This window comes from Enterococcus sp. AZ101 (genome assembly GCF_050499005.1).
In the GTDB taxonomy this organism is placed as follows: Bacteria; Bacillota; Bacilli; order Lactobacillales; family Enterococcaceae; genus Enterococcus_L; species Enterococcus_L ureilyticus.
In genome coordinates this window covers 807399-865069 of record NZ_JBMHEZ010000002.1, presented here as the reverse complement: position 1 = coordinate 865069, position 57671 = coordinate 807399, and the positions used below count along the sequence as shown (strand labels likewise).

General features: G+C 37.1%; 53 protein-coding genes and 1 pseudogene (1 of these 54 only partly in view). 7 read left to right on the top strand and 47 right to left on the bottom strand.

Annotated features, from left to right (window positions below; translation table 11 throughout):
* The 3 genes in view from IGJ50_RS13390 to yycF are tightly spaced (at most 6 nt apart) and all read right to left on the bottom strand, a layout consistent with a single transcriptional unit that may run on beyond the window.
* Positions 1–167, bottom strand: the start of a protein-coding gene (locus tag IGJ50_RS13390; RefSeq protein WP_429950854.1) for a YycH family regulatory protein. 1141 nt of this gene lie to the left of the window's left edge; the window shows 167 of its 1308 coding nt (coding positions 1–167); its start codon is at positions 165–167; its stop codon lies off the left edge, out of view.
* Positions 164–1993 carry a cell wall metabolism sensor histidine kinase WalK gene (gene walK / locus IGJ50_RS13385; RefSeq protein WP_069638597.1) on the bottom strand — a complete coding sequence of 610 codons (1830 nt, stop codon included), beginning with the start codon at positions 1991–1993 and terminating at the stop codon, positions 164–166. Before walK ends, IGJ50_RS13390 begins: the two co-directional genes overlap by 4 nt.
* 6 nt (positions 1994–1999) lie before the next feature.
* On the bottom strand, positions 2000–2704 hold the full coding sequence (gene yycF, locus IGJ50_RS13380) for a response regulator YycF (protein ID WP_069638823.1): 705 nt from the start codon (positions 2702–2704) through the stop codon (positions 2000–2002).
* Between the two features lie 186 nt (positions 2705–2890).
* Between yycF and IGJ50_RS13375 the strand changes: the two genes are divergently transcribed.
* The gene (locus IGJ50_RS13375; protein ID WP_429950852.1) at positions 2891–3850 is read left to right on the top strand and encodes a S66 family peptidase; all 960 of its coding nucleotides are present in this window, start codon (positions 2891–2893) and stop codon (positions 3848–3850) included.
* Positions 3851–3907: 57 nt separating this feature from the next.
* On the opposite strand, the gene IGJ50_RS13370 is transcribed toward IGJ50_RS13375, so the two are convergent.
* Complete coding sequence (locus IGJ50_RS13370; protein WP_429950851.1) at positions 3908–4273, bottom strand: MerR family transcriptional regulator; 366 nt, start codon at positions 4271–4273, stop codon at positions 3908–3910.
* 94 nt (positions 4274–4367) lie between these two features.
* On the opposite strand from IGJ50_RS13370, the gene IGJ50_RS13365 reads away from it, so the two are divergent.
* The gene (locus tag IGJ50_RS13365) at positions 4368–5135 is read left to right on the top strand and encodes an SDR family NAD(P)-dependent oxidoreductase (RefSeq protein ID WP_429950850.1); all 768 of its coding nucleotides are present in this window, start codon (positions 4368–4370) and stop codon (positions 5133–5135) included.
* 459 nt (positions 5136–5594) lie between these two features.
* Here IGJ50_RS13365 and IGJ50_RS13360 read toward each other — a convergent pair whose 3' ends face one another.
* The 7 genes from IGJ50_RS13360 to IGJ50_RS13330 all read right to left on the bottom strand — a co-directional run bounded on the left by IGJ50_RS13360 (position 5595) and on the right by IGJ50_RS13330 (position 11473).
* A complete protein-coding gene (locus IGJ50_RS13360; RefSeq protein ID WP_069638601.1) occupies positions 5595–6452 on the bottom strand; it encodes a DegV family protein in 858 nt (285 codons plus the stop codon).
* Positions 6445–7014 (bottom strand): DUF1836 domain-containing protein, encoded by a 570-nt coding sequence (locus IGJ50_RS13355; protein ID WP_069638602.1) that lies wholly within the window; start codon positions 7012–7014, stop codon positions 6445–6447. Before IGJ50_RS13355 ends, IGJ50_RS13360 begins: the two co-directional genes overlap by 8 nt.
* A gap of 141 nt (positions 7015–7155) precedes the next feature.
* Entirely contained in the window at positions 7156–7785 is a 630-nt protein-coding gene (locus tag IGJ50_RS13350) for a MarR family winged helix-turn-helix transcriptional regulator (protein ID WP_069638603.1), read from the bottom strand.
* A 188-nt stretch (positions 7786–7973) separates the two neighbouring features.
* Positions 7974–8621 (bottom strand): TIGR01906 family membrane protein, encoded by a 648-nt coding sequence (locus IGJ50_RS13345; protein WP_429950848.1) that lies wholly within the window; start codon positions 8619–8621, stop codon positions 7974–7976.
* 1 nt (position 8622) lies between these two features.
* The gene (locus tag IGJ50_RS13340; RefSeq protein ID WP_429950846.1) at positions 8623–9393 is read right to left on the bottom strand and encodes a TIGR01457 family HAD-type hydrolase; all 771 of its coding nucleotides are present in this window, start codon (positions 9391–9393) and stop codon (positions 8623–8625) included.
* 6 nt (positions 9394–9399) lie between these two features.
* Complete coding sequence (locus IGJ50_RS13335; protein ID WP_069638606.1) at positions 9400–10059, bottom strand: YutD family protein; 660 nt, start codon at positions 10057–10059, stop codon at positions 9400–9402.
* A gap of 34 nt (positions 10060–10093) precedes the next feature.
* Positions 10094–11473 carry a bifunctional metallophosphatase/5'-nucleotidase gene (locus IGJ50_RS13330; RefSeq protein WP_069638607.1) on the bottom strand — a complete coding sequence of 460 codons (1380 nt, stop codon included), beginning with the start codon at positions 11471–11473 and terminating at the stop codon, positions 10094–10096.
* A 91-nt stretch (positions 11474–11564) separates the two neighbouring features.
* On the opposite strand from IGJ50_RS13330, the gene IGJ50_RS13325 reads away from it, so the two are divergent.
* On the top strand, positions 11565–12023 hold the full coding sequence (locus IGJ50_RS13325) for a methylated-DNA--[protein]-cysteine S-methyltransferase (protein WP_429950844.1): 459 nt from the start codon (positions 11565–11567) through the stop codon (positions 12021–12023).
* Between the two features lie 115 nt (positions 12024–12138).
* On the opposite strand, the gene IGJ50_RS13320 is transcribed toward IGJ50_RS13325, so the two are convergent.
* The 7 genes from IGJ50_RS13320 to IGJ50_RS13290 all read right to left on the bottom strand — a co-directional run bounded on the left by IGJ50_RS13320 (position 12139) and on the right by IGJ50_RS13290 (position 18806).
* A complete protein-coding gene (locus IGJ50_RS13320) occupies positions 12139–12561 on the bottom strand; it encodes an Asp23/Gls24 family envelope stress response protein (RefSeq protein ID WP_069638824.1) in 423 nt (140 codons plus the stop codon).
* A gap of 27 nt (positions 12562–12588) precedes the next feature.
* Positions 12589–12825, bottom strand: a complete 237-nt coding sequence (locus IGJ50_RS13315; protein WP_239574075.1) for a DUF2273 domain-containing protein — start codon at positions 12823–12825, stop codon at positions 12589–12591.
* A gap of 9 nt (positions 12826–12834) precedes the next feature.
* Positions 12835–13398, bottom strand: coding sequence for an alkaline shock response membrane anchor protein AmaP (amaP, locus tag IGJ50_RS13310; protein ID WP_429950842.1), 564 nt, complete (start codon positions 13396–13398; stop codon positions 12835–12837).
* Between the two features lie 200 nt (positions 13399–13598).
* Positions 13599–14780: an AI-2E family transporter gene (locus IGJ50_RS13305; RefSeq protein WP_069638611.1), complete on the bottom strand. Its 1182-nt coding sequence runs from the start codon at positions 14778–14780 to the stop codon at positions 13599–13601.
* A gap of 237 nt (positions 14781–15017) precedes the next feature.
* Positions 15018–16706 (bottom strand): ribonuclease J, encoded by a 1689-nt coding sequence (locus IGJ50_RS13300; RefSeq protein WP_069638612.1) that lies wholly within the window; start codon positions 16704–16706, stop codon positions 15018–15020.
* A gap of 31 nt (positions 16707–16737) precedes the next feature.
* Positions 16738–17610 (bottom strand): 4-hydroxy-tetrahydrodipicolinate synthase, encoded by an 873-nt coding sequence (gene dapA / locus IGJ50_RS13295; RefSeq protein WP_429950840.1) that lies wholly within the window; start codon positions 17608–17610, stop codon positions 16738–16740.
* A 140-nt stretch (positions 17611–17750) separates the two neighbouring features.
* The gene (locus IGJ50_RS13290) at positions 17751–18806 is read right to left on the bottom strand and encodes an aspartate-semialdehyde dehydrogenase (RefSeq protein WP_429950839.1); all 1056 of its coding nucleotides are present in this window, start codon (positions 18804–18806) and stop codon (positions 17751–17753) included.
* Between the two features lie 372 nt (positions 18807–19178).
* On the opposite strand from IGJ50_RS13290, the gene IGJ50_RS13285 reads away from it, so the two are divergent.
* The gene (locus tag IGJ50_RS13285; RefSeq protein WP_069638615.1) at positions 19179–20825 is read left to right on the top strand and encodes an alpha-keto acid decarboxylase family protein; all 1647 of its coding nucleotides are present in this window, start codon (positions 19179–19181) and stop codon (positions 20823–20825) included.
* A 93-nt stretch (positions 20826–20918) separates the two neighbouring features.
* On the top strand, positions 20919–21377 hold the full coding sequence (locus tag IGJ50_RS13280; protein WP_069638616.1) for an S-ribosylhomocysteine lyase: 459 nt from the start codon (positions 20919–20921) through the stop codon (positions 21375–21377).
* Positions 21378–21547: 170 nt separating this feature from the next.
* Here the strand turns inward: IGJ50_RS13280 and IGJ50_RS13275 are convergent, their stop codons facing one another.
* Complete coding sequence (locus IGJ50_RS13275; RefSeq protein WP_069638825.1) at positions 21548–22366, bottom strand: ZIP family metal transporter; 819 nt, start codon at positions 22364–22366, stop codon at positions 21548–21550.
* Positions 22367–22526: 160 nt separating this feature from the next.
* Here IGJ50_RS13275 and spxB point away from each other — a divergent pair, with 160 nt between their 5' ends.
* Positions 22527–24254 (top strand): pyruvate oxidase, encoded by a 1728-nt coding sequence (gene spxB / locus IGJ50_RS13270; protein WP_429950837.1) that lies wholly within the window; start codon positions 22527–22529, stop codon positions 24252–24254.
* Positions 24255–24379: 125 nt separating this feature from the next.
* Here spxB and IGJ50_RS13265 read toward each other — a convergent pair whose 3' ends face one another.
* The 14 genes and pseudogenes from IGJ50_RS13265 to IGJ50_RS13200 form a co-directional block, all read right to left on the bottom strand.
* Positions 24380–26773 carry a MucBP domain-containing protein gene (locus IGJ50_RS13265; protein ID WP_429950835.1) on the bottom strand — a complete coding sequence of 798 codons (2394 nt, stop codon included), beginning with the start codon at positions 26771–26773 and terminating at the stop codon, positions 24380–24382.
* A 307-nt stretch (positions 26774–27080) separates the two neighbouring features.
* The gene (locus IGJ50_RS13260; RefSeq protein ID WP_069638619.1) at positions 27081–27335 is read right to left on the bottom strand and encodes a CsbD family protein; all 255 of its coding nucleotides are present in this window, start codon (positions 27333–27335) and stop codon (positions 27081–27083) included.
* Between the two features lie 88 nt (positions 27336–27423).
* Positions 27424–28032 (bottom strand): alpha/beta hydrolase, encoded by a 609-nt coding sequence (locus tag IGJ50_RS13255; RefSeq protein ID WP_429950833.1) that lies wholly within the window; start codon positions 28030–28032, stop codon positions 27424–27426.
* A gap of 236 nt (positions 28033–28268) precedes the next feature.
* Positions 28269–28379, bottom strand: a pseudogene (locus IGJ50_RS13250) (fructokinase); the annotation flags it as partial.
* Positions 28380–28419: 40 nt separating this feature from the next.
* Positions 28420–29475 (bottom strand): aldose epimerase family protein, encoded by a 1056-nt coding sequence (locus tag IGJ50_RS13245; RefSeq protein ID WP_429950831.1) that lies wholly within the window; start codon positions 29473–29475, stop codon positions 28420–28422.
* Positions 29476–29653: 178 nt separating this feature from the next.
* Complete coding sequence (locus tag IGJ50_RS13240) at positions 29654–29923, bottom strand: type B 50S ribosomal protein L31 (RefSeq protein ID WP_025870994.1); 270 nt, start codon at positions 29921–29923, stop codon at positions 29654–29656.
* 98 nt (positions 29924–30021) lie between these two features.
* Positions 30022–31314, bottom strand: coding sequence for a transcription termination factor Rho (gene rho, locus IGJ50_RS13235; RefSeq protein ID WP_429950829.1), 1293 nt, complete (start codon positions 31312–31314; stop codon positions 30022–30024).
* Positions 31311–32591 carry a UDP-N-acetylglucosamine 1-carboxyvinyltransferase gene (locus tag IGJ50_RS13230; protein WP_069638622.1) on the bottom strand — a complete coding sequence of 427 codons (1281 nt, stop codon included), beginning with the start codon at positions 32589–32591 and terminating at the stop codon, positions 31311–31313. The genes rho and IGJ50_RS13230 overlap by 4 nt, the downstream gene beginning before the upstream one ends.
* A gap of 288 nt (positions 32592–32879) precedes the next feature.
* Positions 32880–33746 carry a class II fructose-bisphosphate aldolase gene (locus tag IGJ50_RS13225; protein ID WP_010760933.1) on the bottom strand — a complete coding sequence of 289 codons (867 nt, stop codon included), beginning with the start codon at positions 33744–33746 and terminating at the stop codon, positions 32880–32882.
* 215 nt (positions 33747–33961) lie between these two features.
* Positions 33962–34414 (bottom strand): hypothetical protein, encoded by a 453-nt coding sequence (locus tag IGJ50_RS13220; protein WP_429950826.1) that lies wholly within the window; start codon positions 34412–34414, stop codon positions 33962–33964.
* The gene (locus tag IGJ50_RS13215) at positions 34411–35187 is read right to left on the bottom strand and encodes a MurR/RpiR family transcriptional regulator (protein ID WP_207121861.1); all 777 of its coding nucleotides are present in this window, start codon (positions 35185–35187) and stop codon (positions 34411–34413) included. Before IGJ50_RS13215 ends, IGJ50_RS13220 begins: the two co-directional genes overlap by 4 nt.
* A gap of 127 nt (positions 35188–35314) precedes the next feature.
* Positions 35315–36646, bottom strand: a complete 1332-nt coding sequence (locus IGJ50_RS13210; RefSeq protein ID WP_429950824.1) for a 6-phospho-alpha-glucosidase — start codon at positions 36644–36646, stop codon at positions 35315–35317.
* Between the two features lie 22 nt (positions 36647–36668).
* Positions 36669–38282: an alpha-glucoside-specific PTS transporter subunit IIBC gene (locus IGJ50_RS13205; protein WP_207121863.1), complete on the bottom strand. Its 1614-nt coding sequence runs from the start codon at positions 38280–38282 to the stop codon at positions 36669–36671.
* A 219-nt stretch (positions 38283–38501) separates the two neighbouring features.
* The gene (locus IGJ50_RS13200) at positions 38502–39437 is read right to left on the bottom strand and encodes a YitT family protein (RefSeq protein ID WP_207121864.1); all 936 of its coding nucleotides are present in this window, start codon (positions 39435–39437) and stop codon (positions 38502–38504) included.
* Positions 39438–39705: 268 nt separating this feature from the next.
* Here IGJ50_RS13200 and IGJ50_RS13195 point away from each other — a divergent pair, with 268 nt between their 5' ends.
* Positions 39706–40200: a YajQ family cyclic di-GMP-binding protein gene (locus IGJ50_RS13195; RefSeq protein WP_069638627.1), complete on the top strand. Its 495-nt coding sequence runs from the start codon at positions 39706–39708 to the stop codon at positions 40198–40200.
* Between the two features lie 47 nt (positions 40201–40247).
* On the opposite strand, the gene IGJ50_RS13190 is transcribed toward IGJ50_RS13195, so the two are convergent.
* The 14 genes from IGJ50_RS13190 to IGJ50_RS13125 all read right to left on the bottom strand — a co-directional run bounded on the left by IGJ50_RS13190 (position 40248) and on the right by IGJ50_RS13125 (position 57513).
* The gene (locus IGJ50_RS13190) at positions 40248–41213 is read right to left on the bottom strand and encodes an asparaginase (protein WP_429950822.1); all 966 of its coding nucleotides are present in this window, start codon (positions 41211–41213) and stop codon (positions 40248–40250) included.
* A gap of 181 nt (positions 41214–41394) precedes the next feature.
* Positions 41395–43752, bottom strand: coding sequence for an ATP-dependent DNA helicase (locus IGJ50_RS13185; RefSeq protein WP_429950820.1), 2358 nt, complete (start codon positions 43750–43752; stop codon positions 41395–41397).
* A gap of 149 nt (positions 43753–43901) precedes the next feature.
* On the bottom strand, positions 43902–45059 hold the full coding sequence (gene argJ, locus IGJ50_RS13180) for a bifunctional glutamate N-acetyltransferase/amino-acid acetyltransferase ArgJ (protein WP_207121866.1): 1158 nt from the start codon (positions 45057–45059) through the stop codon (positions 43902–43904).
* 354 nt (positions 45060–45413) lie between these two features.
* On the bottom strand, positions 45414–46094 hold the full coding sequence (locus tag IGJ50_RS13175) for a Bax inhibitor-1/YccA family protein (protein ID WP_207120791.1): 681 nt from the start codon (positions 46092–46094) through the stop codon (positions 45414–45416).
* On the bottom strand, positions 46087–46569 hold the full coding sequence (locus IGJ50_RS13170; protein ID WP_069638632.1) for a MaoC family dehydratase: 483 nt from the start codon (positions 46567–46569) through the stop codon (positions 46087–46089). The genes IGJ50_RS13175 and IGJ50_RS13170 overlap by 8 nt, the downstream gene beginning before the upstream one ends.
* Before the next feature lie 134 nt (positions 46570–46703).
* Positions 46704–48041, bottom strand: a complete 1338-nt coding sequence (gene murC / locus IGJ50_RS13165) for a UDP-N-acetylmuramate--L-alanine ligase (RefSeq protein WP_207120790.1) — start codon at positions 48039–48041, stop codon at positions 46704–46706.
* Between the two features lie 217 nt (positions 48042–48258).
* Entirely contained in the window at positions 48259–49158 is a 900-nt protein-coding gene (locus IGJ50_RS13160; RefSeq protein ID WP_069638634.1) for a hypothetical protein, read from the bottom strand.
* 180 nt (positions 49159–49338) lie between these two features.
* Entirely contained in the window at positions 49339–50637 is a 1299-nt protein-coding gene (gene asnS / locus IGJ50_RS13155) for an asparagine--tRNA ligase (protein WP_069638828.1), read from the bottom strand.
* Between the two features lie 49 nt (positions 50638–50686).
* A complete protein-coding gene (locus IGJ50_RS13150) occupies positions 50687–51877 on the bottom strand; it encodes a pyridoxal phosphate-dependent aminotransferase (RefSeq protein ID WP_429950817.1) in 1191 nt (396 codons plus the stop codon).
* A 103-nt stretch (positions 51878–51980) separates the two neighbouring features.
* Positions 51981–52487, bottom strand: a complete 507-nt coding sequence (locus IGJ50_RS13145; RefSeq protein WP_069638636.1) for a DUF5590 domain-containing protein — start codon at positions 52485–52487, stop codon at positions 51981–51983.
* Positions 52488–52563: 76 nt separating this feature from the next.
* Complete coding sequence (locus IGJ50_RS13140) at positions 52564–55332, bottom strand: helicase C-terminal domain-containing protein (protein WP_429950816.1); 2769 nt, start codon at positions 55330–55332, stop codon at positions 52564–52566.
* Positions 55333–55572: 240 nt separating this feature from the next.
* Complete coding sequence (locus IGJ50_RS13135; RefSeq protein WP_429950985.1) at positions 55573–55749, bottom strand: hypothetical protein; 177 nt, start codon at positions 55747–55749, stop codon at positions 55573–55575.
* Between the two features lie 212 nt (positions 55750–55961).
* Positions 55962–56672: an SDR family NAD(P)-dependent oxidoreductase gene (locus IGJ50_RS13130; protein WP_204638587.1), complete on the bottom strand. Its 711-nt coding sequence runs from the start codon at positions 56670–56672 to the stop codon at positions 55962–55964.
* A 127-nt stretch (positions 56673–56799) separates the two neighbouring features.
* On the bottom strand, positions 56800–57513 hold the full coding sequence (locus IGJ50_RS13125; protein WP_069638639.1) for a YcjF family protein: 714 nt from the start codon (positions 57511–57513) through the stop codon (positions 56800–56802).
* Positions 57514–57671: the final 158 nt, after the last annotated feature.

Here is a 57671-nt window from a genome sequence, read left to right as displayed (position 1 = left end):
ACATCTGTATCCATTCGTTCATTCACAACAGCTGTTGTCGTTTGTGCATCCGTTTTAACCGACTGATCTTTTTTGGAAGAGCTGGTCCAAATGCTGACTGAAAAGTACATGCTAAGCAATACTAAAAAAATCAAGCCGATCCGTACAATTCTTTCTGCTATTTTCATTCCCACCAATCCTCCTCATATGGCTCATAAGGTAAGGATATATAAAACGTTGACCCTTGACCTTCCTGACTTTCCACCCAAATCGCGCCATTATGTGCTTTGACAACTTCTCTTGAAATTGCAAGCCCAAGTCCGGTGCCACCTTGTTCTCTAGCACGCGCTTTATCCACACGATAAAAACGTTCAAAGACTTTATTGATATCCTTTTTAGGAATTCCTAAGCCTTGATCCGTTACACTAAAGACCACATTGTTATGAGTTTCAAGTAAACGGCAAGTAATTTTCCCACCGTCAGGAGAGTATTTGATTGCATTGTTTAAAATATTATCTAAGACTTGGATTACTTTGTCGGTGTCTAACTCTACCCACAAATCACGTTTCGTAAATTCACGGTGAATCGTATAATTTTTGTCATTTGCTTCAACCATCATATCAAATCGATCTAAAACAAAATTGATCAATTCATTGAAATTAACGTATTCTAACTGCAACTGTCCATTACCAGAATCCATTCTTGAAAGATTCAGCAAATCATTGATCATACGAATCATGCGATCGGTCTCTTCTAAAGTCACTTTTAAAAAGTTAGGAGCAATTTCAGGGTTTTCCCACGCACCTTCACTCAACGCCTCTATATAGCTTCGCATACTCGTTAAGGGTGTCCGCAATTCATGAGAAACGTTCGAAACAAATTCTCGGCGTTCACGTTCATTTTTCTCTTGTTCTGTTACGTCATGAAGTACGCAAACAAGACCTGTAATAAAACCAGATTCTCGACGAATCATTGCAAAATCAACACGAATGATCATTTGGTCTTCTTCCATTGAAGATAAAGAACGGTCGATCAATATTTCTTCAGGTTCTTCTAATAGCTTACGTAGCGTATAGTCTGTCTCAATATCTAGTAGTTCCAATAAAGAAATCCCAATCACATCTTCATCTTTGACATTTAACAAGGACAAAGCCATTTCATTGATTGTAATTACTTTTCCTCGCCTATCGGTCGCAATCACACCATCAGTCATATGAGCAAGGACACTGTCTAACCGATTTCGTTCGGCCTCCATAGTTTCCTGCGCTTCTTCAATTCGTTCTGATAGTTGATTAAAGGTTTCAGCCAGTTGTCCTAATTCATCTTTACCATAGACTTTGACCTTTCCACTATAATCTCCTTTAGCAATCCGTAACGCTTGTTCACGCATCTCACCAATCGGCTGTGTGATTGATCTAGCAATCAAGAGCGTGACAATGATCGAGATTGCACCAGCGATGATCGATGCTGTAAAAAATATTCGTGCAGTATCGGTAATTTCTTTGTATTTGCCTTCGATATTACTCTTAACATAAAGAACCCCGATGACTGTATCGCCAGTCGGGGATTGGATAGGCTGAACATTAATATATACGCGCTTATCTTTATCCATCGCTGAATATTTTTTCGCACTAAAATCATTCAAATCACGATAATCATTTTTCTTCCCAACGATTCCCTGCTGATTCAAATCACTTGTCGCTCTTACGATTCCTTTATCATCAACTATACGGGCCTCTATCGTTTCAGACGCTGAGAAGTCACTTAAAGTTTTCTTGAGATCCGCATCGATTTCGGTACGATCTCGGTCTTTTTCGCCTAGTTTAGGACTTAACGTACTTGCTAGTTGGAGGACTTGGGAATCAACATTTTTTTTATAGTCTTTGATTGTGGTCGACTCTAGTTCTCGAATAAAGTAGCCACCAATGATTTGAATCGCAATCAATAATAACAAAATAAATGACAAGGCGATCTTAAAGTTTACTGATTGAAAAAAGTGAACCTTTTTTTTCATAAAGTACTACTCCTGTTCAGGATTTCGAAGATAATACCCAACACCGCGACGAGTCACTAAGTACGTCGGATGGCTTGGACTATCTTCGATTTTCTCTCTTAAACGACGGACAGTCACATCTACCGTACGAACGTCTCCAAAATAATCATAGCCCCAAACAGTCTGTAATAGATGTTCACGCGTCATCACTTGTCCAATATGTTTTGCTAAATAAAATAGCAATTCAAATTCACGATGAGTCAATTCGATCTTACCGCCACGTTTTGATACCATATAAGCATCTGGGTGAATGGTTAAGTCTCCAATTGTCAATTCTGATTGAGTGGTTGATTCTGCTTCTTTCGCACTTGATGCACCACGGCGTAGATTTGCTTTAACGCGTGCTACAAGTTCACGATTTGAAAATGGTTTTGTTACATAGTCATCGGCACCCAGCTCTAATCCTAAAACTTTATCGATTTCAGAATCTTTAGCTGTCACCATAATGATCGGCATATCGTAAGTTTTGCGAACTTCTCTAGCAACTTCTAGTCCGTCCATTTTCGGTAGCATCAGATCAAGGATAATTAAATCTGGTTCAACCTCCTTGACCTTCTCAACCGCTTCTTCCCCATCATACGCTGTAAAAACTTCATATCCTTCTTTAGTAAGATTGTATTTCACAATTTCTGAAATCGGCTTTTCATCATCCACAACTAATATTTTTTTCATATAAGAGGCACCTCTTTTTTCTTTCATCTTTAGATTATTTAATCTTATTCTCTCCCATTATACCTTATTTTGTCCACCGTTTCACCTTTGACATTAAGAGGGCTTACTCTTTCTCATCTATACCTTGCAAAAATCAAGGTTTTCTGACTATAATTAGAAATAAGTTTTTTAAAGGAAGCGATAAAAATGAAAGCACCTCGATTACAAGTAGGTGATGAAATCCGAGTCATTGCGCCATCTAGCAGTTTCTTGCGCTTAACAGATTTAGGCGTTCAGGTAGCTGTTCAAAAATTAACTGATTTAGGATTCAACATCACTTTTTCTAAACATACGGATGAGCAAGATATCTTGGGTTCTTCTTCGATTATGAGTCGGGTAAAAGATTTACACGAAGCCTTTTCAGATGAAAATGTCAAAGGAATCTTAACGGCCATTGGCGGATTTAATAGTAATGAATTATTGCCCTATCTTGACTTTGAATTAATTAAAAGACATCCTAAAATTTTTTGCGGTTACAGTGATATCACTGCTTTATGCAATGCTATTACCACTAAAACAAAACTACTTACTTATGTTGGCCCACACTTCTCTAGTTTTCAAATGGATGAACTGCAACCCTATCAAACAGAAGCTTTTTTACAAGCTACGGCAACCCATGCCGCTTTTGACGTTTCAGCCTCCAAGTCGTGGAGCCAAGATGAATGGTACTTACCTGAACCAACTCGTCATTTATTTGCGAATGAATGGAAAATCTATAGTCACGCAAAACCTGTCACAGGTACTTGTTATGGGGGAAATTTAGGAACTTTCCAACTACTTTTCGGGACTCGTTTTTTACCTGATCTTGAACAAGCTATTCTATTTGTGGAAAATGCCGAAGAAGATGACTACCACGATTTTGCCCGAGGCTTAGCCGCGTTATTGCAAGTAGTGCATCATCCAAAAGCGTTATTGATCGGCCGTTTCCCTAAAGAAACTGAAATGACCGAGGAACGCCTTTTGGCTATTTTGTCGAAGTATCCTCTGTTACGGGAAATCCCTGTTATTTATGATATGAATTTTGGGCATACACAGCCGATTTTTACAATTCCCATTGGGGATAAAGCAACCGTTGATACCGCACAAAAGAAAATCACCTTTTTCTAAGTAAACAATCCCTAGTCGAGGTTTTGCTGACACATAGCGCCTCTCCTTAAGGGATTTTTATTTTTTAAGTGCTGCTTCCATTTGCTCATACAAACTAATTTTATTATCTAACAATTCAAGATGACTTTTGACTTTTTCATATTCAGCCATGATCTGTATGCGATGGTTCAGCAATAACTGTTTGCGCTCGGGAATCGTGGTATCACCAATTTTTCTTAACTGAGTATACTTTTTGATCTCTTTCAAAGAAATGCCCGTATTTTTTAGTTTAATCACAAAATTAGCCCAATCCAGATCCTCTTCTCCATAAACACGATAATTATATTCATTTCTGACAGGTTCAATCAACCTTTCTTTTTCATAATATCTTAATGTATAAACACTAATCCCAATCTTCTCAGCAAATTCACTAATCGTATACATTGTTTTCACATCCTTTTTTTGCTTGCTTTAGAGATGGCTCGAACCCCTATACTATGAGTGTAACATCAATTTTACTTTTCAGGAGGAAGAAATCATGAAGTATACAGTTATCACAGGTGCTAGTTCAGGTATTGGCTGGGAAACAGCAAAAGCATTTAGTAAGCAGGGAAAAAATTTAATTTTGATTGCACGAAGAACAGAGCTACTTAAGCATTTAAAAGAAGAAATACTTGTCGACTTCCCTACACTTGACATCGTTCTTCAAACAGTTGACTTATCTCAAGAAAAAAATATTTTTACTTTGTACAATGACTTGAAATCATATGATATTGAAACTTGGATCAATAATGCTGGATTTGGTTATTATCATGGTGTATCAGATCAAAGTTTAAATACGGTTAGTCAAATGCTACGTTTAAATATTGAAGCTGTGACTTTATTATCCACGCTTTATGTCACCGATTATGAAAATGTAGCTGGTGCTCAATTAATCAATATTTCTTCGGCAGGTGGTTATAAAAATGTCCCTAACGCTGTCACTTATTGCGCAACAAAGTTTTATGTCAGTGCTTTTACAGAAGGAATCGCGTTAGAACTACAAGCTAAAGGCGCACCTCTCAAAGCAAAAGTTTTAGCTCCTGCAGCAACAGAAACAGAATTTGCACAAATAGCGAATGGCTCAAAATCTTATGATTATACTAAAGGCTTCACAACCTTTCATACAGCGAGAGAAATAGCAGAATTTCTTATCAAGCTGTACCAAAGCCAAGAAGTCGTAGGTCTCGTTGATCGAAACACATTTAACTTTCACTTATCCGGACCGCTCTTTGATCATTATCAAACAGGAATAAAAAATATATAAAAAGAAGGAGTCTGTATAAACGGTGGAGCAGAAGCAATCACTACGCTTCGCTTCGATCATATCAAATTCTAAGTGCTAAAGCACTAACATTTGAAGGCTTCAGAAATAAGCTGAAATTGTTGTAAAACACCGTGAACGTTATGAACTGATGTTACACAATACCTACTTGGTCACAAAAATTTGAAGAGTACCAATTAGGAAGCATTCAACATCTTAATTAAACATTCCGTGTTTCTTGTCATTTTCGTGAATTTCTTCTTATTGCTGTAAAACACAACGAAGTATGAGTTTATGTTGCTCAGTACCTACGTGGTTCTCGGGATTAAACACTCCTGTCCAAACCACCTTCTATATAATAGCGTAAATCCAGTGAGTAATCTCTCAATTTTTTGATAAAAAGCAAATGAAAAAATTACCAGCAAAGTCATTTGATTAAATGCCTTTTGCTGGTAGTTAACTTTAATCTAAAAGTTGAATGCCGATCCCTAATAGTCCCGGTCCTGTATGAACAACTAAAGCTGGACTGATCGTTCCAAAATAAATTTTTTCTGCTTGAGGAAATTGTTCTTTTAATTTAGCATAGAATGCTTCGGCCTCTTCAACCGCTTGTCCTTGGGCAACTGCTAAAACAAATTTTTTATGATCGCCAATAAAAGCCTTCACTAAATCAAACGTCTTTTCTAAGCTTTTCTTCCTACCGCGAGCTTTGGCGACCGTATGATAAACTCCCTCTCCGTTACAAGAAATGATCGGGTTCAATTTTAACGCATTTCCTAAGATGGAAGCAACCAACCCAATGCGTCCGCCTTTTTGAAGATATTCAAGAGTAGCAACGTTAAAATAAACTTTTGCTTTTCCTACATTAGCAGTCAACGTTGTTTTGATTTCGTTCCACGAATGACCTGCCTCTATTAACTTTGCGGCTTCAATTGCTTGGAGACCACTGCCGATCCCAATGTTTTTTGTGTCTAAAACGTATGTTTCTAATCCTTCAAATTCTTCTGCAATTAAGCGAACAACATTATATGTCCCACTCAATCCACTAGAAATCGTAACAGCCAATACTTTTTCATAACCATCTGTTTTGATTTTTTCAAAAATATTGGTAATGGTTTCGCCATCAGGTAACGAGGTACTAGGAATTTCAACAGCTAAACCCTCGTATACTTCTTCAGGTGTAATGTCTACTTTATCTGTATAAATACGATCTTTATAAATAATTTGTAAAGGGATCATATACATTCCATATTGTTCCACTAATTCTTGCGGAACATCTGTCCCTGAATCCACTAATAGAGCAATCTTTTCTTTATTCATTCTCATATTCTCCATTTTCTTCTATGTTTTTTTGTGCTAACTCAATAACTTTTTCAGTGAACAACTTTGTTGCAAATGACAAGGTAGCCCCTTTGACGATCATAAATTCTACTGGAATCGATTGATCGAAAGCTGCGACGGGTTCATTCCCCAAAGCTTGGGCAACAACTACTGCTATAGCTGCTTCTTGCTCATCGCAAAATAGATCATATGCTTCACGAATACCAACCGCTGCTCCTTGATATAAAATACCTTGTTTGATTTCTGGTATTGTTAGTACTTGTTTTAATAAAGTAATCGCAATCAAAAAAGCTAAGTGCTTTTGATTATAGCGTTTTTTATTAGGTGGTGGAATCAGCCCTAATTTCACATAATTATTGACCATCGAAGAGGTCAATAATGTGTGTTTTTCTTTTAATATAACTGGCGATAGGTAACGCTCAACCAATGTGATCACTTGATCCATATACAATTCCAGCTCGGGTAATTCATGCCATCTTGGCAAATGAACATCTACCAACGCTTTGCCCCATACTTGTAAAGAGGATTTTATTTCATTCATAAGATCCCTCCTTCTATTTACTAAAACAGTTTAACATTATTTCGAAAAACATTCAATCTAGTTTTAAAAACTAGATTGAATTTAATAAAAAACAAGCTTTCTTTAAAAGAAAACTTGTTTAACGTCAAATATTGTAATTTCTTAAAAATCATCAAAGCCCTCTTCTTCATCCGTTTGTTTGAACGGGTCAAAAGCAAATTTTCTGCTTTTTTGAAAACCTACTGCACCAAAAAGGTTGCGCGGATCAAAATCTGGGGCCATTTTTCCATGTGCATCACTAAATCCTCTTGCGCGCCCTCCATGTCTACCACTCATATGCGGTCCTCTAAAATCACGCTCTGCTTCAGGAATTTCAGCTTCTAAAGCTTCAAGTAATTTGCTCATGATGCTTTTAAATTCTTCTTGTTCTGATTCAGATAACACATCAAAGATCGTTTCTTCATCTTGTTTGCTATTTTCAGCAGCCGCTCTCCCAGCTTCAGTTAATCGGATCACCATCACACGGCGATCACTTTCGAGCGGCTCTCGGCTGATATAACCATTCTTTTCTAACTTGACTAATAACTCACCTAAAGATTGAGGGCGCATATCTAAAAGATAAGACAATTCTTTTTGAGTCGTTTCAGGTTTAAGTTTCAACAAATTCAATACTCTGCCTTGTCCCCTATGTGGATTACCAAAAGGTCCATGTTCTCTACGACGTTTCATAAAATAGCGTTGCATCATTGCTTGTAAGCTTAGAAACTGTTCCATTAATGTTTGTTCTTCCATCGGTGATTCCTCCATTAAACAGAATATAAATCAGGTACCTGTCTTATATTGTAAAGGTACCTACATTAAATGTCAACAATTAAATATAAACGTTACTATTTCATTTCATTTTTTTTAAGAAGCTACCTGATCAAAAAAAGGTTACGAGAAATATACTCTATGAGTTATTTCTCGTAACCTAACCTTCTTTATAACATTTTTAGTTCTCGTTTTCCAAAAATAATACCGATCAAGAAAAACAATTCCAACAAAATAAAAAATAAAATAAAGCTATGCATAAAAAATACTTCCGGTAAAGCATTGATAATTGGATCTGTAGCCGGATCAAATAACCAATCATCATTATTAAAAAATACACCATGAAACGCCACAAAAAACTGATCAAAGCCAATCGCCATCAACACTGCAAAAAATACTGGTATGATCATTCCCCATTGAAATGGACGAATCAAGCGCCACACTCTTTTTTCCTTAATCAAGCGGAAAACAAAAAGACCACTTGGAATCACCGTAATGACCAACACTGCATAACAAAGTAAAAACAGACGCTTTACTTCATAAAAATGAAAGGCTCCACTTTTTGAAACAGGGAAATCTGATAGTTGTAATATATGATTAAAAGGATTATTCAAATATCCCATCAATTGTCCATAGTTTTTTAGTAATGTTGGTTTATCAATTGAAACATAGTCTAAAATAGCCAAAGAATCAATATCGCTACTATACAATGGTCGAAAATTGATTGTTATGGTAATACTCAACGCAATAATCGTTAGAATCAAACACGCGATCCCTAAACGTTCAACCCAGATCCAGTTGCTCTTTGCCCTTTTCATCTCAAAAAACCCATTCGTCTAAAGAATCAACAACATATGTTGGCTGTTCAGCTAAATGTGGAACTGCAGATTTTGCTGTAAATCCAGATAGGACTAGTAAACTATCGATATTATTTTGAAGTCCCGATTGAATGTCCGTTTCATAATTATCACCGACCATGATTACATCATCTTTGTTTAAGCCCATCACTTTTAAAGCTTCATCCATAATGATTGCATTTGGTTTTCCAATCATGACAGGATCTGTTTGCGAAGAGGTTTGAATCAACGAAATAAATGAACCTGCACCTGGTAACAATCCACGTTCAGTTGGAATACTTTTGTCAGGATTCGTTCCGATGAACAGAGCGCCATTTCTGATACAAAGAGAAGCAACGGCAAGCTTTTCATAATTGATCTCAGTATCCAAGCCAACGACAACATAGTCTGGTGACTCTTCATCCCAGACAAATCCAGCAGACAAAATCAAATCCACTAGCCCTGATTCTCCAATCACATAAACGCGCTTCCCTTTGCCTTGTTCTTTCATATAGTCAATAGTTGCCAAGCTCGCTGTATAAATCGTCTTAGCGGGAACCTGAATATCAAACTCTTCACTAAGTCGTTTAGCAACCGCTATTGGAGTCTTTGTCGTATTATTCGTCACAAAAAGGAAAGGGATGTTCAATTCTTGCAATTGTTCAACAAATCTTTTTCCTGCTGGAATCACTTCTTTGCCTAAATAAATTGTACCGTCTAGATCGATCAAATATCCTTGATAATGTTTTTTCACAGATGATTACTCCTCACGTTGACGAATTGTAAATGAACGTCCTTTACCGACGCTTTTCTCTTGATTGCCAATGATTGCTTTTTTAGGTTGGTTTTCTTTGCGATTTTTAATTACTGGTTTTGTTTTATTTGATACAGGTATACGTTTTTCCTCTGTATGTGCTTGGTTTTGATAAGCTGGTTTTTTAGTTGTTTTTTTACGTCGTGTTTGTTGCTTTTCTCTTTTGCCGCCAACGCGCTCAATGACAAAATAGGCACAACCAAAATTACAATATTCATATAAATAGTCTTCCAACGTATCAATTCTCTGCTCAGGTGCCGCTTTACGATTCGTCTCATTGAAAAACCCTTTTAAACGAAGTTGATCATATCCCCAATCACCAACGATATAATCATATCTTGAAAGAACATCACTAAAACGTTCGCCCAATCTTTCAGCATCAAATGCTTCTCGATGATTTTTTACTAAAAGGTACTGACGTTCGCCGATCGTTACATGTTTCTCATCAATAAGCGAAACGATCTCACCTTTTTTCTTTTCTTTGACAGGTTCTTCTTTGATTTCTTCAAGAACAGCTGTGATTTCTTCCGTTAAGGTTGCTGCTGGTTCTTCTTTATGTTTAACTGGTTTGGTTGATTTATATGTTTTTTTTACTTTATCTGTCATTTTTTCACCGCCTAAATTTTATTATACCTTGTTTTTAAAGGATTGGGTAGTGCGTCTTCAAGTAGTTTCCTAATACGGTTCGCAAAAATTCTGGAAAAATAAAGTCAACAGATCCAGCTAATTCGATTGTTGGAAAAAAAGGAATAAACATGAAATGGTCGATTGTTGTAAACGTGTAGTTACTTTCTAGTTCAATGGGTCGATGATTCCATAAAACTTCTTCCTTTTGCTTATTGTAAGCAAGACCATCATAATAAAGCTCCCCAAAAACCTTGCCGCGAAAACCCATTCCCATGATCGGAAACTTACGCAAATAATCACGATTTTTTTCCATTTCTTTGACCATACGAACCAAGTCGTGACCTGATAACGTCACACGGATCAGATGCATCGGATGTGGTAAAGCTTCATGCAGTTGATCAGCATTTACGATTCCCTTTGGTATATCTGTTAAAAATAAGCCATTATTTAAAATTGCGACTTCGGTTTGCCCTTTTTCTTTTAACGCTTTTAATGCCGTGACCATTAAAGGGTGTTCTGCATTCAAATCACTCAACAATGAATGAGGAATTTTAGCAATTTTTTTTGTTTTCAGTAAATGATGCCCTAAAGTTAGATAATCATCGATTTCCTTTTGATCTTGCACTAATGTAGGTAATTCAGCCGTTGCAATCGCTTTTGCTCCACTCTGAATAATTTGCCCTTTGTCCACTGATAACTGTACTTCACCTATATAATTACCAAATTTGCCTGCAGCAGAAAGCTGTGTCCCATTAATTTTTTCACCATACTTAAACAAATGATGTGTGTGTGAACCTAGCAACACATTGATCTCTGGGAATGCATTTGCAATTTTAAGGTCTTCATCAATTCCTAAGTGACTCATTAAAACTAAGATATCACACTTCGGCTGAACTTCTCTAATCAATTGCGGCAATACTTCTTTAATCGAGCGAATCTCCCAACCATTTGGTGCATAGGTTAAAGGAAATGGCGCAGTCAACGCAATCAAGCCGATTTTTGTCTGCTCTTTTGTTTCGATGATTTTATATGAACTCGTCCAAGCTGGCGCTTGATGTGTCGTTAAATCAAACAAGTTACCTAATAAAACCGGAAAATCCGCATGATCATACAACTGATTCAACTGCTCTTTTGAGTTACCGACCCCTTCATTATTCCCAATCGTCGCTGCATCATAGTCGACTTCATTCATCAATGCTATATTTGCTTGACCATCTGTCGCTTCTGTCAAAGGATGCCAACGATCAATAAAATCACCTAAATCAACAGTCAAAACAGTCTTTCCTGCCTCGGTATATTTTTTCTTTTGAAGAGTCAAATAGCGTCTGATTTTAGGCCAATTCTCTAAATGGGAATGTAAATCATTTGTATGAAAGATGATGATATCTTCCATTGTATCGCCCCCAATTTCAATCTATAAAAATATAGTACCACACTTCAAGATGGAGTATAATAAAGTAACGATTTAAATAAAGGAGAAAACTATGAAAATAACTGTACCTTTTGGTTCGCTTTGGTTAGATGCTGATGATAAAGGCCTCACAACTGTCGCTTTTTTTGAACTTGCTGACCATCAGACGAACCAGTATACAGAACTTGCAGCAAAAGAACTTGCAGAATATTTCTCAGGTAAACGAAAAGTATTTTCAGTTCCCTTATCGATCAATACCGGGACCGATTTTCAAAGAGCTGTCTGGGATGCACTTGCTCAGATTCCCTTTGGTGAAACACGCAGTTATCAAGCTATTGCACAGGCTATCGCGTCACCAAAAGCTGTGCGAGCTATTGGACAAGCAAATAGTAAAAATCCGCTACCGATCATTGTACCTTGCCATCGAGTAATCGGTAAAAACGGTAAACTAACAGGCTATTTAGGTAGTATCGAGCATGACGGTCTTAGTATAAAAGAATTTTTGTTACAATTAGAGCATGTAACACGCTAAAAAGAATAAGGGTGAAGCAAGACTTTTTCTAGTTTTGCTTCACCCTTTAAACGAAAGTAAATACTTTATCAATTGATTGTTGCTTTATATAGAATGAAAATTCGTTCAAAAAATATTAATTACGATCGGTATTTTGATCGCTATCTTTACCGCGATATTTCTCCAAGTATTGTTCTTTAGTCATGACATCATCTACATTCATATTAAATTCTACAAGATCTAAACCTGTCATATGATGAATAGATTCTTTTACTTTTTCAACTGTTTGATCAAATACTTGTGCAATATTTACATCATATTTGCAGATTACTGCTACATCAACAGCTACCTGCTTCGTACCAACTTCAACACTGACTCCTTTTGTAATGTCCTCATTCTCTCTAAAACGATCAGCAAAATCACTGAATAGATTGCCGCTCAACCCTAGAATACCATCAATATCTGAAATAACGACACCAACGATTTTTTTAATCACAACATCTTCAAATGTTAATTTTGCTTTTAACTCCCCTGAATTTCTTTCTACTGCGTCTACCATTTGCATCGACTCCTTCTAAATAATTTTTTAAATCCCTATCATAGACCTAACTGAATCTATCAAGGAATAAATATCCAAGTCTTCATCACGCATTTTCCCGATAACATATCCGACCCCTGCAAAAATCACGAGGACAAGTGTTTTCCAGAACCCGATCAATAATAACAATAAGGCTAATAGCAGAAATACCATTGTCCAAATGATCCGAAAGCGGTAAGGTTTAAGCAATTTTTCCCAACGGTCTTTCTTTTCTTGGTCCATCATTTTCCCCTCCTAAACCACTCGTGATTGTTTTTTACTAAAAGCTGAGGACTCTGTAGGCTCTTTTTCTCTTAAGTAAACCGTTACTCGACTATCAATCGATTCAAGTGTCTCAGCTAATGTATTTTGTAGCTGTTGGGTGATTTCTTCGGCCATTGGCTTAAAGCGTTCTTTACTTCGAACATCGATCCTTACTTTCACCGCTACTTTTTCTTTTCCTTTGATTTTAACCATCATCTTCGTTTTATCTGGATGAATGATCGTACCATATGATTCTTGTACGATTTGTTCGATCGTGCTTTTTGGGATCTCAATTTGATTTTTGCCTTCTTTTATCACCAGACGTCTTCTACTTCCAGAAACGGATAACACAACCAGCAAGCCCAAAACCAACAGTCCTCCTAATATAAGTAATGTTCCTTCAAAAACCATGAACAATTTAGGATACTGATAAATAAGCGCTTCTACTTCATAAGATAACCAAGGAATAGTGATCAATTGGCTAAGTATAGTCAACGTGCCAATAAATAAAAGAAGAATCACGAATCCAATAATAATTTTCAGTAATCGTTTCATCTATTACCCTCCCCTATCATTCATTATTTTGTTCATATCTAAATTGTAACGCCTAAAAAAAAGTATTACAAAAGATACGAATTATCATTTTCCACGAAGTGGGAGTTTAACGCTAATACAACAAGTAAAAAAAGAGTAATTGATTATAAGTCCCAACAAAAAATTGCTCTTTTAGTCAAAATCAATTACTCTTTTTCTAATTATTCATCTAAATACTCTTCTTTAGAAAATTCAGTATCTTCATATTCACCACTGTCACCATAGAAATGATTATATCGTTGTTTGAACTTACGAAAAACATAAGTCACAAAGACTTTAGCAATCGCATAAATTGGAATCCCAAAAATCAATCCGAACATCCCTAACAAATCACCCATCACCAATAAAACAATCACGATTGTTAATGGATGCACAACTAGACGTTTCCCCATTACTTGTGGTGCAATCAAATGACCATTCAGCATTTGAACAAGCATCCAGACTAAGCTCATCTTAATAAACATTCCAAACGAAACCATCAAAGCAACGATTGCCGCTGGTATAAATGCTATCACTGGTCCAATATAAGGAATCACGGCTGTAATCCCCACAATGATCGACAAGGTTCCTGAATAAGGTACTTTGATTAACCAAAAACCAATGAAGGTCAAGATACCAATTGCGATTGAGACTAGTATCTGCCCTTTTAAATAGGCACCCACTTGACTACTCATTGTTGTACCGATTTCTTTGGCATCACTTCTAAAGCGTGGTGGTATAATATTTAAAACAAAGGAAAAAAACTTTTGATCATCTTTCAATAAGAAAAAGGTAATGATCGGTGCTGTCACCATCACAAGTGCAAAACCCGTTAAGGTTGAAAATACCGTAGACGCCCCTTCAACAGCTTTGCTAAAATAACTTCCAATCCCATCTGAAACATTATCAAACCAACGCTGAATTCCATCTAAGGCATTGGCTAATGGTTTTTCTAATGCAGAATTGTGGAAAAAATCAGTGACCATTTTGTTTAAGTCATTCATATACTGCGGAAAACTTTCGATCAATCCCTCTACTTGCTTTTGTAGGAGTGGTACAACTAAGATGATCCCGATCACAATCAACGCAATCAAGACAATAAAAATAGCTGAAACACCATAAACTCGTTTTATTTTATGTCTCTCTAACCAGTTGACCACTGGATTGAACAAATAATATAAAATCAATGCTAAAATCGTTGGCCCAATAATTGTTTTAAAGACAACTCCAATTGGTCCAAAAATAAACCCCACTTCATGAAAAACAAAAATCACAGCACCCAGTAATAATAAGGCTACTAATGTGAATAATAAATTTTTACCCCCAAGAAACTTGATCCAGCGGGTTTCTTGCTTCTTTTCCATTGTTATCACTCCTCAAAATCGACGTCTACAGGACTTAATTAACTTTCAAAAAGATAAACAAGTGACATTTCAACTACCGTCAGCGCTTTTCCTAAAAACTTAGCCCATAGAACTCGTTATTTCCATTCTTTATTGTATCGAAAAAAATGATATCTGTAAAAAAATAATTGCTTTGTTTTTTACTATCAGAAATAAAAATCACTCAGCCACCGTAAACTGACTGAGTGAATGATTTCTTTAATTGGTAGCTTTGCGCCCTTTACGTTGAGTTGCTTCCATGATCACAGGAAGAATCACTGGACGTCTTTTCGTTTGTTCAAACAAGTAACGGCTTAATTGCTCGCGAATATCTTGTTTTAGTTTACTCCATTCAAAATCGCTGCTTTCAAGATGCTTTTCAACGATCTCCGTCACAATATGACTGCTTTCCTTCATCAAGTCTTTGCTAGTTTTCACATAAACAAACCCTCTTGAGGTAATCTTTGCAGGTGATACGATTCGTTTTTCACGACGATTGATCGTAACTACAGCGACAAAAATACCATCTTCTGATAAAATTCTACGGTCACGCAGGACAATATTTCCAATATCACCAACGCCAATACCATCGATCATGATATTATCAGCAGTTGTACTGCCAGCGACATTCATTTTTTGCTTGCTATATTCAAGGATATCTCCTCGACCAGTAATGAAAATATTTTTGTATGGAATCCCTAATTCATGAGCTAAATCAGCATGTGCTGCTAATTGACGGTACTCTCCTTGAATAGGAACAAAATATTTAGGTTTGATCAAATTTAACATCAATTGTAGATCATTAGGATTAGCGTGACCTGAGACACGCATGTTATCTGATATTTGTTTGACCACGCCACCAGCACGGTAAACGATATCTTCGGTTTTAGCCACAGCAGTTTCCATAGCCGTTGTCGGCGTCGTTGTAATGTATACCAAATCGCCTTCTTGAATTTTGACCACACGATGTGTCCCATTAGCCATTTTTTGTAATGACTTGATTGGTTCTCCCATTGTGCCAGTTTCTAAAATAACTAGCTGCTCTGCTTGATATTTTTTCATATCCTTCACAGTAATAATCAAATCTTCACTTGGTAATTTTAATTTATCCAGTTTAATCGCAGTATTGATGATCCGTTGAAAATCTTGACCTGTCAATACGATTTTACGATCTGAACGGTGTGCCGCATCTAACACTTGTTGGACACGCTGCAAATTACTAGCTACACAGGCTACGATAATACGACCTTCCCAATACCGGATCGTATCAAAAACTTCATCCGCAATTTGTAGCTCTGAAACAACTTGAGCCGGATTTTCAGCATTAGAAGAGTCACTCAGTAAAGCCAAAACACCTTCTCTGCCAATCTCTGCTACACGGCCAAAATCTGTTTGATACATCGGAATCGCACTCTGATCAAACTTGAAATCTCCTGTGTAAACAATGTTACCTTCTTTTGTCTTTAAATTGATTCCGATCGAATCAGGAATCGTATGTGTTGTGCGGAAAAAACTGATGGTAGCATGCTCAAAGTCAATTTCTGTATGAGCATCGACTACGTGAAAATCATTAAAGTCTTTAGAATCTGCCTGATCTCCTACGTTTAATTTTGCTAACTCGATCGTTAATTCTGTCCCAAATACTGGTACATGAACTTTCGATAAAAGATACGGTAACGCCCCGATTGCATCGGCGTGACCATGCGTTAAGAAAATTCCTGCAACACGGTCGATGTTTTCCACTAAATACGTAAAATCGGGAATCACCACATCAATTCCTAATAGCTCATTTTCTGGATATTTTAATCCACAATCCAGTACAAAAATTTCATCTTCCACTTCTGCGATGTACATATTTTTTCCATTTTCACGAACGCCGCCTAAAGGAACGATTTTTATTGTACTCACTTACTTCACCTCTCTATATTCTCATACTGAATCAAATATCCAGTATGCTTAAAATTTTCGCTTTTTCTTCAGAAGTACAGGATACAAGAGGTAAACGTAGGTCACCAACAGAGATGCCCATGTGATTTAGAACTGCTTTCACAGGTGCCGGTGAAGGAGCTGAAAACAAGGCATCCATCTTCGGCAATAATTGCCGTTGAATACTTGCAGCTTGCTTGATTTCTCCATGATCCAACGCTTGAAACATCTCATACATTTCAGTGCCAAACACATGACTAGCAACTGATATTACCCCTTGTCCACCCAAAGCTTTATTGGAAAATGCTAAGGAGTCTTCTCCAGTATACACTAAAAAGTCTTTTGGTGCCTTTTCTATCAACTCAGTCAACGCATCTAGCCCGAAACATTCTTTGATCGCGATAATATTATCTAATTCGGCTAAACGCAAACTCGTTGCTACATCAAGGTTTGCGACCGTTCTGCCAGGTACATTATATAAAATGATCGGTAAATCACTCGCTTCAGCAATTGCTTTGAAATGCTGATACAAGCCTTCTTGATTTGGTTTATTGTAATAAGGGACTACAGCCAAACCAGCATCGATCCCTCTGATTGCTGAAATCTCCTGCACAAATTCAACAGAGTCCCTTGTATCATTGGTTCCCACACCACAGATGATCGGTACTCGTCCATCAACCAAACGAATCACTTCGTTGAATAAATCGATTTCTTCATCATGAGTCAACGTTGGCGATTCCCCTGTTGTTCCTGCTAAAATAATTCCTTCTGTATGATGATCAAGCAAGTGTTTCACTAATTGGGGCAGCTTCGCAAAATCGATTGCGCCGCTTTCATCAAAAGGTGTGACCATTGCTGTAATTATCGTTGCATTTTCTAAATTCATACTTACTACCTCCTATTTTAAGTAGCGTAACAGGCTCAATCGACCTTATAGAAAAAAAGGGAAATAACGTTGCGACGCTTTTTATCACAAACATAGTTTATTCTTTCTCTATGATTTTAGCCTGCATCGCTAAATGACATTTAAACCCTTACCAAATCCATCTCATGTAATGTTTCCGCAATTTGAACTGAATTCCAAGCAGCGCCTTTTAATAAGTTATCAGAAACAACCCACATATGGTAGCCTTTATCAATATCGATATCTTGACGAATTCTTCCAACAAATGTTTCTTTGCGGTCAATGCTCGTTAAAGCTTGCGGATAAAGTTGTTGACTTGGATCATCTTGTAAAACGGCTCCCGGTGCTTTTGCAATCAACTCTTTGATTTTGGCAACATCAGAACCCTCTTCTTTAACCTCAATGTAAATTGATTCAGAATGGCCAGATAGTACAGGAATACGGACACACGTCGCAACAACTTTGATGCTGTCATCTTCCATGATTTTCTTCGTTTCGTTAATCATTTTCCATTCTTCATACGTATAATCAGCGTCTGCAAAAACATCGATCTGTGGTAATGCATTGAATGCGATTGGATAATGCTTTTTATCACCACCACACGGCAAAATCGTTGCCGTCAATTGATCTGCAGGTGTTCCGTTGATATATGCTGTCGCTTGTGATTTTAACTCGTCCATCGCGTTGATCCCTGCGCCACTAACTGCTTGATAGGTTGAAACGATCACACGATCTAAACCATATGCTTGACGAATTGGTTCAAGTGCTACCATCATTTGAATCGTCGAACAATTTGGATTTGCGATGATTCCTTTATGTCTTTTTAGTGCCTCAGGATTGACTTCTGGTACAACCAAAGGAACATCCGCGTTCATTCTGAAATGACTTGTATTATCCACCACGACTGCTCCACGTTTGACCGCTTCAGGGGCAAATTGTTTAGAAATCGTTCCACCGGCGCTAAATAAAGCAATATCCACATCCGTAAATGAGTCAGGTATTAGCTCTTCGATGACAAGTGTCTGCCCTTTAAACGTTACTTCTTTTCCCGCTGAACGTTTTGACGCTAATAATTTCACCTGATTGATTGGTAAAGATGTTTCTGCTAACATTTCGATCATTTTTGTGCCAACAGCACCCGTTGCGCCTACCACGGCAACATTATACATTTTTTTCATACTTAATTGATCTCCTCTCAAATTCCTGAAGAAAGTTGCTTTTTCTATTTTAACATAATATCGGCTTTTACTACATAGGAAGTAAAATGATTTTGCTATCTTTTCAGAAAAAGATAAATAATCTCTTTCAAATTCAACTTTAATAGCTTTCTTATTATTCGAGCAGGATAGTCGACTAAACGATTTTGCAGTTTTATACTTGCTTTGAAACTAGGGGCACGAATAAAAATAGTAGGATGTTCGCTTCACGTCCTAGCATTTTGGGAAAAAGATGGAAGTTAAATGAGGGAAAAATATCTTAGGTAGTTTTTCCTCTTTTCCTGTCAAAGTGAGATGAGCCCGCTACGCTTTTAAATTTAGGAGGATGATTAGATGTACACTGTAGCAGATTATTTACTAGACCGCTTAAAGGAACTCGGTATTGATGAGATTTTTGGGGTCCCAGGAGATTATAATTTACAGTTCTTAGACCATATTACTGCAAGAAAAGATTTTAAATGGGTTGGTACTGCTAATGAGTTGAATGCTGCCTATATGGCTGACGGCTACGCTCGCACTAAAGGAATCGCAGCTTTTGTTACTACGTTTGGTGTAGGAGAATTGAGTGCGGTCAATGGCTTAGCTGGCAGTTTTGCCGAAAATGTTCCAGTGGTCGAGATCGTAGGCTCGCCCACTACTAGCATCCAAGAAGCAAAAAAATTAGTTCATCATACCTTAGGAGACGGAAACTTTCTTCGTTTTGAAAAAATGCACGAAGAAGTGACCTCTGCGATTGCTCATTTAACTGCTGAAAATGCTTTAACTGAGATCGATCGCGTTCTTACGATTGCCCTAACCAGCAAACGTCCAGTCTATATCAATTTGCCAATTGATATTGCTGACGTTCATGCCACCAAGCCTCAAGCACCCTTAAATCAATTAACAAGTAAACTGACGGATGTAGAAGTAGCTATTTTAAGTAAAATCGAAGACGCATTACAGCAGGCTGAAAATCCGGTTATCATTGCTGGTCATGAGATATTAAGTTATCATATCGAACAACAATTAGATGAATTTATCCAAAAATTTAATCTGCCGATCACTACTTTACCCCTTGGAAAAAGTGCATTCAATGAAGAAGATGCTCATTATCTAGGAACCTACACAGGCTCAACTACTGCAGAACCTTTAAGAAGCCGTGTCGATACAGCAGATTTAGTGTTACTTTTAGGTGTAAAACTAACAGATTCTGCAACATCCGGCTTTAGTTTTGGTTTTACAGAAAAACAAATCATCTCAATTGGAAGTACAGAAGTTTTACTTTATGGAGAAAAACACCAAAAAGTCCAGCTAGACCGCTTTGTTGCTGCGCTCGCAACATTATCTTTTTCTAGATTTACAGGCGATATTCTTCCAGTAAAACGGCAGTCAGATCTAGAAATCAAAGATAATAAGATTACTCAAAAATATTTTTGGAAGAGAGTGGAAGCATTTCTTGTAAAAGGAGATACAGTAGTCAGCGAACAAGGGACTTCCTTTTTTGGTATGACGAACGTACCGCTAAAAAAAGAAATGCGTTTTATTGGTCAGCCATTGTGGGGATCGATTGGGTATACATTCCCTTCTCTTTTAGGAAGTCAAATTGCCAATAAAACCAGCCGTCATTTATTGTTTATCGGAGACGGTTCACTGCAATTAACGGTGCAAGAATTAGGAACTGCTTTAAGAGAAAAACTAACACCAATTATTTTTGTGATCAATAATAATGGCTATACTGTGGAGCGAGAAATTCATGGTGCTACGGAGCAATACAACGATATTCCAATGTGGGATTATCAGAACCTTCCGTTTGTTTTCGGCGGAACAACTAACAATGTCACCGTCTATAAAGTCACCACTGAAAAGGAACTTAACAAAGCCATGACAGCGGCCAGACAAGATAATACCCGTCTCCAATGGATCGAAGTTATAATGGATCAAGATGATGCACCTGTTTTATTAAAAAAATTAGCCAAAATATTTGCCCAACAAAATTCTTAACAGAATCCACAGATAAAGCGAAATCTATTGACTTTCTAAAGTGTTTTGTTATAGTTAAAAGCGACATTTACTTAATTTGAAGGAGTGAATAACATGGCACGTGTTGAAAGTTTTGAATTAGACCATAATACAGTAAAAGCCCCTTATGTTCGTTTAGCGGGTACTGAAAAAAATGGTGAGGCGTTGATTGAAAAATACGATTTACGTTTCTTACAACCGAATGAAGACGAATTACCGACTGCTGCAGTTCACACATTAGAACACCTATTAGCTGTAAACTTACGTGATCACCTGGAAGGTATCATCGATATCTCGCCAATGGGTTGTCGCACTGGTTTTTACATGATCATGTGGAATGAACATTCACCAAAAGAAATTCGTGATGCATTGGTTAAAGTCTTGACCTTTATCGCAGAAACAGATTTTGTTCCTGCAGTTTCTGCTAAAGAATGCGGTAACTATAAAGATCATTCTTTATTTTCCGCACAAGAATATGCAAAGATCGTTTTAGAAAAAGGAATTAGTTTGGATCCGTTTGAACGCGTGATGTAAAACTTTATTTGACTAAAGAAAACGAGTAAGCAGGAAATGGTATTTCCTGCTTACTCGTTTTTTATTATATGCTATAATTTGTCTCTTCATTCCCACAACCTTTTATTGCTTATTTTCTCATCCCGATACATTCTAAAACTAGACTATATTTCTAAATCAATTAAAGAAAATCATCCCAAAGCTACATCTAAAATCATCATAATAATAAACCCTAACATCACACCAAATACTGCAAAATGACGCTTACTAGTCACGGTTTGTTGTGCTTCTGGAATTAATTCTTCTACTACAACGTAAATCATCGCTCCCGCTGCAAATGCTAAGGCATACGGCAACAGCAATGTTACTTTAGTTACTAAAACAGCCCCGATGATTCCTGCTATTGGTTCAACAATTCCTGATGCTTGTCCGTAAAGAAAAGCTTTTTTACGACTTAAATTTTCTTGTCGCAATGGAATTGAAACAGCAGCACCTTCTGGAAAGTTTTGGATACCGATCCCTAACGCTACAGAAATAGCTGCCAATACTGCTTTTTTAGGATCATCAGCGGAACTCGCTGCGCCAAATGCAACGCCCACAGCTAAACCTTCTGGAATATTGTGTAACGTAATTGAAAAAACCAATAAAATCGTCCGTTTTAAATGACTTGGCAATCCTTCTTTTTCATGATTCGGCCCAAAATGCATATGTGGCAAAGTCTTGTCTGCAATATAAAGAAACAACCCACCTAACCCAAAGCCAAAACTAACGACCAGCCAAGCAATACTCCCATTTTCTTCCGCCTGCTTGATTGCCGGATCTAGTAATGACCAAAAACTTGCTGCAATCATCACACCAGCCGCAAATCCGAGCATCATATTCAGAATTTCTTTTTTAATATCCTTAAAAAAGAAGACCAAGCCAGCTCCTAAAGCCGTCATAAAATAAGTAAAACCTGTCCCCACCAATGCTTGCTGCCAAGCTTCCAAAGATAACAGCCAATCAATAATTATAAACACCCCATCTTCCCCAAATTCTTTTCTTCCCTTAACTTTATCATATCAGTGATTTTATAACCACGCATAATGCAAAAAAGGCTTTCGTTTGGTACAAAAATCTAGAACGAGTATACTTTAGATAGAAAGAAAATTAAGAAATGGAGTGAGTAAAATGGTCGAAACAATCAATGCTGCTGTTGCGATGATCAACGTTTTAGAAAGTTGGGGCATCGATCACATTTATGGCATACCAGGTGGTTCCTTCAACTCCACGATGGATGCCTTATATCAAGAAAAAAACAGCATCAACTTTATCCAAGTCCGTCACGAAGAAGTTGGCGCGCTAGCTGCTGCCGCTGATGCTAAACTAACCGGAAAAATTGGTGTAGCTTTTGGCTCTGCTGGACCTGGTGCGACTCATTTAATCAATGGTTTGTATGATGCTAAAATGGATCATGTTCCTGTCCTAGCTCTTTTGGGGCAAGTTGCGAGCGATTCAATGAATTACAACTCCTTTCAAGAATTAAATGAAAACCCTATGTTTGCTGACGTGAGTGTCTACAATCGAACCGTTATGACCCCAGAAAGTTTACCTCATGTCGTGGATGAAGCAATCAAAACGGCTTATAACTATAACGGTGTTGCTGTTGTAACGATTCCAGTTGATTTTGGAACAAAAGAAATCCCAGCACACAATAGTTCAACAGCTGAAAATCACCGAAAAGGTTTGGTCATGCCAAATTATCATGATCTAAAAAAAGCAATGCCTTTGATCAATGCTGCTGAAAAACCCCTTCTTTACATTGGACAAGGCTGTCGTAATGCCTGGCCAGAAATCAAAGCATTTTCAGAGCACTTTTCAATGCCTGTGGTCTCTGCTGTCCTAGGCAAAGGAATTGTCCCTGATGCTTATGAAAATTTTCTTGGCTTTGCCGCTCGAGTTGCAACTAAACCCGCAAATGAAGCCTTAGTAGAAACTGATTTGATTGTCTTTGTCGGTAGTGATTTTCCATTTGCGGCCAATTTCTTTAATCCGAGTGCAAAATTTATTCAAGTCGATACTGATTCTACTAAATTAGGTCGCCGTCATAAAACAGATGTCGCTATTTTAGGAGATGCTAAAGAGTCTCTAAAACGCATGGTGGAATTAGGTGAATCACGCCCATTTGATCGCTGGCTAAAAGCCAATCAAAAAAATAAAGTAAACTGGGTCAGTTGGTTAAGAAGTTTTGAAAATCAAGAGGATAAACCCCTTCGGGTAGAACCTGTTTTTAAAGAAATTCGTCGAATTGCTGATAAAGAAGCCATCTTTGTAACAGATGTTGGGAACACCACAATCCATGCTATTCGACTGCTTGAGATGAATGGTAAACAAAAATTTACTACATCAGGCTGGTTTGCTACGATGGGCAATGGTATCCCAGGAGGAATCGCTGCCCAATTGAGCTATCCAGATCGACAAGTCTTCACCTTGAGTGGAGATGGCGCATTTGCAATGGTCATGCAAGATATCATCACTCAGGTAAAATACAAACTGCCAATTATCAATATCGTTTTTTCAAATGAGTCTTTCGGCTTTATCGAGGCAGAACAAGAAGATAGTGAACAGAAGAAATTTGGTGTTTCATTAGAAGGAGCCGATTTTGGTAAAGTTGGCGAAGCACTCGGGGCACAGGGCTTTACAATAACAGACTATACGCAATTAGAGCCTGCCTTTACAGCTGCTAAAAAAAGCGAGCGTCCGGTTGTCATTGATATAAAAATCAGAAATACACGTCCTTTACCTGTTGAAGCATTGGTTTTAGATCCCGAAACTTTCAGTGAAGAAGAAATTGATGCTTTTAAAAAGCAATATGAAGTCCATGATTTACCTATTTTGAAAGAATTATTAAAAAGCTAATTAATAATAAACGTGCTTAACTCCCCCCTGCCCAATACGCTCTCTATGCATTGGGCAGGGGGGAGTCTATTTGTATGAGCCTAAGGTGGGATTTCGTTACAGTTGCTTTGCTTTAAGCTATTTTTTTATTCCGCTTTTTTCTTTTGTAGAAACTTTCCGAAGAAAGCCAATACTAAACTTAATAAACCCATCGTCATGACATCCGTATTATTAGTTTCGCCTGTATTTGGCAGTTTGTTCTTAGTTTGAGTACTTGATGTATTGCTGGTATTACTTGGTTTAGTTGTTGTTTCTGGTACTTTATTAGATAATGGTGTCACTTTGCCCGTCCCTGGATCTGACAATGTACCCGTTAGAGGATCTAGCGTAACTGCTGTTAATTTATCGCCTTTTCTCAGTTCTATTCCTTCTGGAACAGCTGTTTTCCATTTTCCATCTTTAGCGACATCTACAGTTACCGTAGTGCCATCAGGAAATGTTACGATTACTTTAGAATTAGGCATCCCATTACCAGTAACTTCTTTTGCTCCTTCTACTGCATCATCAACGGTTGGTGCTTCAATTTTTTTATAGATATACGTGACTTCTGTCGGATCGACATCATATTTACCAGAAGCATTTCTCGGTACTGCCATTAAAATATAGCCTGAAATTGGCTTAGGTGTCGTATTATATGGATCATCAAAAAATCCATCAAGTAAACCGCTCTCTGCGAGTGGTTTTCCCTTTTCATCGACATAATGAACCGTTACTTTTGTTGGTTTCTTTTTATAAACGTATTTAACCGTTTGGTCTTTGTCTGTATAGGTGCCCTCATTATTCACAGGAACCGTCACTATCTCATATCCTGGAATGTCTTTTGCTGTGGTCTTATAGTCATCTCCATATTCTCCTTGGACTAGTTCATTAGGTGAAATCGAGTTACCCTTTTCGTCAACATATTCCACATTGATATTGCTTTTGATTTTTGTATAAACGTACGTTACATCAGTTGGATCAACGGTATGATTCCCTTGTGCATTTGACGGAATCGTTTTGACAGTATATCCTTCGATTTCTTTAGAGGCTGTATTATAAGGATCATCGAAAAACCCGTCGATCAAGTCACTATCCGCAAGTGGGTTGCCCTTTTCATCGACATAATGAACGTTTACTTTTGTTGCTTTCTTTTTATAGACATAGCTGACTGTTTGATCTTTGTCTGTGTGGTTGCCTGTTGCATTATTTGGTGTTGTCACTAACTCATATCCTTGAATATCTTTTGCGGTGGTTTTGTAAGGATCTTCATACTCACCAAGAATTATATCTCCTGTTGAAAGTGGTTCGCCTTTTTCGTTCACATATTCAATGTTGATATTGGTTTTGACTTTTTTATAGTAATATTTAACCGTTTGATCTGCTTTGGTATAGGTTCCGTTTTGGTTAGCTGGCATTTTTTCTACAACTAGTTCGTATCCAGTAATCTCTATTGGTGTTGTTGCGTAACCCAGCCCAATTTTACCGGAATAACTAGTATCATCTGTACTATAGATTTTCACTTGATTGCCATCTGAATCAACTAAAATATGTTCAACGATAACTTTTCCTGCTGTAATTTTGAACTTACCAGAAGTTGTGTCAGTAATTGGTGCTGTCGAAACATAACCAGCTGGCGGCGTTTCTGTTACAATATTTGTGATTGTATATTCACCAGTAGCTAATTGATCGATATCTGGTTGTTCACCAGTTTCACCAAATTGAACAACATCACCACTTGCATCTTTAATTACCCAGGAATAGCTATAGTCACCATAAGTATCCGCGACATCTCTTCCTACTATAATCGAAGATGGATCTTCAACAACTGTTTCTGATTGATTAATTACGCCATCAATGTTTATTGAGGAGGCCGTTCTTTGAATATTGTTTGCAAAATAACCTGTATCTGAACCTCCTCTGGCATCTAAACCTTGCAGACGAAATTCATAAATCCCCTCTGGACCAGTTAAATAAGCAGTCATATCGACATTATTACCACTCTGAATTCCGCCGCCAGAAAGAAATTCATATTGATAACTTTTGGCAAAAGGATTATCAGGATCCTTACGTACAAAATTTATATGTACTGCATTTGTGTATTGATAGTCAATCTCTTGTACTGGAAGAACAACACCATCAACAGTTATGATAAAGTCCCCTATATTTCGAGGCATAACTTGATTCATTCCCTCAGATTTATTCTCCTGAGCTAAAGCTATTTGCGAATGCCCAACAACTTCATTTGACTTAGCACCTTCCTCCATTATCTCAGTTGAAGTGGTTACTTCTGACATTACTTGTTTTGAATCACTTGTAGTTTGCTTAACTGAGGTCTTAAGACTCTCACCTTCAAACTCCCTAGCTGTCTCTCCTGATGCTTCGGTCATTTCTTGCTTCTCTATTTCTTCTGCAATTGCTTGAACCGAAGAATTCATTGTACCATATGGTACTGTACCCAAAACTAATGTTGAAACTAATAGTGTGTGTGTCCATTTTTTCATATTTGCTCTTCCTTTTTATGGTTTTTAAATACATATATATTTTCAATATTAATTATATCGCATTTAAAAGTATTGTTTTCTCTTCTTTTTCGACAATAATCGAAAAAAAAGATAATTTCCTTCAAGTAAAAAATATAAATAGATTAGTTTGTACTTTCCTCCAAAATGAAAAACAGTTCCAAAGTCTATCGGTATCTGCTATGTTTTCTTTTATTATAAATTTCCTTCTATTTCTAAATAAAAAAAAGAGGAGCGAGATAGAATTCTACCTCACTCCTCTATAAATTTAAATCGACAAAATCGATTATTATTTATCGTCGTGTTTATGGAATTTTTCTTTGATATCTTCAAAGCCTTCTTTGATTTTGTCGCCTAATTTTTCAGCGCCATCTTTCATATCATCACCGGCATCGCGAGCTTTATCTTTTACATCGCCAAAAGCTGATTGTGCTTTACCTTCAATTTCTTTACCTTTATCGTCTGTTACTTTACCTTGAACTTCTTTAGCTGTTCCTTCAACTTTGTCTTTTGCATCATTTACGCGTCCATTTAAATCTGCCATGTGAAAATCCCCCCTAGTTAATTTATATTACATAACTAGCATAGCATCATTTTTAACTTGCTACAAACGATTCGCTTTGTTTTTATAACTATACTGTTTCGCGCTCACTTAACCACCGTTTTGCCTGATTGATTTCATCCATTGTTATTTGATGCCCTGCATTTGTTGAAGCAATAGTAACAGCCGCCTGTCTCTTTTCCAATTGTTGGACCAATTGGTCTGACGCTACTTTAGGCACGATAGGATCATTTTCACCCACTGATAACCAGATTTTTTTATCGGATAACTTAAATTTCTGCATATCCACCCCTAAAGACATTGGGTGAAATAAAATAGCCTGCTTAACAGCAAAGTGACGTTCTAATAAAATATGTGCCGCGATATTCGCTCCGTTTGAATAACCAACAATGGTCCATTCTTCTAACGATATACCTTTTTCTTTACTGACAGAACTAATTTCTTGAATAAGTTTATCACTTTCTTCTTCTAAGCTGATCAAGTCAAATTGATTCAAGCCATTCCTCTTAAAAAAACGGTTCATTCCAGACTCTTGAACAGTTCCACGAAAAGAAAGCAATGTAGCCTCTTCATCTAAGAAACGAGCAATATCTAGTAACGACGTTTCATCGCCACCAGTTCCATGAAGTAATAATAAATTTTTCCCGTGAAGACTCCCTTTATCAAATATGTACTGCATGTTTAACTCATCTCCCTACATTATGCTTAAAGGCAAATTAATTACCACTAATAAACTTACTTTTAGTAAGCTTAAAAATCAGTTTAACACGTTCGATTGTATTTGTCACTTTGTCAGCACTTTTTGAAGCGTTTTTTGGTAAGTGTTTTAGCTTACTCTGAACAATTTTCCAATGAAAATGAAGCAAGTAGTTAGCACTAAATTTCGTTTTATTCTCATGATATTTTCAAAACGCAGGTTGTTGCAGGAAAACGAATTTTTTCAATAATTTTGAGTTGATCATTGCCGACACCGCAAACAAATTTTGTACCGCATGCTTCAATACTGCCTAAAAATTTTTTCGTTATTTTTTACCACTTCTAAACATATTTTTTTCATCAAGGAGGTTCAGTTATCATCTATTACATTGATTTTATAAATTGTCCGACTTTGGTAGGGTGTTTCTGGGTATAAGATAATAGTACCAAACTCTTCAAATTCACAGGCTCCAGGACTGACTTGGGTTTCCAAAGTAAGAGCGCCATGATGACACATTTTTTCCCCTCGAACTTCTGGTCCTTCATCACCAAACTGGGCAGTAAAAATCACAACTGCTGGACGATCCGTATACATCTCTATTGAAAGATCCTTTTCTGGAGCACTAATGATCGCTTGGGACTTATCAAAACCTGACTGATTCAAGATAAACGGATGATCTAATCCATTTACTAAACGATTTTGTTCATAATTCGTCTGAAACACTTGAATCATCTTTTTAGGTCTTCTAAAATCAAAAGGCGTATTGACCACAGTACGTAGTTCACCTGTAACAGTAGTATCCTCGGCTACTACTGCAAACTTATCAGCATCAACAAACACTTCATGTTCGTCAACAGCTTGCGATGGTTTGCCTGTCAAATTGAAATACACATGATTTGTTGGATTATACAATGTGGGTTGATTGGTAGATGCTTGATAATCTATGATCCATTCATTTTCGTTTGTTAACGAATAGGTTACACTAGCTTTTAATTCTCCTGGAAAACCATTTTCTCCTGCTGGGCTTAGATAGGAAAATAAGACAGAAACTCGTTCACTCGTTTGCTCTGTTGCAGCGCTCCATAATTTTGTCTCAAAACTTTCTAAGCCACCATGTAGCGTATGACCACTTTTGGGATCAACAGGCAATTGATAATTTTGCTGATCGATTGAAAATGTACCATGCTTAATTCTACCTGCAACACGACCGATCGTTGCGCCAAAATACTTATCTTTCTCCCTATATTCTTCCGCAGAATCAAAGCCTAAAACAATATTTCGTTTTTTTCCATTAACAGGTACGATCAAATCAACAATTCTTGCACCTAAATCAGTCACATTCATCGTAATTCCTGAATCATTCGTAAGCGAATATAAAAGAGCTGTTTCGCCAAATTTTCTTTTGCTAACTTTCAAGTATCCCATTCCCTTCTAATCTCTCAACTAAAACTATTTTATCATTTCTTAATTCATTTTAATCTTCATTTTATATTTTAAACTACTTTTGTTTGATTTTACAATAATTCTATCAAGTTACACTTGAAGAAAAAAAATAAGACCTCGCTCATAAATGAGTGGGGTCTTATAACCATTGCTGTTTGAATTAAGCTTCTGGATTGGCGTTGGCATCTTTGATACCATACTTTTTGTTGAAACGATCCACACGTCCGTCTGCTTGTGTAAATTTTTGACGTCCAGTGTAAAATGGATGAGAGTCAGATGTAACTTCGACACGGATTACAGGGTAAGTGTTTCCGTCTTCCCATTCAACTGTTTCATCAGAGTGCTTAGTAGAACCTGATAAAAATTTAAAACCAGTTGTTGAGTCCATAAAAATAACTGGATGATATTCTGGATGGATATCTTGTTTCATAGTCTTTTCGCTCCTTTGCCCTGATCCATTTGCTGCATCAGAGTTTATTTGTCGGTATACAACAGTACTATAATAGCATGATTCGTTTATCGATGCAATTATCTTTTAATATTTTTTTTCGCTTGTCTGCCAAAAGAGACATCGTGGAATTCCTCGAAGAATTTCTGATTGTTTTTCGTTTTACGTAAAAATTTAACGAATTGCTCCGTGTATTCTAAAGAATCGCCTGTCATATGATTACGCAGCTTCCATATTTCCTCTAACTGCTCGCTTGACATTAACAAGTCTTCTTTACGTGTTCCAGATTTCTTGATATCAATGGCTGGGAAAATACGTCGATCAGCTAAATCACGAGATAAGTGCAGTTCCATATTTCCAGTTCCTTTGAATTCTTCAAAGATAACATCATCCATGCGACTACCAGTATCCACTAAAGCTGTAGCAAGAATCGTCAAACTACCGCCTTCTTCAATATTTCGAGCAGCACCAAAAAATCGCTTAGGTTTATAAAAAGCTGCTGGGTCGATCCCGCCACTCAATGTACGACCGCTAGCTGGAATCACTAAGTTATACGCACGAGCTAAACGTGTAATACTATCCATCAAGATAACCACATCTCGTTTGTCTTCAACTAAGCGCATCGCTCGTTCTAATACTAATTCGGAAACGCGAGTATGATTTTGCGGTTGTTGATCGAATGTTGAAGAAACAACGTCCCCTTTAACACTACGCTCTAAATCAGTCACTTCTTCTGGTCGTTCATCGATCAATAATAAAATTAATTCTACCTCTGGATAATTTTCTAAGATACCGTTGGCAATTTCTTTTAGCACACTAGTCTTACCAGCTTTTGGCGGTGCAACAATCAGGCCACGTTGACCAAATCCAACAGGCGAAAAGATATCAATCATACGTGTCGATAATCTACCAGAAGTTGTTTCTAGTTTGATTTGTTTTTCGGGGTAAAGCGGTGTTAAGGCTGGGAAATGCGGACGTTCTTTAGCTTCTTCTGGGTCTTTCCCATTGACACTTTCAACATGCATCAAGCCATAATAACGTTCTGATTCTTTTGGAGGACGTGCTTTTCCAGCAACTTTGTCACCATTGCGTAAACCAAATCGGCGAATTTGTGAAGATGAGATATAAATATCTTCTGCACTTGGTCCATAATTGATTGGACGCAAAAAACCATAGCCATCTTGAGATACAATATCTAAAATTCCTTCCATGAAGAAAAATCCTTGTTTCTCAGCTTGCGCTCGAATAACTGCCAGAGATAACTCTTTTTTATTCATTTGACTATAATATGGGATCTTGAATTCTTTCGCATAAGAATAAATATCTTTTAACGTACTATTTTCAAGTTCCGCCATCGTTAAATAGTCACTCATTTAGCCACCTCGATTTCTTCTTCTGTTTCGATCATTTGGATATCAGCACCCAGTGCTGTTAATTTTTCAATAATATGGTCATAACCACGTAAAATATATTCGACATTATGAATCGTTGTAGTCCCTGTAGCCATCAAGCCCGCTATCACTAAACAAGCACCAGCTCGAAGGTCTGAGGCAACAACTTCTGCCCCATGTAATTGTGCAGGACCATTGATCACAATCATATTGCCTTCGATCGCTGCATCTGCCCCCATGCGTACTAGCTCCGGAATATGCTTTGTCCGTTGTGCATAGATACTATCAATAACTTCACCCGTTCCTTTAGCCTTTAACATCAATGGCGTGATCGGTTGTTGTAGGTCTGTTGCAAAACCTGGATATGGATAGGTTTTAACTGTCGTCATTTTTAAATCATGAGAAGGATGGACTTCGATCATATCTTCTTCGATCGTCATCTTAACGCCCATTTCTTGTAATTTTGCAATAAAGCTTTCTAGATGTTCGTAAATTACGTTACGAACTTTTACCCCTTCACCCATTGCAGCCGCTAAAGCTAAATAAGTCCCTGCTTCGATACGATCAGGAATGATTGAATGACGGCAGCCGTGTAATGTTTCAACGCCCTCGATTCTAATAATATCTGTTCCAGCACCTTTGATATTTGCCCCCATATTGTTCAATAATGTAGCCACATCGATGATTTCAGGTTCACGAGCAGCATTCTCAATAATGGTTTTTCCTTCGGCTTTCACAGCAGCTAACATCACATTGATCGTCGCGCCAATCGAAACCATATCCATAAAGATTCTCGTTCCATGCAGTCCACCATTGGTTCTTAAATACATCGCACCATGCTCGTTGGTCACATCAGCGCCCAATGCTTCAAAGCCTTTGATGTGTAAATCGATCGGACGAGGTCCTAAATAACAGCCACCAGGTAACCCAACAACCCCTTCACCAAACTTTCCTAATAATGACCCCATAAAGTAATAGGAAGCACGCAAACTATTGATTTTGCCTTTAGGCATTGGAACAGACACAATTTCTGTTGGATCGATGACTAAGGTATTATCTGTAAAGGTTGTTTTAGCACCCATGATTTCTAAAATTTCAATTAATGAATGAACATCTTGAATATCAGGTACACCATCTAACGTTACTGGTGAATCAGCTAAGATAGCTGCGGGAATCAATGCCACTGCACTGTTTTTTGCGCCGCTGATACATACTTCTCCGGTTAATGGACGATTGCCATTGATTACGATTTTTTTCATTTATATTCTCACCTATCTATGTAAAACAAATAGTTTTATTTTTTTGTAATATACCCAAACTATTCTAACACATTCAGGGACAATAAAAAAGCCAACAGCCATTCGCTTTTGATTGTTTTTCATCAATTGTTTGTTTTTCTATCATTTTCACATAAAATCTAGAGAAACTGGGTAGATAAATCGGCAGGCTAGAGACAATTTTTAAATTGGACATTCATTTTTTCGTCAAAAAAACTGAAACAACAGTTTATCCGTTGTTCCAGTTTTTATAACTAGTATAGAAATTAATTATGCTTTGTTAGCAGAACCGAACCATTCGATACGTTGTTCTACTAATTCAGTCACAGCTTTTGTTCCTGGTGCTAATAATTTACGAGGGTCAAAGCCTTTACCTTCAAGATCTTTGCCTTCTTCGATGTATTTGCGCGTTGCTGCAGCAAATACTTCTTGACACTCAGTATTCACGTTGATTTTAGAAACGCCCATAGAGATTGCTTTTTGAACTTGCTCTAAAGGAATACCTGATCCACCGTGTAATACTAATGGAATGTCACCAACAGCGTCAGCGATTTCTTGTAAGTGGTCAAATGCTAATCCAGTCCAGTTGTCTGGGTATGAACCGTGGATGTTACCGATTCCGCATGCTAGGTAATCAATACCTGTAGCAACCATTTGTACACATTCTTGTACGTCAGCTAATTCGCCAGAACCGATGATTCCGTCTTCTTCTCCGCCGATTGAACCCACTTCACATTCTACAGAAACGCCTTTAGCGTGTGCTTTGGCAACAACATCTTTTGCTTTTTCGATGTTTTCTTCGAATGGTAAGTGTGAACCATCAAACATAACTGAAGTGTAGCCGATTTCGATACATTCTAATGCATCTTCATATTCACCGTGGTCTAAGTGAAGAGCTACTGGTACAGTAATGCCCATTGAATCGATTAAGTCTTTTACTAAATCGTAACATACTTGGTAACCGCCCATGTATTTAGCAGCACCCATAGAAGTTTGGATCAAAACTGGCGCTTTTTTAGCTTCTGCAGCTTCAAGAATTGCTTTTGTCCATTCTAGGTTGTTTGTGTTGAATCCTCCGACACCGTAGCCGCCTTTGCGTGCTGCTTTAAGAAATTCTGTTCCTGATACTAATGGCATAATAAAATTCCTCCTAAGTTTTAAAAAAACTTTATTTGTTAAGGATATCCTTAACCAACAGTTATATTTTAGCAGACTTTTTAGTACTTTTCTACTAAAATTGCCTTTTTCAGAAAATTTTTGTCCAGACTTTCACATAACTAAAGACACTACTCGCTTTTTGTCTAAAAATCGAGTACCCCAACCAATGAATTCTGGCGTCAGTTCGTCAAAGATTATAATGAAATACGAATCAACAAGACGATCACTGTGACACATCCGACAAATGTCATGACACCATATACTATCCATTGTTCAGATTTTGGCAAAATAAGCTCGTCTTTGGTCGGCAGCAAGCTACGATAGACTAAAATACACAAGATGATTCCAATGATATTTAATGAGCAAAGTTGTTGAATCATACTAAATTTCAAAAAATTACCAAGTAATGAAGCACGGTAGTCGCTAGAATCAATCAGTTTATACAACGCGAATAATTGAAAAAATAATAACAAGACGATGATCGTCGTCAATGTCAAACTTGGAATTGTTGCAAAAATGATACTAACCGTTGTCTGTTGAACCGCCGCTAAAGTAAACAGATAGACCACGTATAAACACGGTACGAGCAACCAATAACCAAATAATAGGCGTTTCATTTTAATAGGTTCTAACAACAGTCTAGTCATCTGCTTTCCTCCTCATAACTTTTGTTTAAATACGTAACATATTTTCTGAAAATCAAATCCACCAACACACTTAGTCCAACTAAAGATTGGGCAATATGATTTTTTCCAGAAACAGCAAAAGGCGTTGAATAATAAAAATAAGCGTATTGTGCATGTTCTGCAAAAAAATTATGTGAAAATGCTGTGATTGCAGCAACAGGTATTTTTCTAGCATTCAAAGAAAGAATATTCTCTTTGATGTCATCTGTTTCTCCACTTAAAGAAACAAATAAAACAAGATCTTCTTTTGTGATCATCGACATACTGATATCTAGTTCGGTTTTTACAGGAATTACAATTGATCGTTTATCACAGATCATCAACATTTTTGACAGCTCTTCAACCACTTTACGCTGTGAATAGCCTGTAGCATAGCAATAGACTGTATTGGCATTTTGAAGCGCTTGACTAAATGAGGTGAAATCTGTCTGTTGAGCTAATTTGACTGTGTTTTCAATATCTTTCGCTTGTATACCAACTAGATCAGCGCTAATAGTCCCAATTTCAGCTTTTTGAGATTGTCGCATAAAATATTTAAATTCTGAATAACCAGAAAAACCCAGTTTTTTGGTTAAGCGTAAAATGGATGATTTGGAACTATGAACTTTTTTGCCCAGCTCAACAATACTCAACTGGAAAATTTCCTGCTCATTTTCTAAAATGTAGCCTAAGATTGCCCAATCCATTTCACTGAGATTCTTTTGATGTTTTTGCATTAACGATTCTAGATTCATCTTCACCCTTCTTACCTCACTTATTTTTCCTCATTATAATGGATAACGTCCAAAACGGAAACTAGGTAGATATATAAGGGAATAGGCAGGAGAAAATAGTATCTACCTATATCTCCTGCCTCAGTGATTAACGCAGCTCAGGCCAAAATTCTTTGTTTACTTCTATTAAATCATCTAAAATTTCTTGGGCAATACGAGCATTGGGAACAATGCGTGATAAGGTCAATGCCTGCCATAATTTTTGATACGAACCTTCCGTCCAAGCCTCAACAACCAACTTTTCAACAGCAACTTGTTGTTCCATCAAGCCTTTTTGAAAACGAGGAATTTTTCCTTGTACAATCGGTTCTGGCCCATTACTTCCCACAATACATGGCACTTCCACCATCGCAGTTTCTTCAAAGTTTACAACTGCTCCTTGGTTTTCAACGATCAATAACATTCTTTCATGAGTATTATAGGCAATTGCTCTGGCAAGATCGACTATATAAGAAGCATGTTCATCTACTTCTAACGTTGTTCCTTGTGCTGTACCAGCCTTTGTGATCCGATTACATTCACCAAACACATGTTTTTCACGTCCAGCCATTACTTCATTTGCCCGCGTATATTCTGGATTTGCATGAGCTACTTCATCTTGCGGATAAAAATAATATTTCAAATACGTATTTGGTAATGTCGTTGGATCGACCGCATATACTTCTTTCGCTTTGGCAAACGTGTGCATCCAACTAGCGTCCATATGCTGTGATTCTTCGATTTCTTCTTTTAATGAATAGCCATACTCTTTTACATGTGCTTTGATTTTCGGCATTAAATCATTGCCTTCTTGATCACGAATATCTGTCCACCAGCCAAAATGATTCAAGCCATAGTAACGTACGACCATCTCTTTTCTAGAGCTTAGCCCGACAGCTTTAGCCATCCGTTCTTCGATCCCCACTGGCATATCACAAATATTGATGATCTTCGATTCTGGGCGTAATTTTCTAGTTGCTTCGGCTACGATTGCCGCTGGATTAGAGTAATTTAACATCCAAGCTTCTGGTGAGTATTTTTCCATATAATCAATCAATTCTAAAACACCGCCGATTGAACGCATACCGTAAGCAATGCCTCCTGGTCCACAAGTTTCTTGACCAATCACCCCGTATTTTAAAGGGATTTTTTCATCTTTTTCCCGCATCGCATATAAACCGACGCGAATGTGAGCCATAACAAAATCAACATCTGTAAAGGCCGTTTTAGGGTCTGTTGTTGCTAAAAATTCAATATCGGGGGCTTGTTCTTTAATAATGATTTCGCAAGCATCTGCAATTTGCTTTTGTCTTTGTGGATCATTATCATAAAATTTGATTTGTCGAATTGGAAATTTATCTAAGTTGTCCAGTAACATTAATACGATTCCGGGAGTAAATGTACTTCCTCCACCTGCAATTACGATTGAAAATTTTTTCATTTTTTGTCCAGCTCCTTTAGCTTTATTCATTTACTTGATTGTCATTTCCTAATGCTAATAAATTCTCAAATTGCTCTCTCACTTGAGGGACATCTAAGCCGACGATTACTTGAAAGGCTGTCCCATTTCTAACAACACCGTGTGCACCACCTTCTTTAAAGACACTATCTGGGGCAACGATTCCTTCCTCTTTCACCGTAATTCTCAAACGAGTCGCACAATTATTGACCTTTTCGATGTTATCACTACCACCAAAAGCTTCTAAATAGACCGCTGCTTGCTCTGTATACTGATTCGCTCCAGCAATCGCTACATCTCCTATAGTTCCAGCTTTTTTTGCCTCCTTATACTCTTTTTTACTATACAATTTAACTTCTTGGTCTTCTTCTCTTCCAGGTGTTGCAAAGTTAAACTTCAAAATCAATGCACGAAAAACGACGAAATAGATCAGTGTGAAGGATAGACCAATAATCAATTGCGTGAAAATCATTCCTTTATGATTTGCAAATAGTGGAATCCAGTTTTTCGCCAATAAATCGATGAAGCCACCACCCATATCCCCTACGACACCAAAGAAATACATCGTCGCAGCCATCGTTGCTGCTAACACAGCATGTAATACAAATAGCGGTGGTGCAACAAATAAAAACGTAAATTCCAACGGTTCCGTAATGCCAGCTAAAACAGCCGTTAAAGTTACAGGAATCAAAATTGCTAAGACCTTTTTCCGCTTATCGGGTTTTGCAGTAAAATAAAATGCCGCTGCAATACCCGGTGAAGCAAAGATCTTTGAATTCCCGTGTAAAGCAAAACCGCCTTGTGGGAATAATTGTTTGATTGGCGTCGTTGTCTGCGCATATTCATTTAAGTGTGCCATCCAGTATTTAGTGATACCATTTTCAACAACTGCCGGACCAAAGACAAACGGTGTGTAAATAAAATGATGTAATCCTGTAGGAATCAAAATTCTTTCTAAGAACGTATACAACCAAACACCAAATGTTCCAGCACTTGCTAAGAAAGTCTGCATCGAACCAATCCCCATTTGAATTTTCGGCCAAATCAGACAAATTAGAAAAGCGATTGGTAACATAGCGAAGAAACCTAAAATCGCAATCAAAGATGATCCCTGAAAGATTCCTAAAAAATCTGGCAATTTAGTATCAAAGTAACGATTATGCAGCCAAACCACAATTGCTGAAATAAAAATAGCACCGATAATACCAGTATCCAGCGTTTTGATCCCCGCAATCATCTTCATTCCACTATCGCCCCCGACTTCTTGGGCAAAATCAACCCCAAAGAACACACCGAAATATTCCAACATACTGCTGATAAAATAATTGCAAGTCAGATAAATCACAAAAGCTTCCATGGCTGCTCGAGCATTGGCCTTTTTAGCTAATCCAATCGGTAAACCAATCACAAACAGCAACTCCATCTGATTAAAAACAGTCCAAGCCCCACTTTCCAAAACAGACCAGACACCATACCAAACGCTTCCTTCATTGGCAATACTTCCAACGATCATTGGATTTTTAAATATAATAGCAAGCGCTACCATAATTCCTGAAAACGAGAATAACAAGACCGGGGTAAACATTGCTCCTCCAAACCGCTGCACTTTCTCCATCACTAGTGAAACACCCTCCTTCTATTTGCTTGTTTTACAAATTAGTTATACCACCGTATGAATACGCTATCAATACTTCAAAGAAGTTCTGGGAAGTCAGTTGTTTGATAGAGAAAAAGTGTCAATGTTTGGGAAATTTACCACATCAATCCTTGACACGCTAAAAAAGTTCATCAAAAATCTGCTTTCAATCAGATTTTTGATGAACTTGAAAGAGTAACGCTATTTCTGTTTTGTTTTATGTTTCTTCATTTCTGGGAAACTTCCAGTACTTTTAAAAATCCGCTGTTCATCTTCATTTGCAAATCGTCCTAGCACAGAATGCGTAGGAATAATATTCATAAACGCATTCTCATCTACTTCATAAACGATTTGTTCCAAATCATACAACTCATAACGCGTAATCACCATCATGATCATCCGTCCTTCAACACCAGAATAACCACCCATCGATGGGAGCAACGTCATCCCTCGAATCATCTGTTTTGAAATGGCTTGTGTTACAACTTCTGGTTGAACGGTTACAATCATCGCGGTGATTTTTTGATGGCTAGTATGGATTGTATCGACTACTTGGGTCATACAATAAATCGAAATAATCGTATACAATGCACTTTCCCAATCAAAAACAAAACCAGCAATTGCCACAATGATTCCGTTGAGCATAAACATATAATTACCAACTGTTTTCCCCGTTGTCTTTGATAGCACCAATGAAATAACATCCATACCGCCAGTTGTAAACCCCATTTTCAAGGACAAACCAGCCCCGATTCCAATCAATACACCACCAGCAATCGCATTCATCAATGGATTCGTCGTTACAACTTCAATTGGGATCAAAATCGTTGTTAAAGAAACCCAGGCAACATTCAAAAAACTATAAATCGTTGACTCTTTACCTAATTTTAAGAATCCTAAAAGAAAAATTGGAATATTCAATAATAAAATAAATAATCCTGTGTCGATTGTAATACCAAGATGTGTATACAATAATGTTGCAATAATTTGCGCGACTCCATTCATTCCCGCCGAAAAAACTTTAGCAGGGATCAAAAAAAAGTTCAAGCTGATCGCTACTAAAATACCGGTAACAAAAATAACTGCAAACTTTTTTACTGTCTCACTTTGTTTATATGTGATGACCCATTTACTCATCTAGAACCTCCCCGTCCTTTATGAAACTGCTCACCCATAGAGCAGTATCTTTATTTCTTAAGAAAAATCCCTCGAATCAGGATAACAGGTTGCTCAAAAAAAGAAAAGAAAAAAAGTAGAAAATGAGGATTATTTTATTCTCTTATTTTAATTAGACACTGGCTTTTCACACCTTTTGTTACTCCAGCTCTCAAAAAAAGATTTAGACTTGTTTCTTCTCTATTTAATGGTACTATAAAAGTAAGAAATAATGAGAGGAGCTTTTCAAATGGCCGCAAAAGAAGCAAGTTTTGATGTAACATCTGAAATAAATATGGAAGAAGTCAAAAACTCGATCCAAATCGCACTGAAAGAAATCAAGAATCGATTTGATTTCAAAGGGTCGATTGCAGATATAAAGTTAGAAAACAATAAACTAGTCGTCATGGCTGAAGATGATTATAAAGTCGAACAAGTGAAAGATGTTTTATTTAGCAAATTAGTGAAACGCGCAGTACCCATTAAAAATATTCACTTCTCAACAAGTGAAAAAGCGCTTGGTGGCGCTGCCCGTCAATATGGTGAGTTGATTAGTGGCATCGATAAAGAGAATGCCAAAAAAATCAACGTGGCAATCAAAAATTCTGGCATCAAAGTGAAATCTCAAATTCAAGAAGACCAAATCAGAGTGACAGGAAAAAGCCGTGATGATTTGCAAAAAGTGATTGCCTTACTTCGTAATTTAGAATTACCTGTAGAGTTACAATTTACTAATTTCCGTTAAAAAAAATGTATAACTAGCTACTATTTTTTAGCTAGTTATACATTTTTTTATTCACTTAAAAACTCAGATAATTCCTGTCTATTTTTATTACTATTTAGACCAACAATCAAGCGAATTCGAGCTTTTGGCCCATTTAATCCTCTAGAAAAGATAATACCCATTTTCTTCAAATTAACACCACCGCCATCATAATCATAAATGTCTTCAGCAATACCATTAGAACAACGAGAAACTAAGACGATCGGAATATTTCTAGCTAAAAGTCTTTCCAAGGCAGGTAATGTTTCAGGAGGGAGATTACCTGCCCCTAAAGCTTCTATTACGATGCCATCGGTTTGATCGTTGTTCACTAAATCAAACAAGCTGCCATCCATTCCAGCATATGCTTTAATCACATAGACTTCACCAGTGACGCTTTGGACATCACAGACTGATTGCCGACGCACTTCACTAGCGAAAAAAGTTCGTTCCTTCGCAATCATCCCGATGGGGCCGAATGTTGGAGTTCGAAAAGTGGCTACATTTGTTGTATGTGTTTTTGTTACATAACGGGCCGTATGGATTTCATCATTCATTACAACAAGGACCCCTTTATCAAAAGACTCATCTGAACAAGCCGTCCAAACAGCGCTGATAAAATTATATAATCCATCTGTACCAATTTCATTACTGGAACGCATCGCACCTGTTAAGACGATCGGCATTTTATTTTCTAGTGTACTATCTAAAAAATAAGCTGTCTCTTCTAAAGTATCTGTACCATGCGTAATGACTACTCCATCGATCGCTTCAGTATACGCCTTTTGAATCCGTTGCTTTAACTCCAACATTCGTTCTAAGGTCATCTGTGGTGAAGGAATATTGAAAATTGGTTCTACAATCAGGTTTACTTTTCCTGCTAATAATTCTTCTTGGTCTAGCAATGGATTCATGGAATTAGTGGTTACATTTCCATCTGCTTCTTTTGACATTGAAATCGTGCCGCCTGTATGTAATACAAGGATATTTTTCATCTTTCGTCTCCTTATGCTTCGTTAGTTTAGAGGTATTGTAAGCTTTTTCTCAAAAAAGAGCCGATAAACTAAACCTCGGCTGCTTTTATTGCTATACTTTCTTAAAAATAAATACTACTTTCATCAGTCAGTACTTATGTTAGTATACCAGTAAGTGATTGTTTTTCCCATTCTCACTCGATCAGTCTAATGACCAAAATTGTTGCAAGAGTTGTTTTGTCTGTTCTGAAGAATTGGAAGTCTGAACCTGATGCCAATGAGGTGGGAAAAAGCGTTGGACAGCATTTGTTTGAAAACGTTGATCCAACAATAGAACTACACCGCGATCATCTGTATCCCTAATGACTCTGCCAGCAGCCTGCAACACTTTATTCATCCCAGGAATTTGATAAGCAAATTGAAAGCCTTGATTTTTTTCTTGATCATAATAGCCCTTGATTAATTCTTGTTCATGGTTGATCTGAGGTAACCCAACACCCACAATTGCTGTACCAATCAAACGACTCCCTTTTAAATCGATCCCTTCTGAAAAAATACCTCCTAAGACACAAAAACCAAGTAGAGTTTCTGCTGGTTCTGCCACAAAATCGGCTAAAAAGGCCTCCCGCTCCACTTCCGTCATCATGCTTGCTTGAATCTTGGTCTTCACATAAGGATTTTTTTGTCGGAAGAGTTCATAAATGATATCCATATAAGAATAGGAAGGGAAAAATACAAAATAATTTCCTTCTTTTTGCTGGATCATATTCGTCAGACTGTCAACAATTTTCCCATAGCTATGCGCACGTTCTCTGTAAGTCGTTTGGATGTAGCTTTCAACTACTAACAATTGATTTTCTTTTGGAAAAGGACTAGGAATACGATACCGAAGACTGTCCTTCCCTCCACCTAAAACTTCTTGATAATAATCCAACGGCGTTAAACTTGCAGAAAATAAAATACTAGACTTTCCTTTGTCTAGTTTTTGCTGTAATAAGTAGCTAGGATCAATACAAAACTGCTTGACCATGATCTCATGATTCTGGCAATTGACATAGGTACAATAATGGTCATCATACCCTTCACTGATCTTCGTATAATTCAGCAAATCAAAATAAACAGAGAGCATTTGATTGATTTCGGTATGATCTTGATTTTCAGGTAACCACTCCTTGATCGTTTCAGCAAGCGAATAGGCTACTTTGACTAGACTATCGATTGGTGCTTGCTGCTGTATAAAGTCTTTCCCTTCCTCCTTACAGACTTGTTTTATCTTATCAAATTCGTTTTCGATTTTTTTCAGTGCTCGAATCACTTTTATTTGTCTTTTTTCAAGTGTGTTTTTTAAAGTAGAAAACATACTCTTAGACAATACAGCTGAATACATTTCCCGTGAACGATTGACTAGATTATGGACTTCATCTACTAAAAACAAGTTTTCTTTCTCTTCTGCCTGCTCTTCAAAAAAGCGCCTTAGGTAAACAACAGGATCAAATAAATAATTGTAATCACAAATCACTAAATCACACCATAAGCTAACATCCAAAGAAAGTTCAAATGGACACAGTGTGTGCTTACGAGCATAGCGTTCAATAACATCACGAGTAAACTGATCTTCATGATTTAGTAAATCCCACAATCCCTCATTCAAACGATCATAATAACCATTAGCAAATGGACAGGCTTCTGGAATACAATTTCTTTCTGTTAAAAAACAAATTTTATCTTTTGCTGTTACTGTCACACTTTTTAACCGCATTTCCTTTTGCTTCATCGCTTCCACAGCATCTTCTGCAACTTGACGTGTAATTGTTTTAGCCGTTAGATAAAATGCTCTTTCCGCTTGCTCTTCACCGATTGCTTTTAAAGTCGGAAACAAGGTCGATATCGTCTTGCCTGTTCCAGTTGGTGCTTCAACAAACAGTTTTTGGTCGCTTAAGATTGTTTTGTACACAGCAACTGCAAGTTCTCTTTGGCCAGATCGATAATCTCCGTATGGAAAAGGCAACTGCTGTAAAGAATGATTACGTGTCATACGCCAATTCGCTTTAAAAATCAGCCACTGCTCATATTTTTGTGTCAGATCTTCAAAAAAAGTATTCAATTCTTCTTTAGTAAATTCTTTTGTTTGCCTAGTGATTTCTTCTGTCGTTGTTTGATAATAAGTTAATTGTAAAGTAATCACTTCTAAGTCTTCTTGTTGGCAATAGATATGTCCGTAACACATCACTTGATACCAATACATCTCCACTTGTTCTTTCAACAATTCCGAAAAGGCTGGTTCCGATGTCTTGATTTCATCGATCACGGTTCGTTTTTGTTCATCCAGAAAAATGCCATCAGCTCGGCCTTCAATTATGTATGTTTGTTGATTTAATTCTATGTTGATCGCAAGTTTGATTTCCTTTTGATAGTTCTCGCCAGCAGATTTTTGCAGTTTCCGATGGATTTTGGCTCCTTCTAATGCCGTATGCTCACTTGTGTGTCTAGCATCAATACTGCCTTTACGTAAAATAAATTCCACTAATCTGCGAACTGCGATTCTTTGCGTATTTAGCATAGTTCTCCCCACCTATCATCTCCTTATTATAGAACATACATTCGTAAAATAAAAGGGAAAGAATAAGACAAGTTTCGTTTTATCTGCAAGAAAAACGAAAAAATCAGATTGGCTATCTCTCATCACAATCTGATCTTTTTGCGGTTGCTTCAAGTCGAATAATCGCTATTTATTTTAACATAATCATAACTTAAATCACAGCCGATCACTTGAAAACTTTCGGTTCCTTGATGGAGATCGATCGTTAAATAAATCTCATCATTTTGTTCAATATAGGTTGTGATATTGTTACTATTTTGTTGCTCCTCCTTATTATTTGAAAAAATCGGATACTTGCCATAATAGATTTCTACTTTATTTTGGTCAAATAGCAATCCTTCTGTTTTACCAAGAGCCATTGCAATTCGTCCCCAATTAGGATCATTGCCAAACAATGCTGTTTTTACTAATGGCGAATTAATGATCGACTTTCCTGCATTTTTTGCTTGTTCTTGACTTTGCGCATTTTTCACAGTGACAAACATTGTCTTAGTAGCCCCTTCAGCGTCTTTTACAACGGCTAACGCTAATTCCTTACTGATCTGATTTAAGCCAGCTTGTAGCGCTGTTTGTTCAACATCATAATGTCCGCTGGCCAAAAATGCTACGGTATCACTAGTACTTGTATCAGAATCAATACTGATCGTATTAAAAGATTGATCGGCAGCCGCCTTCAGCATCGGATAGATCACCTCTTTGTCCACCTTAGCATCTGTCAAAATATACGCTAGCATTGTTGCCATGTTCGGCTCGATCATACCTGAGCCTTTAACGATCCCTAAAATTGTCGCATCACCGACCTTTAAGCTATGAACCTTGATCCGTTGATCCGTTGTTAAAATAGCGTGAGCAAAATTTTCATAGTTTTGCTCCAATTCAAGCACTTCTTGCGTCAAAAATTCTTCAATCTGTTTAATCGGCAATTGAGGACCGATCACGCCTGTGGACGAAGGTAAAATATTTTCTTGATCGATGGTTAATTTTTCTGCTAGTTTCTCCATGATTTTATATTCATTTGCTCTACCTGTCTTGCCGGTTGCAACATTCGCAATACCGCTGGTCACTACGACCGCTTGTAATTTTCCATCTTTTACATTCTCTTTCCCGATTGGAATACATTCGCCGCAAAATGTATTCTTTGTAAAAACGGCGGCAGCATGACAAAGTTCATCGGCTACAATCAATCCAAAATCTTTTCTTTTTTTCTTAATCCCGACATGCGTCCCATAAAACTTAAACCCTTTTGGTATTTTTTCATACTTTTCCATTTTTTACACCATCCCGTATCATAATCAGCTATATTTTTCTAATTTTATAAAAGTATAAATCAAAGGGCTAAGATAGTCAATGTATTTTATACCAAAATTAACCATAAAAATGTATTTTAATACAATATAAAACCAAAATTAGTGGTAATTTTGAATATAAAAACAAAAAAAGAGGATGAGACATAACTCTATGAGTTACATCCCATCCTCAAGGAATCCCAATAAACAGTGGGAGCAGAAGCAACTCCTTCGGAAATAAACTGAAATTCACGAAAATTTGAAAAACAATTTTCGTGAATTCCTTCTTATTTCTCGGAGTTAAACTCTTCTATCCCAACCTCATTCATCCGTATTTTAATTATTTTTACCGAAAATACGTAAAAATGCTAAGAATAGGTTGATGAAATCAAGATAAAGTTGTAAAGCGAAAAATACAGCTAAGCCAGTTCCAGCTTGACCAGCAGTTTCATTATACACTTGACGAATTCTTTGATTGTCATAAGCTGTAATTCCAGCGAAAATCAACACCATCAAAATTGAAATGAAAAAAGAAACGGCGTTGCTACGTAAGAAGAAGAAATTGATAACCATTGCAATGATAATTCCGATCAAGGCACTATAAGCCGCATGTCCCATTGCTGATAGATCTTTCTTCGTAAACATTCCAACTAATGACATTGCACCAAATGTTGCAGCAGCACTAACAAAAGCGCTAACCACTGTTGCTTGAGCGTACATTAGTAACGTCGCAGAGATTGTTATCCCGTTTAATACCGAATAAACTAAGAAACCGCTAATCGCTAAACTCGGATTTTTTTGTGCTCTAACGCCCAAAAATAACACTAAGCCAATTTGAAGGAGCCATAATCCTATAAATAAAGGTGTGGACTTCAAAAGTGTGACTAAAACAATTGGATAAACGGTCAAAATCAGATACGATACTAATGCGCTGACCCCGATTCCCATTGCTAAAAATGCATATATTTTTGAATAAAATTTATTCAAGCCGACATTTGCTACTGCTCCGTTATTCATTTATATCTCCTTCTTTCTCTTCTAAATCCTCTATTGTCACTTGAGGGGGTTGAACCATTACGACCGCATCAAGTACTCGATCTTCTTCTTCATTGACGACCTCGATCGAAATCGTTACAACGTCTTTCATCTTATCAACCTTGATCACTTCAAACTGGAATGTCAACGTTTCATAATGAAAAACAGGTTCCACAAAGTTGACTGAAAAATTGACCACATGAGAGCCTGGTCCTGGTAAATGTTTTGAAATTGCACTAGTAATGATTCCCATCAGCATGATCGATGGTACGATTGGTTTGCCATATTCTGTTTTTTGGGCATAATCATGTTGGATATATAAGGGATTGGCATCGTTTGTTAAGCCCAAATAAAGAAGTAACTCTTTATCTTCGATCGATTCGGTTAAAGATAGCGAATCGCCTTCCTCAATATCTTCGATGGTTTTGCCTAATTTTCTCGGTTTTCCGATATTCAAATTAGTACACCTCCACTAATGATAAGATAATTGTACCAAAATGACGACAAAAGGCAAGTTAAAAAGAAAGAGTCAGTAGAATCACCCTATGATTCTCCTACTGACTCTTGGAAGTTCAAGCTAAAGGCTCTCTATTATAAAACACTTCTCGTTGTATTACTCAATAATGTTTCATAAGCTTGTTCAAATTTCTGAACATCTCCTGCTCCCATAAAGACCATTACAGCATTTTCATGGTCCAAAAGTGGTGATACATTCTCTTCTTTGATCACTTGTCCGCCTTTTTGGATTTTGTTTCCTAAATCCTCGATTTTGACATCTCCTTGTTGCTCTCTAGCCGAACCAAAAATATCACAAAGATAAACGGCATCCGCTAAATCCAGGGCCTCCGCAAACTCATCCATCAATGCGATCGTCCGAGTAAATGTGTGCGGTTGAAAGACTGCGATGATTTCTTTTTCTGGGTATTTTTGACGTGCTCCATCGATTGTAGCTATAATCTCTGTTGGGTGATGGGCATAATCATCCACGATGATCATATCAGAAACCTTTTTCTCAGTAAAACGGCGTTTTACCCCTTCAAAAGTTAACATTTCCTCAGCCACTTTATTCATATCTAGCTTTTCAAAGTAGGCAACAGCAATCACTCCTAAAGCATTCATGATATTGTGCTGACCGAAAGCCGGTAATACAAAGTGCCCAATCAATTGTTCTTTATGGTAAACGTCAAAAGAAGAACCTTGAGTTGTTCGCTCAATATTTCTAGCTTGGATATCATCTTCGTTTGTTAAGCCATAGTAATAAATCGGAATATCCGTTTCCAACTTGCGTAAATATTTATCGTCACCATAAGCAAAAATTGCTTTTTTAACTTGTTTTGCCATTATTTGAAAGGCAGAAAACACATCTTCAATGCTCTTAAAATAATCAGGATGATCAAAGTCGATATTCGTCATGATTGCATAATCTGGAGAATAGGCTAGAAAATGACGACGATACTCACACGCTTCAAAAGCAAAAAATTCAGCGTTTGGATCGCCATGTCCAGTTCCATCTCCAATTAAATAGCTAGTTGGTGCAATACCAGTCAATACATGGGATAGTAACCCTGTCGTACTTGTCTTCCCATGAGAACCCGTAACGGCAACGCTTGTGTATGGCTGAATGAAACGCCCAATAAAATCATGATAACGAATAATTTCAGCACCTAATTCTTTGGCACGACTTAATTCTTCGTGTGTATCAGGAAATGCATTTCCTGCGATAACAACCATATCTTTTGTAATATTATCCGCATTGAACGGCAAAATCGAAATACCAGCTTTTTCTAAATCACGTTGTGTGAAAAAATACTCGTCAACATCTGATCCTTGCACATGGTACCCTTTTTCAAATAACACAAGTGCCAATGAACTCATTCCTGAACCTTTGATCCCAACAAAATGATGTAATTTATTTTCTTGATTGCTCATTCTAATCCTCTTCTCTTAATATCTATATAAAACGTAGGTTTTTTAAACACTTCTCAAACGTATGCAACCCATTATCGTATAAATTTATGAAATAATCAACTAAAAAATGATCCGTTTATTGCTTGCTCTGTTCAAATTATCTCTCAAAAAAGCACCTATAAAGCTGACAGTAAAAAGCTGAGACAAAACCAACTTTCGTTTTGTCTCAGATAGTGATTTAATTAAAATACTTGCTATTTTCCATCTCCATACTTGAATCTTCAATAATACCACTCAATGATTTATCCAATATGCCCCGTTTTTTTTCATGCTCTGCTTCAGCTACTTTTTGTCCGTATGCTGTTTGACTTTTCGCCTTTTCTTTCGCTGTCTTTAGTTCTTTACGAGAGCGGGGTAATGTATGGCTAATATCGCCTTCTTTGCCAAAGCGTTCCATATCAGGTTTGATTTGTTGATATTGACGTCTTGTGACTGGAATTTCTGGTGATCCTTTTGGGATATTAAATTTTTGAACAGTTGGATCTTCATTGCCTTTTACTTGGAACGCTGCTGGCTCCTCATCAAAAAGTAAATAAGAACTTTGATCTTTTTTCATCGCATCAGTTAATTCTTGCTCTGTTACTACTGGTGTCTGCTCTTCTGGAATCACAGAAGCTGGAATGTATTTCGGCACAAAATAAGAGCGCGTATCGTACGTAAAATCTTTTGAAAATGCCGCTTTATTTTTTTTAGGTGTTTGCTGTGAGCCAAAACCATATGAACTTCTCTTTGGCATCGAACCAAATAAATTCGGCTTTTGCGTTTTTGTGGTTGTTTTATTATGGGTCATCATATAGTTAGGCAGATTAGATTTATGTCGAGCTAGCTCTGCTACTTGTTCTTGACTATGTGAGACATGTTGTTTGTTTGTTTGTGTTGGTTGTTTTGGCATCACTGGCTGCACTGTTACTGGATCGATTACAGGCGCATTTTTTTGTGTTTGCGTTGTTGTTTTAGTAAGCATTGGTTCTTCTTGAAACAATGTACGTTTATTTTCAGAAACTAATTTCACGCCTAAGTCATCATCATAAGCTGGAAAACGAAAATGTTTTCTTTTGATTTGTGTTGGGTTTTCCATTCAAGTCATTCCTTTATTCTACTTTCTGTCAATTCTACCATAAAAAAGGGGAATTCTAAACAATTTACCTTACTTTTTCTAGATTCTTATCTCTAATTTGATCTAGTGAAACATTTTTCTAAAAAAATTAGCCGAAGAAAGAAAATATAACGCTTCTTTCATCGACTAACGATAACAGTTTTATGGATAAATACGGTTTAACAAACGTGGAAATGGGCTTGCTTCACGTACATGTTCGATTCCTGCCAACCAAGTGACCGTACGTTCTAAGCCTAAACCAAATCCTGAATGCGGTACTGAACCATAACGACGTAAATCTAAATACCAAGAATATTCTTTTTCATCTAGATTGTGCTTACGAATTTGTTCTAATAAGTAATCATGATCGATCGCTCTTTCAGAACCACCTATAATTTCTCCGTAACCCTCAGGTGCAATCATATCCGCACAAATCACGACATCATCCCGAGTTGGATGTGGTTTCATATAAAAAGCTTTGATTGCTTTTGGATAGTTTAAAATAAAGACTGGACGGTCAAATGAATTTGCGATAAATGTTTCGTGTGGTGAGCCAAAATCATCGCCCCACTCAATATCGTCAAAACCATTTTTCTTCAATAACTCAACTGCTTCATCATAAGAAATACGTGGAAATGGTAATTGTGTATATTTCTTCAAGACTTCTCTATCACGTTCCAACACATCTAAAGCCTGGTCACAATTGTCCAATACACTTTGCACTAAGAAAGCAACGTATTGTTCTTGCACTTCTAAACTTTCTTCTTGATGCATAAAAGCCATTTCTGGTTCGATCATCCAGAACTCGATCAAGTGACGACGCGTTTTTGATTTTTCCGCTCTAAACGTTGGGCCAAATGAAAACACTTTACCAAAAGCTAAGGCTGCTGCTTCCATATATAGTTGTCCACTTTGAGATAAATATGCTTTTTGATCAAAATAGTTTGTTTCAAATAAATCAGTTGTTCCTTCGGCTGTACTTGCAGTTAGGATCGGCGGATCGATTTTAACAAAATTATTGTTGTTAAAAAACTCGTATGTTGCACGAATAATTTCGTTACGGATTTGCATGATTGCATGTTGTCTCGAAGAACGCAACCATAAATGACGATGATCCATCAAAAAGTCTGTTCCGTGTTCTTTTGGTGTAATTGGGTAATCATGGCTTTCACCGATCACTTCAATACCTGTTACACCGATCTCATAACCGAATTTTGAACGGCTGTCTTCTCTGATTTCACCTGTGATCCAAACTGAAGTCTCTTGAGTTAGTCCTTTTGCCAGTTGAAACACTTCTTCTGGTACTTCGCTTTTGACAACGATTCCTTGAAAATAAGCTGTTCCATCACGTAATTGTAGAAAAGCAATTTTTCCACTTGAACGCTTATTCGCAATCCAAGCACCTATTTTTACTGTTTCTCCCACATGATTCTTTGAATCGATAATTTGAATTTGTTCCACGATCGTCTCTCCATCCATTTAGTTTTTACCTATCCCGAATTAAGTCGTTTTATTTTGTTGATTTCTTTTCTATAAAAGCATTAATACGTTTAACAGCTTCTTTTAATGTCTCTAAATCAGTTGCATAACTAATCCGAACATTTTCAGGAGCACCAAAACCCGCACCTGTAACAAGCGCAACTTGAGCCTCTGCTAATAGATCATCGACCCATTTAGTGACATCCGTATAGCCGCACACCGTTAAGGTTTCTTTGATATTTGGAAATAGATAAAACGCACCATGCGGTTTTTCCATTTTAAATCCAGGTAACGCAGCAAACAATGGGTAAATCTCATTCAGACGTGCTTCAAAAGCTTGTCTCATGGTTTCCACGGTATCTTGCTTACCAATCAGTGCTTCAATCGCTGCATATTGACTAACGGCAGTTGGATTGCTTGTTGATTGCGAAGCGATATCATTCATTGCTGAAATAATGGTTGCATCCCCAACCGCGTAGCCAATCCGCCAACCTGTCATCGCATAGCTTTTAGAGACGCCATTGATAATGATCGTCTGTTTTTGAATTGCTTCAGATAAAGTTGCTATTGGGGTGAAAGTGGCTCCATTATAAACTAGTCTGCCATAGATATCATCTGATACGATCAAGATATCATTCAATACAGCCCACTCACCAATTTTACGTAGCTCAGCTTCAGAGTAAATCATTCCAGTTGGATTAGAAGGAGAATTTAAAATCAGTAATTTTGTCTTATTCGTTCTAGCTGCTTCTAGCTGTTCTACGGTTACTTTAAATTCTTTTTCTTGCGCACAGGAGATAAATACGGGAACTCCTTCTGCTAATTTAACTTGTTCACCATAACTTACCCAATATGGAACGGGAATGATCACTTCGTCATTTGGATTCAATACTGCTTGAAATAAAAGATATAATGCAAATTTAGCACCATCTGTGACAATGACATTATTTGCTTCATAACTCAGTTGATAGTAGGTTTCAATGTGCTTGACCACCGCTTCTCGTAATTCCTTGATACCTGCAGAAGGTGTATAGTAACTGGCTTTTCCGCTTTCAATTGCGCAAATAGCTGCTTGTTGAATATTTTTTGGTGTCGTAAAATCTGGTTCGCCAACAGTTAAACTTAGAACATCTTTACCTGCCGCCTTTAATGCATTGGCTTTGGCTGCTGCGGCTAGCGTAACAGAGGGTTCTAATTTCTGTGCACGTTTTGATATGTCCATATGATCGCTCCATTCATTTTTTATCAGAACCTTGGACGAAGTCTCTACTGTCGTCGTCAATCTCTTCTTGTTTCATTTAAAATAACTCAATCAAATTGTCTCGTCAGACATTTTTAATAACCATAATTTCTTCCGCTTTTTCGAATGATAATAAATAATAACTTAGTAATCCATCATCGTTTTTTGTCACGACTTCCCATGTTGGTTTATCATTATACATGCCTAAACTGACTTTTTGGATACTCTTTTCTTTATAGTCAGTCTCAATGATCTGACGGACTTGCTGTTCGTCTACTCCATCTTTTTGATTCAGTACCGTGATCTTCTCACCTGCTTTGGGTATGATCACTGCAATGGCTTCTCCTTTATCGTCTTTCCCAGTAACACTAAAATAAGTCTCTTTTCTGGTAAACCAATAAAAGTTATCGACTGATTCCAAATGGGCAGATTCTTTTGCAATTTTGGTTGCTTCTCGCTTCGCTTGTGTTCTTGGATGTGTGGAGCGAACATAAAAAATAGCCATCGTCACAATAATCACTAATAAAACTGCGACTATGCTCAAAAGAATCTTGTTTTTTCTTGCTTCATTTCGTTCTTCTTGTTCCTGCAATCGACTCGCCCTTTCCAAACTTACTGGCTACCATTATAGCAGAAAATCAGTACGATTTAATAGATAGCAGCTAAATTTATTTATTTAAGAATTCTTTTAGTTCTGATACTATTTCAGCTAGTGTTTCTTCTTTCATCGGTAGATTCTTTGGTAGAGCTTTTAACATGCGTTTTCCGTATTTAGCCGTTACCAAACGACGATCCAAAACAATCAACGCTCCTTTATCACTATCTGAACGTATCAAGCGTCCTAATGCTTGCCGTAAGCGCAGTGCGGCTTTGGGCAAACTTTCATGCGTAAAGGCTTGAATTCCTTTTTCTTCAAGATAATCATAGCGCGCTTTCACAAAAGGTCGCTTTGGATTTTCAAAAGGCAGACGTGTCACAATCAGAATCGACAATGCCTCTCCTGGCAAATCCACCCCTTCCCAGAAACTATCAGCACCTAGTAAGATACTATTTTTCGACTGTGAAAACCGCTTTAAAATTTTCTCGCGGCTACCACTGATTCCTTGCGCTAAAAGTTCTCTACCTGCATTTAAAAATTGCGGATGTAACCGATAATACACACTACTCAAAATTTCATGTGATGTGAATAATACCAACATAGAACGATCTTGCTGTTGGGCTAGCTCTTGAATCACTGAAGCAATGTATGCCGCAAACTCGGTTCCATTGGCCTGGCTGATTGCAATTGCTTCTTTTGGGATATACAAACGAGCATTTGCTTCATAATCATAAGGATCAGGGAGTGTTTTAAACAAAACATTGGTTAAGCCTAATTTATTAGGGAGATATTTTTTATCATTACCAAATTTTAACGTTCCCCCAGTATACAAAATTCGTTGATATCGATCATACCAAGTTGTTTCTGGTAAAATGCTGGCTTCCAGATCATTGATTGCAAACATGCCATAGCCTTGAGGCGTCACACTATATTCTTTGATCCAACGTGGCTGCCATTCATTGACATACAGATCAAAACTTTCGAATAAAAATTCGATCCGTTCAAAAAATTGTAGCAAACTAACAAAGATAATCCGTTGAGAAGCTGTGTACTTTTCAAGTTGCTCAATAATTGAGCGTCGCAATCTATGTTGAATTTCCTGCATTTCAGTTAAAAGAATTTCGATTTTTTGGATTGAAAGTTCCCCATCCAACGATAATTGATCAAATATAGCCTTAGTTAACAAATTAGGCACAAGAGCTTGCTGATCATTTTTCGGAAATAGTTGATTTATTTCATAAAATAAATCACTAAATTCTTCCACTAAATCACTCAACGCTTTAGCGTAGATACGGAGCAGTCGCTGTTCTTGACTTTCATTTTCAAAAATTTGGTTTACTTGGTCAATTAATTGGTCTTCTTCTAAATAGATAGCTGCCTGCTTTTTAAACGAAATAAAATTAAATTGACGATTCGCAATTTTCCCAGCAATATCAGGCAAGTGATGAGCTTCATCAAGAATTAGATAAGAGCTTTTTGGCAGTATCGGGACTTCTCTTAAGGTTTCTTGCGCTAAAAAGGCATGATTAACGATCAACACATTGCTTTGTTTGACCTTTTTGTAAAGAAAGCGCACAAAATCTTCTTGATACAACGGATCTTGATCTGATAAAAAATCAACACCACGATGCGCAACATCTCTCCAAAAAGCATGATTCAGATTGATCAACTGCAATTCATCTAAGTCCCCTGTTTGTGTTTCCAATAACCAAACCAAGACACCCATTTGATACAAGGCATATTGTTTTTGCTGCACCGGTTTTTTTAATGTGGCTTTAAACCGTTGCAGATCGAGATAATGTCGATGGCTTTTGATGATTGTAGCTTGCAACGGTTTGGGACAAATTTGATTTGCTAACGGAATGTCTTTTTCGATTAATTGATTTTGCAAGACGATTGAGACGGTACTAATAATCACTGGATCCTCAGGTGTTGCTAGATAACTTAGCGGAAATAGATACCCCAACGTTTTTCCTGTGCCAGTTGCAGCTTCAATAAATAAATTCTTATTTTCCTCGTTGGTAAAGTGTTCATAAACTAAATTCATCATTCGGCTTTGCTCTGCTCGATAGCCAATTAGATTTGCAAAAAGTTTTTCTTTAGCCTTTTTCTTTTGTGGGAAGATTGGGTTTCCATATAATTTTTCTTCAAATAATGGAACGGTTTTATTTCTCAAAGCAATTCCTGAAACAACGTGCTGTTGTTTTGAAAGCGGCTGAATATCTTTTTTCATTTCACGATATATTTGGTGAATATAAGCACTAGTATCCATCCCTGTTTGCTGACTCAATGACGCAATAGCTTCCATCGTGATCAAAGGCAATTGACGCATTTTACGTTCGATCAATAATAACAGTTCTGCCGTCACTTGGGCATCACTATCTGCTTGGTGCGGATTATCATGGATCAAGCCTAAACGTTCAGATAAGTCCCCCAAGCGAAAACTCTTTTCTGTCGGTAAAAAGATTTGAGCTAATTCAACTGTATCAATCCCTGGAATTTTTAATTTGGGCGTACCGCATCTGGTTAGCTCCTGTGCTAGAAAAGGATAATCAAAATAAATATTGTGTGCAACAAAAACAGTATCCGCTAATAAATTGTAGATCGTTAACGCAACATCTTCAAAATATGGTGCTTTTTGCACACGTGCATTACTAATACCTGTAAGTTGCTGAATTTGCTTGGAAATGGCCTGATTGGGATTGATATCTGTAGCAAAACGGGAAACGATAACTCCTTCTTGAATCAATACACAGCCGAATTGAATGATCCGATCGACCTTTGGATCGGTACCGGTTGTTTCTATATCAACTACCGCATAGGTCTGTTTGCTTTTCACTGGCTTTTCCCGCCTTTCCTCTATCCTTGAAAATTATACTACAAAATCAAAGTTTTTTTTAGTCTTAGTTTGAATCCTTTTGTTGCAAAGAGATTTTAGTCGTTGATTGAGTAAGTTACGGTTTAGTTATTCTTCAAATATGGCTTTTTTCTATTCAATAAAAGCAGATGACTGGAACGACTTAAACAATTTTTTTAGAATCAAAAAAACTGAGACATGACTCGTAGAGTTATGCTTCAGTCACTTGAAATTTGAATAGCTAGTATAAGCCAAGGCAAAACATTCATGTGTTCCTTCTTCTCCTTGAGACGTTAAAATCATTGGACCTTCTTTTGTAATCACTATGCCATACTCATATTGACAGCTCAAACTACCATCACGTGTTTTAGCACTCCAACCATTTGACTGCAATTCCATTCTCCTAGAACCACTGTTCGCCAAAGTAAGCATCAATTCTTAAAATTAAAATAACTCACTAGCAAATTGCCAACATCAATAATGATTAGAAGAAAGAGAACTGGAAAAAATGGTGCAAAACGTGTTTTTTTAGCATAACATTACTGATACCCATAATGATTTTTGCATCGATGGACAATACTAAAAAACTCGTAGCTTTTTTAAATTCATCTTTATCTCAAATAACCGCCATTGTTTAAATCAAAGGTAGCGCCCGTAAAATGGCTACTCTCATCTGATAAAAGAAAATGTACCGTGTTAGCAACGTCTTTAGCCGTTATCGGCTCTTTGATCAAGTGATGTGCCTGATACTCTTCTTTTCGCCATTCTGGAATTTTTTCCATCATTTTTGTTTCGATCATCGTTGGTGCAATAGCATTAACCAAAACAGTGGGAGAAAAACGTAACGCCAGACTTTTAGTGAGTCCGATAATTGCAGCTTTTGACAGTCCATATAGGGCATCTGAGCTTCCTTCTTGCCCTGAAATAGAAGAAATATTGATGATTTTTCCCTTACGATTATTTGCTTGTAAATGTTGAATGAAGAACTTTGAACAAATCGTGGGACCTTTGATATTGACATTCAATAGAGTATCCATCATTTCCTCATCATACTCGAGAAGACTTAGCGCATTATAAATCCCTGCGTTATTCACCAATGCTACGATAGACTCATCCTCTTTTAACTGCGTAAAAAAACTTTGTACTTCGTTATAATTGCTAATATCAAGAATTTTAGTTTCAATATCAGGCAAATGGTCAAGTGACTTTAATGAATCCGCATTAATATCTATTGCAATAATACCAAACCCTTCCTTTGCGCTTCTTTCGCAAATAGCCGTTCCGAGCCCTCCACCAGCACCCGTTACAATTATCTTTTTCAATTTTATTTCCCTCCCTTTATACGTGTTTACCTTATCTCTTACTGGATACCTTTACAAGCTTCTTTTCAATAAACTAAATCAGTATTGGACTAGATTATTTTACTCAACCATCACTTATGTCCACATTCTATTTTGACTTTTTACTAGAATTTTGCACAGCATTAAATAACGTTTTAAATTGTCCTTTAAAGGTCATTGTTTGTTCGAAGATATCCTCTCCGTCGTTCAACATTTTCACAGTCACCCATCCCAATGTTTCTGTGATTGTACTTGCAACCGTAGCGTTGATTGCAGCGCCTGCGACCGTACCTACTGCGGGAATAAGCTTTATTATATTGCCAACTGCACTTTTGCCCAAACCTACGACTACGATTTCTTTTCCTAAACTTTTGCCCATACTTTCAGACCAAGATTGTCCAAATATTTTATGCAAACGAGCCATCATTGTTAATTGGATAGGAACAAGCAACAATGCATCAGAAAAGGGAATCGGTGAACACCCCACGATTGCAGCTGTTAAAGAGGCTGCATGGATTGTTTTGTGACATTTTTTACGTGTATCATCATCCACTCCTTCTAAAAATTCATCAAAAATGCGATCAAATTGGCTTGTACTTTTTGACACTATATTTTCAGCACGTTTTTTTGATTTCCCATAACTATTTAAAATAATTGATGCTGTTTTTTGAGGGAATTTTTTTATTACTTCAGAAAAAAAAGAGTCAAATTCTTTTTCATCTGCATCTACAGATTTCTGTTCTTTTTCAGAAAGACGTTTTGCCGCTTTTTTTAAGTCTGAATTTTTGTCATCAGTTGTTTTTTTCTTAAAGATTTTCTTCATCCCAATTACCTCCGTTATGATGGTTTATCCTTTTTTTTATATACTAATCATACATTAGAAATCTTATTTTACCAAAGCTCAGCACTTTTGATTCGATAGTTTGCTCGTTATAAAAAAAGGGAAAGATAAACACAGCGACATCGCTACGATCACAACGG

Bases quoted from the DNA above. Each gene is read 5' to 3' on its own strand.
- IGJ50_RS13335 (WP_069638606.1), bottom strand. From the start codon at position 10,059: ATGACAGATAAAGTAAAAAAAACATATAAATCAACCAAACCAGTTAAA.
- IGJ50_RS13210 (WP_429950824.1), bottom strand. From the start codon at position 36,646: ATGAAAAAATTTTCAATCGTAATTGCAGGTGGAGGAAGTACATTTACT.
- IGJ50_RS13325 (WP_429950844.1), top strand. From the start codon at position 11,565: ATGAAAATAACTGTACCTTTTGGTTCGCTTTGGTTAGATGCTGATGAT.
- IGJ50_RS13375 (WP_429950852.1), top strand. From the start codon at position 2,891: ATGAAAGCACCTCGATTACAAGTAGGTGATGAAATCCGAGTCATTGCG.
- dapA (WP_429950840.1), bottom strand. From the start codon at position 17,610: ATGAATTTAGAAAATGCAACGATAATTACAGCAATGGTCACACCTTTT.
- IGJ50_RS13200 (WP_207121864.1), bottom strand. From the start codon at position 39,437: ATGAGTAAATGGGTCATCACATATAAACAAAGTGAGACAGTAAAAAAG.
- IGJ50_RS13230 (WP_069638622.1), bottom strand. From the start codon at position 32,591: ATGAAAAAAATCGTAATCAATGGCAATCGTCCATTAACCGGAGAAGTA.
- IGJ50_RS13280 (WP_069638616.1), top strand. From the start codon at position 20,919: ATGGCACGTGTTGAAAGTTTTGAATTAGACCATAATACAGTAAAAGCC.
- IGJ50_RS13150 (WP_429950817.1), bottom strand. From the start codon at position 51,877: ATGGACATATCAAAACGTGCACAGAAATTAGAACCCTCTGTTACGCTA.
- IGJ50_RS13285 (WP_069638615.1), top strand. From the start codon at position 19,179: ATGTACACTGTAGCAGATTATTTACTAGACCGCTTAAAGGAACTCGGT.
- IGJ50_RS13175 (WP_207120791.1), bottom strand. From the start codon at position 46,094: ATGAATAACGGAGCAGTAGCAAATGTCGGCTTGAATAAATTTTATTCA.
- IGJ50_RS13255 (WP_429950833.1), bottom strand. From the start codon at position 28,032: ATGCAGTACATATTTGATAAAGGGAGTCTTCACGGGAAAAATTTATTA.
- IGJ50_RS13305 (WP_069638611.1), bottom strand. From the start codon at position 14,780: ATGGAAAAGAAGCAAGAAACCCGCTGGATCAAGTTTCTTGGGGGTAAA.
- spxB (WP_429950837.1), top strand. From the start codon at position 22,527: ATGGTCGAAACAATCAATGCTGCTGTTGCGATGATCAACGTTTTAGAA.
- IGJ50_RS13160 (WP_069638634.1), bottom strand. From the start codon at position 49,158: ATGGAAAACCCAACACAAATCAAAAGAAAACATTTTCGTTTTCCAGCT.
- IGJ50_RS13240 (WP_025870994.1), bottom strand. From the start codon at position 29,923: ATGAAACAAGATATCCATCCAGAATATCATCCAGTTATTTTTATGGAC.
- rho (WP_429950829.1), bottom strand. From the start codon at position 31,314: ATGAGTGACTATTTAACGATGGCGGAACTTGAAAATAGTACGTTAAAA.
- IGJ50_RS13225 (WP_010760933.1), bottom strand. From the start codon at position 33,746: ATGCCATTAGTATCAGGAACAGAATTTCTTAAAGCAGCACGCAAAGGC.
- IGJ50_RS13135 (WP_429950985.1), bottom strand. From the start codon at position 55,749: ATGGAATTGCAGTCAAATGGTTGGAGTGCTAAAACACGTGATGGTAGT.
- IGJ50_RS13370 (WP_429950851.1), bottom strand. From the start codon at position 4,273: ATGTATACGATTAGTGAATTTGCTGAGAAGATTGGGATTAGTGTTTAT.
- IGJ50_RS13290 (WP_429950839.1), bottom strand. From the start codon at position 18,806: ATGAAAAAAATGTATAATGTTGCCGTGGTAGGCGCAACGGGTGCTGTT.
- IGJ50_RS13185 (WP_429950820.1), bottom strand. From the start codon at position 43,752: ATGCTAAATACGCAAAGAATCGCAGTTCGCAGATTAGTGGAATTTATT.
- IGJ50_RS13265 (WP_429950835.1), bottom strand. From the start codon at position 26,773: ATGAAAAAATGGACACACACACTATTAGTTTCAACATTAGTTTTGGGT.
- IGJ50_RS13365 (WP_429950850.1), top strand. From the start codon at position 4,368: ATGAAGTATACAGTTATCACAGGTGCTAGTTCAGGTATTGGCTGGGAA.
- IGJ50_RS13355 (WP_069638602.1), bottom strand. From the start codon at position 7,014: ATGAATGAAATAAAATCCTCTTTACAAGTATGGGGCAAAGCGTTGGTA.
- IGJ50_RS13190 (WP_429950822.1), bottom strand. From the start codon at position 41,213: ATGAAAAATATCCTTGTATTACATACAGGCGGCACGATTTCAATGTCA.
- IGJ50_RS13350 (WP_069638603.1), bottom strand. From the start codon at position 7,785: ATGGAAGAACAAACATTAATGGAACAGTTTCTAAGCTTACAAGCAATG.
- IGJ50_RS13125 (WP_069638639.1), bottom strand. From the start codon at position 57,513: ATGAAGAAAATCTTTAAGAAAAAAACAACTGATGACAAAAATTCAGAC.
- murC (WP_207120790.1), bottom strand. From the start codon at position 48,041: ATGAGCAATCAAGAAAATAAATTACATCATTTTGTTGGGATCAAAGGT.
- amaP (WP_429950842.1), bottom strand. From the start codon at position 13,398: ATGAAACGATTACTGAAAATTATTATTGGATTCGTGATTCTTCTTTTA.
- IGJ50_RS13220 (WP_429950826.1), bottom strand. From the start codon at position 34,414: ATGACTAGACTGTTGTTAGAACCTATTAAAATGAAACGCCTATTATTT.
- IGJ50_RS13320 (WP_069638824.1), bottom strand. From the start codon at position 12,561: ATGGTAGACGCAGTAGAAAGAAATTCAGGGGAGTTAAAAGCAAAATTA.
- IGJ50_RS13215 (WP_207121861.1), bottom strand. From the start codon at position 35,187: ATGAATCTAGAATCGTTAATGCAAAAACATCAAAAGAATCTCAGTGAA.
- IGJ50_RS13245 (WP_429950831.1), bottom strand. From the start codon at position 29,475: ATGGGATACTTGAAAGTTAGCAAAAGAAAATTTGGCGAAACAGCTCTT.
- IGJ50_RS13260 (WP_069638619.1), bottom strand. From the start codon at position 27,335: ATGGCAGATTTAAATGGACGCGTAAATGATGCAAAAGACAAAGTTGAA.
- walK (WP_069638597.1), bottom strand. From the start codon at position 1,993: ATGAAAAAAAAGGTTCACTTTTTTCAATCAGTAAACTTTAAGATCGCC.
- yycF (WP_069638823.1), bottom strand. From the start codon at position 2,704: ATGAAAAAAATATTAGTTGTGGATGATGAAAAGCCGATTTCAGAAATT.
- IGJ50_RS13360 (WP_069638601.1), bottom strand. From the start codon at position 6,452: ATGAATAAAGAAAAGATTGCTCTATTAGTGGATTCAGGGACAGATGTT.
- IGJ50_RS13195 (WP_069638627.1), top strand. From the start codon at position 39,706: ATGGCCGCAAAAGAAGCAAGTTTTGATGTAACATCTGAAATAAATATG.
- argJ (WP_207121866.1), bottom strand. From the start codon at position 45,059: ATGGAAAAGTATGAAAAAATACCAAAAGGGTTTAAGTTTTATGGGACG.
- IGJ50_RS13345 (WP_429950848.1), bottom strand. From the start codon at position 8,621: ATGAAAAGGGCAAAGAGCAACTGGATCTGGGTTGAACGTTTAGGGATC.
- IGJ50_RS13330 (WP_069638607.1), bottom strand. From the start codon at position 11,473: ATGGAAGATATCATCATCTTTCATACAAATGATTTACATTCCCATTTA.
- IGJ50_RS13315 (WP_239574075.1), bottom strand. From the start codon at position 12,825: ATGATGGACCAAGAAAAGAAAGACCGTTGGGAAAAATTGCTTAAACCT.